General features: G+C 62.5%; 54 protein-coding genes and 1 pseudogene (1 of these 55 only partly in view). 33 read left to right on the top strand and 22 right to left on the bottom strand.

Annotation, left to right across the window (positions count from 1 at the left end):
• Nucleotides 1–518: the 5' portion of a carbonic anhydrase gene (locus tag GV819_RS19040; RefSeq protein ID WP_161757594.1), read on the bottom strand. 142 nt of this gene lie to the left of the window's left edge; 518 of the gene's 660 nt are visible here — the first part of the coding sequence; it begins with the start codon at nt 516–518; its stop codon lies beyond the left edge, outside the window.
• A 108-nt stretch (nt 519–626) separates the two neighbouring features.
• On the opposite strand from GV819_RS19040, the gene cynR reads away from it, so the two are divergent.
• Nucleotides 627–1,517, top strand: a complete 891-nt coding sequence (gene cynR / locus GV819_RS19035) for a transcriptional regulator CynR (RefSeq protein ID WP_161757593.1) — start codon at nt 627–629, stop codon at nt 1,515–1,517.
• Here cynR and GV819_RS19030 read toward each other — a convergent pair.
• Nucleotides 1,496–2,278 carry a transporter substrate-binding domain-containing protein gene (locus tag GV819_RS19030; protein WP_161757592.1) on the bottom strand — a complete coding sequence of 261 codons (783 nt, stop codon included), beginning with the start codon at nt 2,276–2,278 and terminating at the stop codon, nt 1,496–1,498. The genes cynR and GV819_RS19030 overlap by 22 nt on opposite strands.
• Before the next feature lie 187 nt (nt 2,279–2,465).
• Here GV819_RS19030 and GV819_RS19025 point away from each other — a divergent pair, with 187 nt between their 5' ends.
• The 4 genes from GV819_RS19025 (at nt 2,466) to GV819_RS19010 (ending at nt 5,723) form a co-directional block, all read left to right on the top strand.
• Entirely contained in the window at nt 2,466–3,128 is a 663-nt protein-coding gene (locus tag GV819_RS19025) for a class I SAM-dependent methyltransferase (protein WP_161757591.1), read from the top strand.
• Between the two features lie 122 nt (nt 3,129–3,250).
• Nucleotides 3,251–4,384 (top strand): ribonuclease D, encoded by a 1,134-nt coding sequence (gene rnd, locus GV819_RS19020; protein WP_161757590.1) that lies wholly within the window; start codon nt 3,251–3,253, stop codon nt 4,382–4,384.
• Complete coding sequence (locus GV819_RS19015) at nt 4,381–4,674, top strand: YcgL domain-containing protein (RefSeq protein WP_161757589.1); 294 nt, start codon at nt 4,381–4,383, stop codon at nt 4,672–4,674. Before rnd ends, GV819_RS19015 begins: the two co-directional genes overlap by 4 nt.
• A gap of 116 nt (nt 4,675–4,790) precedes the next feature.
• A complete protein-coding gene (locus GV819_RS19010; protein WP_161757588.1) occupies nt 4,791–5,723 on the top strand; it encodes a D-2-hydroxyacid dehydrogenase in 933 nt (310 codons plus the stop codon).
• A 131-nt stretch (nt 5,724–5,854) separates the two neighbouring features.
• Here GV819_RS19010 and GV819_RS19005 read toward each other — a convergent pair whose 3' ends face one another.
• A complete protein-coding gene (locus GV819_RS19005; RefSeq protein WP_161757587.1) occupies nt 5,855–6,448 on the bottom strand; it encodes a nitroreductase family protein in 594 nt (197 codons plus the stop codon).
• 274 nt (nt 6,449–6,722) lie between these two features.
• On the opposite strand from GV819_RS19005, the gene GV819_RS19000 reads away from it, so the two are divergent.
• Both GV819_RS19000 and GV819_RS18995 read left to right on the top strand, forming a co-directional pair.
• Nucleotides 6,723–7,172, top strand: a complete 450-nt coding sequence (locus GV819_RS19000; protein WP_161757586.1) for a YcgN family cysteine cluster protein — start codon at nt 6,723–6,725, stop codon at nt 7,170–7,172.
• A 176-nt stretch (nt 7,173–7,348) separates the two neighbouring features.
• On the top strand, nt 7,349–8,584 hold the full coding sequence (locus GV819_RS18995) for a hypothetical protein (RefSeq protein WP_161757585.1): 1,236 nt from the start codon (nt 7,349–7,351) through the stop codon (nt 8,582–8,584).
• Nucleotides 8,585–8,639: 55 nt separating this feature from the next.
• Here GV819_RS18995 and GV819_RS18990 read toward each other — a convergent pair whose 3' ends face one another.
• The 4 genes from GV819_RS18990 to GV819_RS18975 form a co-directional block, all read right to left on the bottom strand.
• Nucleotides 8,640–9,017 carry a YgaP family membrane protein gene (locus tag GV819_RS18990; protein WP_161757584.1) on the bottom strand — a complete coding sequence of 126 codons (378 nt, stop codon included), beginning with the start codon at nt 9,015–9,017 and terminating at the stop codon, nt 8,640–8,642.
• 82 nt (nt 9,018–9,099) lie between these two features.
• A complete protein-coding gene (locus GV819_RS18985; RefSeq protein WP_161757583.1) occupies nt 9,100–9,567 on the bottom strand; it encodes an RNA methyltransferase in 468 nt (155 codons plus the stop codon).
• 134 nt (nt 9,568–9,701) lie between these two features.
• Complete coding sequence (locus GV819_RS18980; protein ID WP_007926907.1) at nt 9,702–10,067, bottom strand: YajD family HNH nuclease; 366 nt, start codon at nt 10,065–10,067, stop codon at nt 9,702–9,704.
• 49 nt (nt 10,068–10,116) lie between these two features.
• Nucleotides 10,117–10,803, bottom strand: coding sequence for a spermidine synthase (locus GV819_RS18975; protein WP_161757582.1), 687 nt, complete (start codon nt 10,801–10,803; stop codon nt 10,117–10,119).
• A gap of 75 nt (nt 10,804–10,878) precedes the next feature.
• On the opposite strand from GV819_RS18975, the gene GV819_RS18970 reads away from it, so the two are divergent.
• Nucleotides 10,879–11,193 (top strand): hypothetical protein, encoded by a 315-nt coding sequence (locus GV819_RS18970; RefSeq protein ID WP_161757581.1) that lies wholly within the window; start codon nt 10,879–10,881, stop codon nt 11,191–11,193.
• Here GV819_RS18970 and GV819_RS18965 read toward each other — a convergent pair.
• Together GV819_RS18965 and GV819_RS18960 are read right to left on the bottom strand one after the other, a co-directional pair.
• Nucleotides 11,190–11,663: a cyclic nucleotide-binding domain-containing protein gene (locus GV819_RS18965; protein WP_161757580.1), complete on the bottom strand. Its 474-nt coding sequence runs from the start codon at nt 11,661–11,663 to the stop codon at nt 11,190–11,192. The genes GV819_RS18970 and GV819_RS18965 overlap by 4 nt on opposite strands.
• A gap of 103 nt (nt 11,664–11,766) precedes the next feature.
• On the bottom strand, nt 11,767–13,821 hold the full coding sequence (locus GV819_RS18960; protein WP_161757579.1) for a S9 family peptidase: 2,055 nt from the start codon (nt 13,819–13,821) through the stop codon (nt 11,767–11,769).
• A 100-nt stretch (nt 13,822–13,921) separates the two neighbouring features.
• Here GV819_RS18960 and GV819_RS18955 point away from each other — a divergent pair, with 100 nt between their 5' ends.
• From GV819_RS18955 to GV819_RS18945, 3 genes are read left to right on the top strand one after another with little or no spacing between them, the layout of a single operon-like run.
• On the top strand, nt 13,922–14,419 hold the full coding sequence (locus GV819_RS18955) for an MFS transporter (RefSeq protein ID WP_161757578.1): 498 nt from the start codon (nt 13,922–13,924) through the stop codon (nt 14,417–14,419).
• Between the two features lie 34 nt (nt 14,420–14,453).
• Nucleotides 14,454–15,230 (top strand): class II glutamine amidotransferase, encoded by a 777-nt coding sequence (locus GV819_RS18950; RefSeq protein WP_161757577.1) that lies wholly within the window; start codon nt 14,454–14,456, stop codon nt 15,228–15,230.
• Nucleotides 15,231–15,240: 10 nt separating this feature from the next.
• Complete coding sequence (locus GV819_RS18945; protein WP_161757576.1) at nt 15,241–15,783, top strand: DUF2937 family protein; 543 nt, start codon at nt 15,241–15,243, stop codon at nt 15,781–15,783.
• A gap of 433 nt (nt 15,784–16,216) precedes the next feature.
• On the opposite strand, the gene GV819_RS18940 is transcribed toward GV819_RS18945, so the two are convergent.
• Entirely contained in the window at nt 16,217–17,137 is a 921-nt protein-coding gene (locus GV819_RS18940) for a LysR family transcriptional regulator (protein ID WP_161757575.1), read from the bottom strand.
• 138 nt (nt 17,138–17,275) lie between these two features.
• Here GV819_RS18940 and GV819_RS18935 point away from each other — a divergent pair, with 138 nt between their 5' ends.
• From GV819_RS18935 to GV819_RS18920, 4 genes are all read left to right on the top strand, one after another.
• Complete coding sequence (locus GV819_RS18935) at nt 17,276–18,559, top strand: MFS transporter (RefSeq protein WP_368668916.1); 1,284 nt, start codon at nt 17,276–17,278, stop codon at nt 18,557–18,559.
• A gap of 71 nt (nt 18,560–18,630) precedes the next feature.
• Nucleotides 18,631–19,383 carry a 5-oxoprolinase subunit PxpA gene (locus tag GV819_RS18930; protein ID WP_161757573.1) on the top strand — a complete coding sequence of 251 codons (753 nt, stop codon included), beginning with the start codon at nt 18,631–18,633 and terminating at the stop codon, nt 19,381–19,383.
• Nucleotides 19,380–20,084 (top strand): 5-oxoprolinase subunit PxpB, encoded by a 705-nt coding sequence (gene pxpB, locus GV819_RS18925; RefSeq protein WP_161757572.1) that lies wholly within the window; start codon nt 19,380–19,382, stop codon nt 20,082–20,084. The genes GV819_RS18930 and pxpB overlap by 4 nt, the downstream gene beginning before the upstream one ends.
• Nucleotides 20,081–20,998, top strand: a complete 918-nt coding sequence (locus GV819_RS18920) for a biotin-dependent carboxyltransferase family protein (RefSeq protein WP_161757571.1) — start codon at nt 20,081–20,083, stop codon at nt 20,996–20,998. Before pxpB ends, GV819_RS18920 begins: the two co-directional genes overlap by 4 nt.
• Nucleotides 20,999–21,068: 70 nt before the next feature.
• On the opposite strand, the gene GV819_RS18915 is transcribed toward GV819_RS18920, so the two are convergent.
• The 3 genes and pseudogenes from GV819_RS18915 to GV819_RS18905 form a co-directional block, all read right to left on the bottom strand.
• The gene (locus tag GV819_RS18915; protein WP_161757570.1) at nt 21,069–22,247 is read right to left on the bottom strand and encodes a vWA domain-containing protein; all 1,179 of its coding nucleotides are present in this window, start codon (nt 22,245–22,247) and stop codon (nt 21,069–21,071) included.
• Nucleotides 22,248–22,259: 12 nt separating this feature from the next.
• A complete protein-coding gene (locus GV819_RS18910; protein ID WP_161757569.1) occupies nt 22,260–23,105 on the bottom strand; it encodes an AAA family ATPase in 846 nt (281 codons plus the stop codon).
• 142 nt (nt 23,106–23,247) lie between these two features.
• Nucleotides 23,248–23,614: pseudogene (locus GV819_RS18905) on the bottom strand (DUF748 domain-containing protein); the annotation flags it as partial.
• Nucleotides 23,615–23,710: 96 nt separating this feature from the next.
• On the opposite strand from GV819_RS18905, the gene cysK reads away from it, so the two are divergent.
• From cysK to GV819_RS18885, 4 genes are all read left to right on the top strand, one after another.
• A complete protein-coding gene (gene cysK / locus GV819_RS18900) occupies nt 23,711–24,685 on the top strand; it encodes a cysteine synthase A (protein WP_161757568.1) in 975 nt (324 codons plus the stop codon).
• Between the two features lie 221 nt (nt 24,686–24,906).
• Nucleotides 24,907–25,845: an aspartyl/asparaginyl beta-hydroxylase domain-containing protein gene (locus GV819_RS18895; protein WP_161757567.1), complete on the top strand. Its 939-nt coding sequence runs from the start codon at nt 24,907–24,909 to the stop codon at nt 25,843–25,845.
• A gap of 352 nt (nt 25,846–26,197) precedes the next feature.
• On the top strand, nt 26,198–27,061 hold the full coding sequence (locus GV819_RS18890) for a DMT family transporter (protein ID WP_161757566.1): 864 nt from the start codon (nt 26,198–26,200) through the stop codon (nt 27,059–27,061).
• Between the two features lie 344 nt (nt 27,062–27,405).
• The gene (locus GV819_RS18885) at nt 27,406–27,783 is read left to right on the top strand and encodes a type 1 fimbrial protein (RefSeq protein WP_161757565.1); all 378 of its coding nucleotides are present in this window, start codon (nt 27,406–27,408) and stop codon (nt 27,781–27,783) included.
• A gap of 101 nt (nt 27,784–27,884) precedes the next feature.
• Here the strand turns inward: GV819_RS18885 and GV819_RS18880 are convergent, their stop codons facing one another.
• Nucleotides 27,885–28,778: a DMT family transporter gene (locus GV819_RS18880; RefSeq protein WP_161757564.1), complete on the bottom strand. Its 894-nt coding sequence runs from the start codon at nt 28,776–28,778 to the stop codon at nt 27,885–27,887.
• A 321-nt stretch (nt 28,779–29,099) separates the two neighbouring features.
• Here GV819_RS18880 and aceK point away from each other — a divergent pair, with 321 nt between their 5' ends.
• The 6 genes from aceK (at nt 29,100) to GV819_RS18850 (ending at nt 38,961) form a co-directional block, all read left to right on the top strand.
• Nucleotides 29,100–30,821: a bifunctional isocitrate dehydrogenase kinase/phosphatase gene (gene aceK, locus GV819_RS18875; protein WP_161757563.1), complete on the top strand. Its 1,722-nt coding sequence runs from the start codon at nt 29,100–29,102 to the stop codon at nt 30,819–30,821.
• 132 nt (nt 30,822–30,953) lie between these two features.
• Entirely contained in the window at nt 30,954–34,865 is a 3,912-nt protein-coding gene (gene hrpA / locus GV819_RS18870) for an ATP-dependent RNA helicase HrpA (RefSeq protein ID WP_161757562.1), read from the top strand.
• Nucleotides 34,866–35,176: 311 nt separating this feature from the next.
• On the top strand, nt 35,177–36,298 hold the full coding sequence (locus GV819_RS18865; RefSeq protein ID WP_161757561.1) for a beta-ketoacyl-ACP synthase III: 1,122 nt from the start codon (nt 35,177–35,179) through the stop codon (nt 36,296–36,298).
• A gap of 80 nt (nt 36,299–36,378) precedes the next feature.
• Nucleotides 36,379–36,993: an RNA polymerase sigma factor gene (locus GV819_RS18860; protein WP_161757560.1), complete on the top strand. Its 615-nt coding sequence runs from the start codon at nt 36,379–36,381 to the stop codon at nt 36,991–36,993.
• Complete coding sequence (locus GV819_RS18855; protein WP_025127985.1) at nt 36,987–37,220, top strand: anti-sigma factor family protein; 234 nt, start codon at nt 36,987–36,989, stop codon at nt 37,218–37,220. Before GV819_RS18860 ends, GV819_RS18855 begins: the two co-directional genes overlap by 7 nt.
• A 406-nt stretch (nt 37,221–37,626) precedes the next feature.
• Nucleotides 37,627–38,961, top strand: coding sequence for an OprO/OprP family phosphate-selective porin (locus tag GV819_RS18850; protein WP_161757559.1), 1,335 nt, complete (start codon nt 37,627–37,629; stop codon nt 38,959–38,961).
• Nucleotides 38,962–39,068: 107 nt separating this feature from the next.
• Here the strand turns inward: GV819_RS18850 and GV819_RS18845 are convergent, their stop codons facing one another.
• Together GV819_RS18845 and GV819_RS18840 are read right to left on the bottom strand one after the other, a co-directional pair.
• On the bottom strand, nt 39,069–39,470 hold the full coding sequence (locus GV819_RS18845) for a DUF4440 domain-containing protein (protein WP_178126039.1): 402 nt from the start codon (nt 39,468–39,470) through the stop codon (nt 39,069–39,071).
• Nucleotides 39,451–40,818, bottom strand: a complete 1,368-nt coding sequence (locus GV819_RS18840) for an MFS transporter (RefSeq protein ID WP_161757558.1) — start codon at nt 40,816–40,818, stop codon at nt 39,451–39,453. The genes GV819_RS18845 and GV819_RS18840 overlap by 20 nt, the downstream gene beginning before the upstream one ends.
• An 84-nt stretch (nt 40,819–40,902) precedes the next feature.
• On the opposite strand from GV819_RS18840, the gene GV819_RS18835 reads away from it, so the two are divergent.
• Together GV819_RS18835 and GV819_RS18830 are read left to right on the top strand one after the other, a co-directional pair.
• Nucleotides 40,903–41,808, top strand: coding sequence for a LysR family transcriptional regulator (locus tag GV819_RS18835; RefSeq protein WP_161757557.1), 906 nt, complete (start codon nt 40,903–40,905; stop codon nt 41,806–41,808).
• 86 nt (nt 41,809–41,894) lie between these two features.
• Nucleotides 41,895–43,019: a GNAT family N-acetyltransferase gene (locus GV819_RS18830; protein ID WP_161757556.1), complete on the top strand. Its 1,125-nt coding sequence runs from the start codon at nt 41,895–41,897 to the stop codon at nt 43,017–43,019.
• A gap of 3 nt (nt 43,020–43,022) precedes the next feature.
• Here the strand turns inward: GV819_RS18830 and aqpZ are convergent, their stop codons facing one another.
• From aqpZ to GV819_RS18805, 5 genes are all read right to left on the bottom strand, one after another.
• Entirely contained in the window at nt 43,023–43,721 is a 699-nt protein-coding gene (gene aqpZ, locus GV819_RS18825; RefSeq protein WP_161757555.1) for an aquaporin Z, read from the bottom strand.
• A gap of 337 nt (nt 43,722–44,058) precedes the next feature.
• Nucleotides 44,059–45,891, bottom strand: a complete 1,833-nt coding sequence (locus GV819_RS18820; protein ID WP_161757554.1) for an ABC transporter ATP-binding protein — start codon at nt 45,889–45,891, stop codon at nt 44,059–44,061.
• An 88-nt stretch (nt 45,892–45,979) separates the two neighbouring features.
• Nucleotides 45,980–46,543: a peptidylprolyl isomerase gene (locus GV819_RS18815; RefSeq protein WP_161757553.1), complete on the bottom strand. Its 564-nt coding sequence runs from the start codon at nt 46,541–46,543 to the stop codon at nt 45,980–45,982.
• Nucleotides 46,544–46,546: 3 nt separating this feature from the next.
• A complete protein-coding gene (locus GV819_RS18810) occupies nt 46,547–47,350 on the bottom strand; it encodes an alpha/beta fold hydrolase (RefSeq protein ID WP_161757552.1) in 804 nt (267 codons plus the stop codon).
• A 30-nt stretch (nt 47,351–47,380) separates the two neighbouring features.
• The gene (locus GV819_RS18805) at nt 47,381–48,304 is read right to left on the bottom strand and encodes a LysR family transcriptional regulator (protein WP_161757551.1); all 924 of its coding nucleotides are present in this window, start codon (nt 48,302–48,304) and stop codon (nt 47,381–47,383) included.
• A gap of 49 nt (nt 48,305–48,353) precedes the next feature.
• On the opposite strand from GV819_RS18805, the gene GV819_RS18800 reads away from it, so the two are divergent.
• The 4 genes from GV819_RS18800 to GV819_RS18785 all read left to right on the top strand — a co-directional run bounded on the left by GV819_RS18800 (nt 48,354) and on the right by GV819_RS18785 (nt 52,094).
• Nucleotides 48,354–48,668, top strand: coding sequence for a 3-phosphoglycerate kinase (locus GV819_RS18800; RefSeq protein ID WP_161757550.1), 315 nt, complete (start codon nt 48,354–48,356; stop codon nt 48,666–48,668).
• A 159-nt stretch (nt 48,669–48,827) separates the two neighbouring features.
• A complete protein-coding gene (locus tag GV819_RS18795) occupies nt 48,828–49,427 on the top strand; it encodes an FMN-dependent NADH-azoreductase (RefSeq protein ID WP_161757549.1) in 600 nt (199 codons plus the stop codon).
• A gap of 243 nt (nt 49,428–49,670) precedes the next feature.
• On the top strand, nt 49,671–50,537 hold the full coding sequence (locus tag GV819_RS18790; protein ID WP_161757548.1) for a carboxylate/amino acid/amine transporter: 867 nt from the start codon (nt 49,671–49,673) through the stop codon (nt 50,535–50,537).
• A gap of 321 nt (nt 50,538–50,858) precedes the next feature.
• Entirely contained in the window at nt 50,859–52,094 is a 1,236-nt protein-coding gene (locus tag GV819_RS18785; protein WP_218579766.1) for an MFS transporter, read from the top strand.
• A gap of 113 nt (nt 52,095–52,207) precedes the next feature.
• On the opposite strand, the gene GV819_RS18780 is transcribed toward GV819_RS18785, so the two are convergent.
• On the bottom strand, nt 52,208–53,506 hold the full coding sequence (locus tag GV819_RS18780; RefSeq protein ID WP_161757547.1) for a mechanosensitive ion channel family protein: 1,299 nt from the start codon (nt 53,504–53,506) through the stop codon (nt 52,208–52,210).
• Nucleotides 53,507–53,699: 193 nt separating this feature from the next.
• Between GV819_RS18780 and GV819_RS18775 the strand changes: the two genes are divergently transcribed.
• Nucleotides 53,700–55,040 (top strand): DEAD/DEAH box helicase, encoded by a 1,341-nt coding sequence (locus tag GV819_RS18775; RefSeq protein ID WP_161757546.1) that lies wholly within the window; start codon nt 53,700–53,702, stop codon nt 55,038–55,040.
• Between the two features lie 140 nt (nt 55,041–55,180).
• Nucleotides 55,181–55,558 carry a hypothetical protein gene (locus GV819_RS18770; RefSeq protein ID WP_161757545.1) on the top strand — a complete coding sequence of 126 codons (378 nt, stop codon included), beginning with the start codon at nt 55,181–55,183 and terminating at the stop codon, nt 55,556–55,558.
• Nucleotides 55,559–55,821: the final 263 nt, after the last annotated feature.

Here is a 55,821-nt window from a genome sequence, read left to right as displayed (position 1 = left end):
CCCTGTTCCAGGGCCAGGGCAACCGAAGGGTGCGTCTTCAGGTTAGCCAGTTGGGCGATGACGTTGTCACGCACCAGGGCATCCAGGTGTGCGGCAGGGGAGGTGTGCTGGCGAGCGGCGTTGATCACCTTGGCCGACTCGGCATGGCGCAGCCAGTTGGCCACGGCGGGCAGATGGTCGAGACACTTGCAGGTCGAGATGGCGGTCATCGCACCGCAGTCGGAGTGGCCACAGATGACAATGTCGCTCACCCCCAACACGGCCACTGCGTACTCCACGGTAGCCGATACACCGCCGGGCTCGGGGCCGTAGCTGGGCACGATGTTGCCGGCATTGCGGATCACGAACAGATCGCCGGGTTCCTGTTGGGTCAGCAGCTCCGGAACCACCCGGCTGTCGGAACAGGTCACGAACAGGGTGCCGGGGCTCTGGGTGCTGGCCAGTTGCTTGAACAGCTCGCTGCGTTGGGGAAAGGCCTCGCGCTGGAACTTGAGGAAGCCGTCGATGATGTTCTGCATGGGGTTCTCCTTGCGTCGCTGATGGGGCAAGGATGGAAGTTTTCAGCTATAGCGTCCAAGACCTGATTATTATGCTTTCCATAAGTCCCTCCTATAGTTGGAGCCAGCATGCTCTTGCGTCATATCCGCTACCTCTTGGCCGTGGCCGAGCACTGCAACTTCACCCGCGCCGCCGAGGCGCTGCATGTGTCCCAGCCGACCTTGTCGCAGCAGATCAAGCAATTGGAGGAGTCCCTGGGGGCGCCGCTGTTCGACCGTTCCGGGCGCAGTGTGCGCCTCACCGACGCCGGCCAGGCCTATGTCGTCTATGCCCGTCGCGCCTTGCAGGAACTGCAGGCGGCTAAGCGGGCAATGCATGATGTGCAGGACCTGAGCCGTGGCTCATTGCGCCTGGCGCTGACCCCGACGTTTACCGCCTACCTGACCGGTCCCTTGCTCAGTCGCTTCAACCAGGACTATCCGGGGATTGGCCTGAGCGTCGAGGAGATGACCCAGGACCGTCTGGAAGCAGCCCTGGCCGAAGATCGCCTGGACCTGGGAATTGCTTTCGCCGGCGAGCACCTGGCGGAGATCGAAAGCCAGGCGCTGTTCAGCGAGACCTTGAGTTTGATGGTCGGCGCGCAGTCTGCGCAGGTGGGAGCCAAGCCCTTGAGCGCTGCGCAACTGGGCTGCCAGTCCCTGGTGTTGCTCAACACCGACTTCGCCACCCGCCAACATATCGACCTGTATTGCCGGCAGCAGGGCATTGCGCCGCGTATTGCCATCGAGGCCAATTCGGTCAGTGCGATTGTCGAGATCGTCCGCCGTGGGCCGTTGGCGACGCTCCTGCCCAGCGCCATTGCCCGGGAACAGCCGGGGTTGCGTGCGCTGGCCCTGCAGTCACCTCCGGCGCCCCGCAGCGTGGTGCTGCTGGGGCGCCAGGGGGCTTACCGCAGCGCCGCCTGCCAGGTCTTTCGGCAGATGCTGCAGGATCAGGACTATGGCGCCGCCAGCCACTGATTCACCACCTGGTCATAGGCCCCGGTGGCCTTGCTCAGGTGCAGCCATTGGTCGACGTAGCTTTTCCAGGCCACATCGTCCCGGGGCAGCAGGAAGGCCTTCTCGCTGTATTGCAGGTAGCGCTCGGGGTTGACCGCACACAGCCCCGGCTTGCGCTTCTGCTGGAAGCGCGCCTCCGAAGCGTCGGTGATCATCACGTCGGCCTGGTTCGCCAACAGTTGATCGAAGATCGTCACGTTGTCGGCGAACAGGATCAGGCTGGCCTTGGGCAGATGAGCCCGGGCGAAGACTTCGTTGGTGCCTCCCGGTGGTTCGATCAGGCGCACCGAGGGCTGGTTGATCTGCTCCAGGGTCTGATAGCGCTGCAGGTCCTGGCAACGCACCAGGGGAATCTTGCCGTCGATGCCCAGGGGCTGGCTGAAGAAGGCTTTTTTCTGCCGTTCCAGGGACACCGAAATACCCCCCACAGCGATGTCGCACTGCTGGCTCTGGAAGTCCGCCATCAGGCTCTTCCAGGTGCTGTTGACCCACTTCACCTTGACCCCGAGGCTCTGGGCCAGAGATTCAGCCATGCTGATATCGATGCCCTCGTAGCGCCCGTCTTCGCGCAGGTAGCTGTAGGGTTTGTAGTCGCCGGTGGTGCAGACCGTCAGTTGACCGCGCTCGATCACCTGGTCCAGGTGCGAGGTCGGGCCTTGGGCGAAACTCAGGGCGGGGGCGCTGAGGCCGAGCAGGGTACTGAGCAGCAAACGGGGCAGCATGGAGTCATTCCTTGAAGGGGCAACCGCGACGCGGTGCCGGCGCATTATTGGCGGCGCTGCACTGCCGGGCAAGGGTGTGCAGTTTTTCTGCCCGTCCACCAATACCGGCTTGACCGGTTTTCGACCTTTTTTTCACGAACGACTGGTTAACCTTTGGCCTCTGGATATCAATAAGAGTTCGCCAGTCATGTCGTCCCACCCCCCACCGTCCATCGAACTGGAGTTCGCTCGGCGCTATGACCAGGAGCATGCGCGGGTCTGTCGCGAGCCCCGGCCCGCCGGGTTTGGTGCGCGCCTGGCGCTCTGGCGCATGGCGCGCCTGGTGCGTCACGCGCTGAAAGTGGCAGGCGAACCGGGGCTGATCCTCGACGTGGCTTGCGGCGCCGGGCGCTACTGGCCGGTACTGGCCGAACATGGCAACCGAGTGATCCTGGCAGCGGACCCTTCCCAGGACATGTTGAATCACGCCCAGACTCATCACTCGTCCAGCCTGATGAAACGGGTCAAGACCTTTCACAGTTCGACCTTCGACATCGGCCTGTCGGCCAATGCGGTGGACAGCATTATCTGCATGCAGCTGTTTGCCCACGTGACGCGCAGCGACGATCGCCTGGCACTGCTGCGCGAGTTCCACCGGGTCAGCCGCGACTCGGTGATTGTCGCGACCCGGGTCGAGTTTTTCCTCAAGGCCTGGCGGCACGCTCCGGCCGATAGCGGTGGGCCCGTTCTGGCCAGCAAGGCGCAGTTGGAGAGCGAGTTCAAGCAGGCCGGCTTTGATGTCCTCAGCCACCAGGATTTGTTTCCCGGTTGCGCACCTTCACGGGTTTACGTGCTGAGAAAACAGGGCTAGTTCAAACTCTCGGACTATTCTTGCGCTCCGGCACATGGTTTCGCACTTGCTCTTGTCGGGTGAATGCTCAGAAATCGCCGAGGGCGATATATACTGCGCGCCATTCTTCAAGGGAGAGCCGTGTGGCCATCGATATACATTGGATTCGCGACAACGATAGCCTCGGTCAGCTTTGCGCCGAGTGGCAGCAGTTGCCATTCGTCGCCCTCGACACCGAATTCATGCGGGTCGACACTTTCTATCCCATCGCCGCCCTGCTGCAGATCGGTGATGGGCAGCGCGCCTACCTGATTGACCCTTTGACCATCGACAACTGGCAGCCCCTGGCGGCCCTGCTGGAGAACCCGGCGGTGGTCAAGGTGGTGCATGCCTGCAGCGAGGATCTTGAGGTCCTGTTGCGCTTGACCGGCAGCCTGCCGGCGCCGTTGTTCGACACACAGCTGGCGGCCGCCTACCTGAACCTGGGTTTCTCCATGGGCTACTCGCGCCTGGTGCAGGAAGTCCTGGGCATCGATCTGCCCAAGGGCGAGACCCGCTCCGACTGGCTGCAACGTCCGCTCTCGGAGACCCAGGTCAGCTACGCCGCCGAAGACGCCGTGCACTTGGCTCAAGTGTTCACCGAGCTGCAGCCCAAACTGTCCGCGGACAAGTACCGCTGGGTGCTGGAAGACGGTGCCGAGCTGGTGGCCAACCTGCGCCGCGAGGTCGACCCCTACGAGGTCTACCGCGATGCCAAGCTGGCCTGGAAACTGTCCCGTGCGCAATTGGCGGTGCTGCGCGAACTCTGTGCCTGGCGTGAGCGTGAAGCCCGCGCCCGCGACCTGCCGCGCAATCGCATCGTGCGCGAACATGCACTGTGGCCCCTGGCCAAGACTCAGCCCGATACCCTGGCGGCGCTGGCCAAGATCGAAGACATGCACCCGCGCACCGTGCGCCAGGACGGCGAGTTCCTCCTCGACCTGATCAAGCGCAACGCCAGCCTCGGTCCGGATCAATGGCCGCCGGCGGTGCCGGAGCCGTTGCCGATCGAGGCCTCGGCCCTGCTCAAGCGCCTCAAGGCCGTGGGCCAGGCCGAAGCTGAACGACTGAACATTGCGCCGGAAGTGATGCTGCGCAAGAAAACCCTGGAAAGCCTGCTCAAGAGCGGCTATCCCAACGGGCCTTATCAATTGCCTGATTCGCTGCGTGGCTGGCGCCGCGAATTGATGGGCCAGGCGCTGCTGGACAGCCTGGCCACCGCCGGAGAACAGCCTTGAAACGTATCTGCTCCATCTATAGAAGCACGCGCAAGAACGAGATGTACCTCTACGTGCTGAAAAGCGAGGCCCTGGAACGCGTGCCGGAAAACCTCCTGCTGGCCTTCGGCAAGCCGCACCACGCCTTCGACCTGGTGCTGACTCCGGAGCGCAAGCTGTCCCGCGAGGACATCCACCTGGTGCTGGAGAACCTCGAGAAGCAGGGCTACCACCTGCAGATGCCACCGGCGGAAGACGAGTACATCGAGCACTTGCCCGAAGAGCTGTTGCGCCGCAATGACCCGATGTGACCTGTAGGCGCTCGGTCCCGAGCGTCTGTTACCTGCAACTGACTGACCTGGCCGCCTTGATCGATGGAGCAATACTCCGTCGACGGCTGCCTGTAGCGTTTTTTAAGGTTTGAACCATGCGCGTTCTGATTGCCGAACACGATCACGCTGTTTATGCCCGCCTGTTGCGTCAGGCGGATCCGGAGCTGGAAGTGCTGACCAGCGGCGATTCGGCCGAGCTGTCACGCCTGGCAGCGGATTGCCCGGTCTGGCTGGGCCAGCCGGACTTGTTGGCGACCCTGTTGCGTCAGGGCCACCAGCCCCAGTGGCTGCAATCCACCTGGGCCGGTATCACGCCGTTGCTGGCCGATGGCTTGCCCCGGCATTACCGCCTGACCCGGGCGGTAGGGATTTTCGGCCAGGTAATGGCCGAGTACGTGCTCACCTACATGCTCGGTCATGAGCGTGAAGTGCTGGCGCGGCTGGTCAGCCAGGTGGAGCGCAAGTGGGACAACCGCCTGGGCCAGAGCCTGGTGGGGCGCAAGGTGCTGATCGTCGGCACCGGCGATATCGGCCAGAGTGTCGCGCAGTTTCTGTTGCCGTTCGGCGTGAAGCTGTACGGCATTGCCAGCCAGGCCCGGGAGCAGGCGCCCTTCATCGAGGTGGCCGGCCTGCAAGACTTGGGGCGGCTGGTGGGGGAGGTGGATTACGTGGTCAACCTGTTGCCCAATACCCCGAGCACCCACGACCTGTATGACGCGTCCTTGTTCAAGCAATTCAAGCCCACGGGGCTGTTCATCAACGTCGGCCGCGGTGTGTCGGTGGTCGATGCGGACCTGGTGCAGGCGCTCAAGGATGGTCATCTGGCGGGGGCGGTCATCGATGTCTGCCGCCAGGAGCCGTTGCCACAACAGCACCCGTTCTGGACTGCCTGGGGCTTGCTGCTGACGGGCCACAGCTCGGCGCCGACCTCGCCGGAACTGATGGTGCAATTGTTCGTCGATAACCTGCGGGCCTATCAGGCCAGGCAAGCCTTGCGCGGCGAAGTGGATTTCGCCCGGGGCTATTGAGAGGGGCCTGATCGTAGGAGCGAGCTTGCTCGCGAAGCCCGTCAGGGCGCCGCGCTTGTCCGGCAAGCGCGGCTTTCGCGGCTTTCGCGGCTTTCGCGAGCAAGCTCGCTCCTACAGTACCGATTGGCTTTTTACAGGCTGAAATCGCCTTCGGCTGCGGTTTCGCTCAAGGGGCGACGCGGGCTGGGCTCTTCGCGAGCCTGCAGGTAGTCGGCCAGGGTCGACTTGTCACCCAGCTTGCCCACGGCCACGGCAGCATGCACGGCATAGCCTTCGGGGATCTTCAGTTCCTTGCGGGTCAGTTCCTGGTCGAAACCGGCCATGCCGTGGGTGTGCCAGCCGCTGAGGCTGGCTTGCAGCGCCAGGTGGCCCCAGGCCGAACCGGTGTCGAAGGTGTGCCACAGGGCCGGGGTTTCCTCGTTGGCGCCGGGCACGGTGAAGGTGGCCTTGGAGATCACGATCACCAGGGCCGAAGCGTGTTGCGCCCAGCCACGGTTGAACTCGTTGAGCAGGCCGAGGAAGCGTTGCCAGTTTGGCGTGTCGCGGCGGGCATAGAGGAAGCGCCAGGGCTGCGAGTTATAGGCCGAAGGTGCCCAGCGCGCCGCTTCGAAGAAGCTCAGCAGGGTTTCTTCCGGGATGCTTTCGCCGGTGAAGGCCCGGGGCGACCAGCGCTGGGTGAACTGCGGGTGGATGGCGTAGTCGGCAACGCGAGTATTGGCGCTCATGGAAAAACTCCTGGCAGCATGTGAGAAGAATGGAATAAACCGGCAAGCGCAGATGAGCTGAGCGAAGGGGTATTCCTGACCCCGTGCGGTTTGCCGGGTGCAACGCGGTCAAGCGTTAATGGCACACGGACGCGGTGCGGTCCGAGGGGCAAAGCTACTGTGCCCATGGCCCGCTGACAAGTCCCCGGCTACCGACAGTCGTAAGCGCTTGGCCCGCCGGGCCTTCGGCACTAGACTGGCGGCCTTTTCACCCTCGGATACTGATGCTTGAGCCATGGCCGCCAAAGTCGAACCTTTCTGGATACGCAAAACCCTCGAACAACTCGACCAGGACGAATGGGAGTCGTTGTGCGATGGCTGTGGCCTGTGCTGCCTGCAAAAGCTTGAGGACGAGGACGACAACAGCGTCTATTACACGCGCATCGCCTGCAAGCTGCTGGACCTCAAGACCTGCCAGTGCAGCGACTATGCCAACCGTCGTGACTCGGTACCTGACTGTATCCAGCTGACGCCGGGCAAGGCCGACGAATTCAAGTGGCTGCCGCCCACCTGCGGCTACCGCCTGGTGAGCGAGGGCAAGGACCTGCCGCTGTGGCACCACCTGGTGTGTGGCGATCGCGATGCGGTGCATCACGAGCGCATTTCCCAGTCCGGACGAATGCTCGCCGAAGGCAGCGTGGCGGAAGAGGACTGGGAAGATCATCTGATTTTCCGCGCCGGCTGAAGCTTCGCTGCGCCGGCCTCAGAATCTGTTTGCGCTCTGGCGAGCGACGTTCAGGCAAGGTAAAAATGCCTGAGAGCGCAAAGTTTGGAGACCTGAATGAGCTTTCGAAGCCATGTTCAACGCCACATGAGCCAGGCGCATCAGGCTGTAGACAGGTTCGCAAGCAAGGAGAGTGTATGAGGGTGGGGGCGAAGCTGTCGCTGGCGGTTGCGATGCTGGCATTGAGTGCATCGGTCTGGGCCGCGAAAAAGGTTGATCTGGATTATCACGTGCGCTTCCTGCCCCAGAGCGATCAGGCCGAAGTGCGCCTGACCCTGGCCGACGGCTCGGCGTTGCGCAGCCTGGACTTCGATTTGGGCAAGGGCGGCGACTACAGCGATTTCAAGGCCGATGGCCAATGGCAGGCCGCTGCCGCTGACGCCGGTGGCCAGCGCGGTATCTGGCGTCCGGCCAGTGGCAAGGCCAGCCTGAGCTACCGGGTGCGACTGAGCCACAGCATCAAGAAGGGCAGTTACGACAGCCGCAGCACCGCCAACTGGGCGCTGCTACGGGGCGAGACCCTGGTACCGCCGGCCAGGCTCGATCAGCAGGACGGTATCGAGTTGGTGTCGCGCCTGGAGTTCGAATTGCCCAGCGGCTGGAAGAGCGTTGAAACGGCCTGGCCACGCATCGGCAAGAATCGTTTTCGCATCGATAACCCCTCGCGCCTGTTCGACCGTCCTGCCGGCTGGATGCTCGCCGGCAACCTGGGCAGCCGCCGCACGCGCCTGGGAGAAACCGAAGTCAGCGTGGTGTCGCCCCTGGGGCAGGGCATGCGCCGCATGGATGTGCTGACCCTGCTGACTTTTGTCTGGCCGCAAGTGCAGGCGGTGTTTCCCCGCCAGCCGGGCAAGTTGCTGATTGTCGGCGCGGCCGACCCGATGTGGCGCGGCAGCCTTGCCGGTCGCGATTCGCTGTTTCTCCACAGCCGCCTGCCTCTGGTCAGCGAGAGCGGCAGCAGCCCATTGCTGCGGGAACTGGTGCAGTCGTTGGCGCAGATCAATGACCGCCAGCACAGCGACTGGATCAGCGAAGGGCTGGCGGAGTACTACGCGATCGAACTGCTGCGCCGGGCCGGCGGCATCAGCGATGAGCGTTATCAGGTACTGGAAAAACGTCTGGCCAGGGACAGCCACAAGGTCAACAGCCTGCGGGGCCAGCAGGTGGACAGTGCCACGGTGGCCAAGGCGGTGTTGCTGTTGCAGGAACTGGATCGGGAAATCCGCCTGAAGACCCGCAACAAGCGCTCACTGGATGATGTGCTGCAAGCGGCGATGCGCCTGGAAAGCGTCAGCACCGCCGAATTCATTCAGCTGAGTGAAAGCGTGCTGGGCGAATCGTCCAGGGTCCTCGACACCGACTTGTTGCACTGACCCGCCCCGCTCCTGTCGCAGCAGGGGCGCCTGCGAAGGCGTCCCCAAGGGCGCTTCAGCCTTCGGCTTTAGGGGCCTTGGCCGCGTCATTGCTCGCCGCCTTGGCATTGCGTCCGGCGGCCTCGGCATTGGCTTTCAAGCTGCGCAGTTGTTCTCCGGCCTGTTCGATCTTCGTGCGCACGTTCTGCATGTCCTGGCGACTCTTGTGCAACAGGCTTTTCGCCGAGCTGTGCCCGGTAATCCCGCGGGCCAGGGCCACGCCGCCGATGGCCACTTGAATCAGGCCGAATACACCGCCCCGGCGCAGGCCCTTGCCCATCATCACCACGCCGCCGGCCAGCGAGCCGATGCGCTCCCAGCCCTGGACGTTCTGGTTCGCCTGGCTCGGCACTGGGGTGGCTTCGATAGGCTGCAGCTGTTTGCGCTCGCTCATGATCTGTCTCCAAGGGAGGTAAGGGGTATAAACCTGACTGCGCGAAGGCGTCGCGGGTTCCCGGCGATTGATCGGCGGGTTTTCAGTACTTGGGTCCGGAGCGGGTGTTATTGCCTTTGGCCAGACGGTCGTAGAGCACCACGTTGACCGTGGCCGCAAGGTTCATGCAGCCGGTGGTGGGAATGTAGACCACGTCTTCGCACCAGTCGCGGATCTCCTTGTCGAGGGAGCCGTCTTCCGGGCCGAAGATGTACAGGGCACGATCCGGGTGAGTGTATTCCGGCAGCGAGCGGGCGCCTTCCACCAGTTCCACGGCCACCGGGATGCAACCCAGGGGGAGAATCTTCTTCAGGTCGTCGATGCCGATCAGTGGAATGTCCTGGTGGACTTTCTTGGTGTCGGTGACGAAGTCGCGGGCACGCTCATAGCGCTTGCCGGTGTAGAACACCGAGGCGACGCCATAGCAGCCGGCGGCGCGCATCACCGAACCGACGTTCTCCGGTGACTTGGGGTTATACAAACCGATGCAGCTGTACCTTTTGTTTGCCACGAGCGGGGAGCCTTGGAGGAAAAAGCGCGATTATACGGGGATTGTGCTGGGTGTGGCGGGTGGGGTGTCCGGAGGTTCGCCGGCACGCCGGCGCCTACACATTGGGGGTAGGCGCCGGCGTGCCGACCAAGGCATCACTCGTCGTCTTTCTTCATCAACCCGGCCAGGGCGGCGAAGGGGTTGTGGGTCGCCTTGGCGACTTTCGGCGTGCTCAGGGAGCCTTCGCCGAAGTATTGCTGGTCGGTGTAGCGCGAGTGCTCGTTGTCGTGGCAGTACAGGCACAGCAGCTCCCAGTTGGAGCCGTCCTGGGGGTTGTTGTCGTGGTTGTGGTCGCGGTGGTGCACGGTCAGTTCGCTGAGGCGCTTACCGGAAAACTCGCGGGCGCAACGGCCACAGACGTGGGGGTACATCTTCAGCGCCTTGTCGCGGTAGCCCATTTCCCGGTCGCGCTGGGCGTCGGCGAGGATGCGGTCGAGCTTGGAGGTGTTGGTCGAACTCATGGGTTCACCTTTGTAGAAAGACTAATGACGGTAATGGACAAAGTTTAGCTCAGGCCTTGAGCTTCTCGGCAATCCAGATGGTGTGCCGGGTGCCCTTGTTGCCATGGGCAAACACCTGCACCTCCTCGGCCTTGAAGCCAGCCTTGCGCAAGCGTTCGGAGAACTGCCGGTCGGCGCTGGCGGACCACACCGCGAGTATCCCCTTGGGGCGCAGGGCACGGGCGCAGGCGGCCAGGCCGCCCGCGGAATAGAGCCAGCTATTGGCCTTTTGGGTCAGGCCTTCAGGGCCGTTGTCGACGTCCAGCATGATCGCGTCAAAACCCTGGGGCTCGGCCTGCAGGACCTTGGCCACATCCTCCAGGCGAATCATCGTGCGCGGGTCCAGCAGCGGCCGGCCGGATTTTTCCCCGAGCGGCCCACGGTTCCATTCCACTACCCCGGGCACCAGTTCGGCGACCACCACCTCGGCGCTCTTGCCCAGGTGCTTGAGGGCCGCGGCCAGGGTGAAACCCATGCCCAGGCCGCCGATCAGCACCCGCGAGTTCGGCCGTCCGGCAACCTTGCTGCAAGGGATCTGCGCCAGGGCGTCCTCGGAGCCGTGCATGCGGGTGTTCATCAGTTGGCCGCCGTCGCCGCCCTGGATCTTGATGACGAAATCTTCACCGTATTCGAACAGGCACAAGGCACCGCCGTTGTCGGGAATTGCAGTGGTGTCCAGCAGTACGAAACGTTTCATGAGGATCTCATTGAGGAAGGCAAAACGGCCCGGTTGGGAGTAGCCTGACGCCAGACAATAGCAATGGAGCCATTGATGAAGCGCACTATTCTAACGGTGATTGCCCGAGCGGCGCTCGCACTGACAGCGGCAGTTGCGATGGGCGCGGGTCCGGCCTGGGCCGACGATACGCAAAGCACTCCGGTGGTCACCCCGACGCCGACCCTTGGCACCCCGGGTACCGCCACTCCCACGCCTTATCCGCAGGTGACCCCGCCCAGCACGCCGAAAGCCGGCAGCAGTGGCAGCGCGCCGTTGCTGCCGCCGATCGACATGCCCAAGCCGCCCAAGGACCAGACCCTGCCGGGACTGGAGCAGAACGACAACAAACCCAAGGTGCAGGGAGCCTAGATTTGCTGCGCGTGCAACTGGCCGTCGGCCATGCGCAGGCGCTTGGACAGCGATACGGCAAGGGCGCGGATGACCTTGGCGGCGATCTTCGGTGCGTCGTTGAGCATCTTCTCCAGGGAGTCTTTGCCCAGGTTGAGTAACTGGCAATCAGTGGCGGCCACGCACGTGGCTGAGCGCCGCTCGCCATCGAGTACTGCCATCTCGCCAAAGGCCCGGCCGCTGCGCAGGGTGGCGATGGTCAAGGGCTGGCCGTCGTGGTTGCTCTTCTGCACGGCCACTTGGCCGCTGTGGATGATGCACATGAAGCTGCCGGCATCGCCCTCGTGAAAGATCGCCTCGCCCTGGGCGATGCTGCTGATGCTGAAGTAGCCGGCGGCGGCGTTGAAGTCGGCGGGCAGCAGTGGGTCGAACAGCCCGCAGTCCATCAGCCAGTCGCGGATCTCGTTGTTCAGTAAGGTGGGTTCGGTCATGGGATCACGGTCTTTTTCTTGTGTCTGTTGCACGGGCGCAAGCCCGGTCCGGCAATTGCCGGCGGCGGTCCAGAGTTAAGACAGGAGCGCCGCCGGGAGTTCCTCAGCCCTGGCCCAGAATGTTCAGGATAAAGGCATATTCGAGGGCTACGTCACGCAATCCCTGGTAGCGCCCGCTCATGCCGCCATGGCCGGCCCCCAGTTCGGTCTTGAGCAGCAGCGGGTTGTCGTCGGTCTTGCTGGCCCGCAGCTTGGCGACCCATTTGGCCGCTTCCCAATACTGCACGCGACTGTCGTTGTAGCCGGCGATCACCAGGGTCGCCGGGTAGGCCTGGGCGCGGACATTCTCATAAGGCGCGTAGGCCTTGATCCGCTCATAGACCTCTGGCTCTTCGGGATTGCCCCATTCGTCGTACTCGGTGACGGTCAACGGCAGCTCCGGGTCGAGCATGGTGTTGAGCACGTCGACAAACGGTACTTCGGCGACGGCCACCTGGAACAGTTCGGGGCGCTGATTGAGCACCGCGCCGATCAACAGGCCGCCGGCGCTGCCGCCGCTGATCGCCAGTTGCCCGGAGGTGGTCAGGCCCTGGGCAATCAGGTGTTCGGCACAGGCAATGAAGTCGTTGAAGGTGTTCTGCTTGTGTTCCTGCTTGCCGGCGCGGTACCAGGCTTCACCCAACTCGCCGCCGCCGCGTACGTGGGCGATGGCAAAGGCTACGCCGCGATCCAGCAGGCTCAGGCGCGCGTGGGAGAACCACGGGTCGAGGCTTTCGCCATAAGCACCGTAGCCATACAGGTACAGCGGTGTCGGCTGGCCCAGGCATTCACGCTTGAGCACTAGGCTGATCGGCACCTGGGTGCCGTCGGCGGCGGTGGCCCAGAGGCGCTGGCTGACATAGGCGTCGGGGTCGAAGGGGCCCAGCACCGGGGTTTCCTTGAGCACCTGCTGCTGACCGTCGGCCAAGTGCAACTGGCGTATCTGGGCCGGGCGGTTCAGTGCCTCGTAGCGCAGGCGGATATGTTCGCTGGAAAACTCCAGGCTGTTCTGCACATGCAGGCTGTAGGCCGCGTCCGGCAGTTGCACGCGGTAGACAGGCAAGCCTTGTGGGTGCACTTCGATGATCGGCAGGCCGCCTTCACGCAGGCTCAGGGTCATGGCGCTGGCGTTGAGGGTCACGCCGTCGAGCATCACCTCGGGGTTGTGGGCAACCAGCAGTTGCCAGTCGCTTTCCTCGGGGACCGTGCCGTTGTCCACGGCCTGATACAGGGCAAAGTTGATGCCGTCACGGTTGCTGCGGATGAACCAGGTCCACTGGCCGTCGAGCTGGCCGTGGTCGACATCGTACTCATGGTCTTCGATCCGTGGCGCCATGCAAGTGAATGGCAGGTGCGGCTGCGCAGCGTCCAGGGCCCAGGTTTCACCGGTGGTCTTGCTGCCCAGGGACAGCAGCAACTGGTGCTCGGAGCTCGAACGGTAGCAGTGCAGGAAGAAACGCCCGTCCGGCTCGTGGAACACTTCTTGCGCGGCGGTACCGTCCAGGCGGTAGCGGAACAGCTTGTGCGGACGGTGAGTGTCGTCCAGTTCGCCGAAGAACAGGGTCAGGCTGTCGTTGGCCCAGGTCATGCTGCCATCGCAATTGGCGAACGACAGTTCGCTGACCTTGTCGTTGGTCAACTCCTTGACGAACAGGGTGTAGATCTCCTCGCCCGTGGTGTCGAGGCTGTAGGCCAGGCGCTGGTGGTCGGGGCTGATGCTGAAGGCGCCGAGGGAGAAGAAACCACCGTTGGCCAGGGCGTTGGGGTCCAGCAGCAGTTGTTCGTGGTTCTCGTCGACCGTCAGGCTGTCGTCTGCCGGGCGCGGGCAGCGGTAATGCCGGGCGTATTCGTCACCGGCGGTGGTGCGGGTGTAGTACAGGTAGGGCCCCCAGGGCGAGGGCAGGGACAGGTCGGTCTCGAGAATCCGCCCCTTGATCTCCTGGAACAGTGTCTCGCGCAGCTGCGCCTGGTGGGCCAGTCGGGCTTCCTGGTAGCTGTTTTCAGCGTTCAGGTAGTCGAGCACCGCTTCGGTGTCGCGTTCCTGCAGCCAGGCATACGGGTCAGCGCCTTTGGCCTTGTGGGCAATCGGGGCACCGGTGTCGTTGGCGGGTAAGGGCATGGGTGGCTCTCGAACGATGACAAATGAGGGCTTGGCAGACGGCGGTGCAGCCTGACAGAGGAAAAGTCGTTATCATAAGCGCCTCTTTGCCTGCCTTGCCATGGACACCATGACCGAGAACGACTATCTGATTGCCTGGGGCCTCTACGCATTCGCCGCCTTGGGCTGCCTGCTGGTGTGGATGCGCCTGACCCGCTGGATGTGGCGTTGGCTGCGTGAGCCGCTGCGTGTACTGATGGCAGTGCTGCTGTTCAGCCCCACCATCATCGACTCGGTCAAGGATAAGTATGCCCCGGCCGTGGCCATCACCGCGCTGGATATCGCCTTCAAGGTGGGCAACAACGCCTGGCGTGCGGTGTCCGACCTGTTCATGTACGGCATGATTGCCTTTGGCCTGTACCTGCTGTTTGTGCTGGTCCGCTGGCCTATCGAGCGTGCAGCCAAGGAGCGCCGACAGCGCACCGAAGCGGCCAAAGCCGCCGCCAAGGCCGCCGAAGTGGAAGACGACCAGCCCTTTGGCGGTGCCGGCAATGATCGTTATGGTCGTCCGCCTGCTGCGGGTAGCCCCCTGAATACGCGGGTCGAACCGCGTTTGTAACGCTGCCCCCCGGCATTGAAGCGAGAGTCCGAGCATGTGTGAGTTATTGGGCATGAGCGCCAATGTACCGACCGATATCGTTTTCAGCTTTACCGGGCTGATGCAGCGGGGCGGCCGTACCGGCCCCCATCGCGACGGTTGGGGCATCGCTTTCTACGAAGGCCGTGGCCTGCGCCTGTTCCAGGACCCGGCGGCCAGCAGCGAATCGGAAGTGGCCAATCTGGTACAGCGTTACCCGATCAAGAGCGAAGTGGTGATCGGCCATATCCGCCAGGCCAACGTCGGCAAGGTCTGCCTGGCCAACACCCATCCCTTTGTCCGTGAACTCTGGGGTCGCAACTGGTGCTTTGCCCATAACGGCCAGTTGGCGGACTTCCAGCCCGCAGCCAGCTTCTATCGCCCGGTGGGTGATACCGACAGCGAAGCGGCGTTCTGCGACCTGCTCAACCGGGTTCGCCAGGCCTTTCCCGAGCCGGTGGAGATCGAGCAGTTGCTGCCGACGCTGATCCAGGCCTGCAACGAATACCGCAGCAAAGGCGTGTTCAATGGCCTGCTCAGCGATGGTGACTGGCTGTTCTGCTACTGCTCGACCAAATTGGCACAGATCACCCGGCGTGCGCCGTTCGGGCCGGCCCGGCTGAAGGATGTCGATGTGATTGTCGACTTCCAGGCAGAAACCACGCCCAACGATGTGGTGACGGTGATCGCCACCGAACCCTTGACCGAAAACGAAACCTGGACCCGCTATCAGCCGGGCCAGTGGAGCCTGTGGCGGCGCGGCGAATGCGTCAGTCATGGCCAGACCGAATAAGGACGTCCCTATGTTGCTCAGTTATCTGCGGCTGGTGCTGTTCGCCGCCGGTCTGTTGGTCGGTGTGCAAGTGCCGGGTTTCATCAGCGATTACGCTAAGCGCGTCGAAGCCCATATGATCGAGTCGCAGAACAGTCTGCAGGGCTTTCAAGGTACCGCGCAGCAGTTCTTCAAGGGTGACCTGAACGCCCTGGTGGCCCATTACCGGGCCAGCGATGACCCGGTGTTTCGCAGCGATGCCGAGAGCCTGAGCGGCTTGCTCAGTCGCCAGCTGGCCCTGGACAAGCAATACCAGGCGATGCAGGGGCCTTGGTACATACGCATGCTGCAAGTGGTCCTGGCGGCTGATCCGGATATTCGCAAGGAAACCTGGGACGGCTACAGCTACCAGATCTTGCTGACCCCGGAAGCGATGATCTGGGGCATGAGCGGTGCCTTGCTGCTGTCGTTCGGGATTGAGTGCCTGTTCCGGCTGATTGACTGGGTGGTGCTGGGCGGCAAGCGTTTGCGTCAGAGTCGGCCGATCGAAGAGCGCGATCTCAAAGGCCTCTGACCCCCTGTAGGAGCCGGCTTGCCGGCGAAGGGGGCCGCAAGCCTTGCACCTGGCTGAAGATCGCTTTCGCTGGCAAGCCAGCTCCTACGGGGGTCGTATCGAGTTGGTTCTCTGTGTAGGAGCCGGCTTGCCGGCGAAGAGGCCCGCAAGCCTTGCACCTGGCTGAAGATCGCCTTCGCTGGCAAGCCAGCTCCTACGGGAGTCGTATCGAGTTGGTTCTCTGTGTAGGAGCCGGCTTGCCGGCGAAGGGGCCCGCGTGGCTTGCGCCTGGCTGAAGATCGCCTTCGCTGGCAAGCCAGCTCCTACGGGAGTCGTATCGAGTTGGTTCTCTGTGTAGGAGCCGGCTTGCCGGCGAAGGGGTCCGCAAGCCTTGCGCCTGGCTGAAGATCGCTTTCGCTGGCAAGCCAGCTCCTACAAAGGGGGATGGCGGTTTTTACTGGGGGGCGATCAGCACAAGGTAATCCTCGCCGACCTTCTGCCCATAGCGCTGCACTACGCGCTGGCACAGTTGCACAATGTCTTCCACCAACTCCACGCCCACCCGCCATGTCACCACCACTTGCAGGTTCGGCGGGCGCTGGTCGATGGCCAGGAGGGTCAGTTCGCCCCGGGCCAGTTCCTCCCTCACCAGCACCGGCGGCAAGGCACCGATGCCGAAACCGTCCCGCAGCAGGCGGGTGATGGCCGACACCGAGTTGACGCAATTGAGCCGTGGCGCCAGCACGCCGTTGGCTTGTAGCAGGCTCAACACTTGCTGGTGGGGCAGGGAGTTTTTCGAATGGGTGACGATCCGCTCCCGGGCCAGCTCGGCGAGATTGGCGTAGTCGCGGTTGTAGATCGAAGTGCTGGCGGCGATCCAGGCCACCGGGTGGCTGGCCAGTTCCAAGCTGCGGATACTTTCCTGGCGCAGCAGGTCGGTTTGCAGCACCAGGTCGAGAAAGCCTTTTTGCAGCTGGTCGCACAGGTTCAGCGACGTATCGGCCACCAGCTCGATCTCCACTTGCGGGTAGTGGTCCATCATTTCGGCCACCAAGGGGCTGAGCCAGGTGTGGATCACCGTGTCCATGACCCCGATGCGAATCCGCCCGACCTTGCTCGACGGTGCCTCGATCGACTGTTTCAGTACCTGCAGGGTGTCGAGCATCTGTTCGGCATGCTCCAGCACCTTGAGCCCTTCCGGGGTCAGGCTGACGCCGCGGGAATCGCGCAGGAACAGCTTCACCCCCAACTCGCCTTCCAGCACGGCGATCCGGCTGGAGATCGCCGCCTGGGTGGTGAAGAGTTTTTCCGCGGTGAGGCTGAAGCTCTTCAGCCGCGCCACCCAGACAAAGGTTTCGAGAAACTTGAGATTCATGGAATCAACTTTTCTTATGCGTTGGGGCGGTTTTTATTAGTTGGACGGGGTCGGCGCCAGCATCGAAGAATGCGCCAACCCACGATAGGCGTCGTCGGGGCCCAGAACAACACCAATAAAACTACCCTGGAGATCGCCATGAGTGCGTCTGAAACACCGGTCGACAAAGCCCCGCGTCGCGCCGGTCCGTTTGACTGGTACCGGGACATCAACCAGCAGGAGCGACGGACGTTCTGGAGCTGCAAGATCGGTTATGGCCTGGATGGCATGGACACCCAGATGCTCAGCTTCGTCATCCCGACGCTGATCGCGCTCTGGGGCATCAGCTCCGCCGAAGCCGGGCTGATCCACACCAGTACCTTGCTGGCCTCGGCCCTGGGTGGCTGGATTGCCGGGATTCTTTCCGACCGCATCGGCCGGGTGCGCACCCTGCAACTGACCGTGCTGTGGTTCGCGGTCTTCACCTTTCTCTGCGGGCTGGCGCAGAACTACGAACAATTGCTGATCGCCAGGACCTTGATGGGGTTTGGTTTCGGTGGCGAGTGGACTGCCGGCGCGGTGCTGATCGGCGAAGTGATCCGCGCCAAGAACCGTGGCAAGGCGGTGGGCATGGTGCAATCCGGCTGGGCCCTGGGTTGGGGCCTGACGGCGATCCTCTATGCGCTGCTGTTTTCCCTGTTGCCGCCGGAAGATGCCTGGCGCGGGCTATTCCTGCTGGGCATCCTGCCGGCGATTTTCGTGATCTTCGTCCGCCGCCTGGTCAAGGACCCCGAGGTCTATCGACAAACCAGGGCGCGTGAGCTGCCGAGCAACCCGGCGCGTTTCTACGAGATCTTCGCCCCGGGCATTCTCAGTACCACCCTGCGGGCTTCATTGCTGGCGGCAGGTGCTCAGGGCGGTTACTACGCCATCACCTTCTGGCTGCCAACGTTTCTCAAGACCGAGCGCGGCCTGAGCGTGCTCAGTACTGGCGGCTATCTGGCCATGGTGATTGCCGGTTCTTACGTGGGTTATGTGATCAGCGCCTACCTGACCGATATTCTCGGGCGCAAGAAGAACTTCGTGCTGTTCGCCGCCGGCTCTTTCACCATCGTCTTGCTCTACACCCAGTTGCCGGTAAGCAACGCGGTGATGCTCTGGCTGGGTTTTCCCCTGGGTTTTTTCGCTTCGGGCATCTTCAGTGGCATGGGCGCTTTCCTCACCGAATTGTTCCCCACGCGGATTCGCGGTTCCGGCCAAGGTTTCTGCTACAACAGCGGTCGGGCGCTAGCGGCGTTGTTCCCGCTGCTGATCGGCCTGCTCAGCCAGCACGTGGCCCTGAGCGTGGCCATTGGCGCGTTTGCCGCGGTGTCCTACGGCGTGGTGGTGCTGGCGGCCTTGAGCCTGCCGGAAACCCGCGGCAAGGAACTTGAGGCCCGCTAACTGATAATCTGCGTGGCAATCCACTGACTGCCCCGTAGCTGAACCTTATAAAAACCACAGGAGCACTGACCGTGAGCCGCCTGCTATTGAATTGCGACATCGGCGAAAGCTTTGGCAACTGGACCCTGGGCCTGGATGTCGAGGTCATGCCTTTTATCGACTGCGCCAACATCGCCTGCGGTTTCCATGCTGGCGACCCGGGCATCATGCGCAAGACCGTGGCCCTGGCCCTGGCCAATGGCGTGCGCATCGGTGCTCACCCGGCGTATCAGGACCTGGCAGGCTTTGGCCGCCGCTCCATGAGCTACTCGCCCGAGGAAATCCAGGACCTGATGCACTATCAGATCGGCGCGCTGGACGGCATCTGCCGGGCCCAGGGCGCGCGCGTCAGCTACGTCAAACCCCACGGTGCGATGTACAACGACATGATGGCCAAGCCGTCCCAGTTGCGCGCAGTGATCCAGGCGGTGGCGGCCTACGATCCGCAGTTGCCACTGATGCTCATGGCCACCCGCGACAACAGCGCCGCCCAGGCGCTCGGCGATGAGTTCGGCGTGACCCTGTGGTTCGAGGCCTTTGCCGACCGTGCCTACGACAGCGCCGGGCATCTGGTGTCGCGACAGTTGCCGGGATCGGTGCACCACGACTCGGCGACGATCATTGGCCAGGCCCTGACCATTGCCCGTGGCGAGACCTTGACAGCCAGTGACGGCAGCGCCTTGTTGCTGCGTGCCGACACCCTGTGCGTGCATGGCGACAACGCCAGTTCGGTAGCGGCGGTGCAGCGGATTCGCGAGGCCTTGAACGCGCAGTCGAGCCTATGAAACCGCAGGTTGAAGTGGTGGCCATCGATTGTTTGATGGTGCGTTTGTTCGAGGCAATCGCCGAAGAGAACATGCCCTGGATGCTGGCTGCCGGTGAGCGCCTGCGCCAGGCGTTTGGGCCGCAGTTGATCGATCTGGTGCCGTCCTACACCACCTTGATGGTGCATTACGACTTGCAGGGCCTGGGCCCGGCCGAGGCTCGGGAACGGATCGACGCAGCCTTGAGCGGCCTGGCACCCGGCAGTGCCCAGGCCGGGCGTGAGCATGTATTGCCAGTGTGGTACGACCCCAGTGTCGGTCCGGAACTGGCACTGCTGTCCCGGCGCAGCGGCTTGTCGGTGGCCGAGGTGATCCAGCACCACAGCCAGCGTGAGTATCAGGTATTCGCCCTGGGGTTTGCTCCTGGGTTCGCCTTCATGGGGTTGGTGGAAGAACTGTTGGCAACGCCTCGGCTGAACACCCCGCGCAAGCGCGTGGCAGCCGGCAGCGTCGGCATTGCCGAGCGCCAGACGGCGGCCTACCCGGTGGTGTCTCCTGGAGGCTGGAACCTGATCGGGCGCACCCCGAGCAAACTCTTCGACCGTGAGCGTGACGGTTACAGCCTGATGCAGCCGGGGGACCGCGTGCGTTTTGCGCCGGTGGAGCATGCCGAGTTCATTCGCCTGGGCGGCGATGATACGCCGCTGGAGGTGTCGGCATGAGCCGTCTGTTGATCGAGGCCAGCACGCCCTTGTGCCTGCTGCAGGACGCTGGGCGTTTTGGCGTGCGCCACTTGGGGGTGACCCAGGGTGGAGCATTGGACTGGGTTTCGATGTCCTGGGCCAACTGGCTGCTGGGTAATGCCCTGGATGCCGCAGTGGTGGAAATCACCCTGGGCGGTTTCACCCTGCTGGCCGAGGACTATTGCCTGCTGGCCCTGGCAGGGGCTGATCTGGGGGCGTATGTGGATGAGCGGCCTTTGACCCCGGGGCGCAGTTTCATCCTGCAAAAGGGCCAGCGGTTGCGCTTCACCCAGCCGTTCTTCGGCGCCCGGGCCTATCTGGCGGCGCCAGGCGGTTTCGATGCGCCCAAGGTGCTGGGCAGTTGCGCCAGCGTACTGCGCGAGGCCCTGGGCGGGCCTGATGGTCATGGCCGGGCGCTGAGCGAGGGCGGGGTGCTGGGCTACTCGGGAACCGGTGGCGCACTCAGGAGCCTGGGGCCTGCCCAGTTGACGGAATGGCAATCCGCTGCACCGCTGGAGGTGATCCTGGGGGCGCAGATTGGCCAGTTCAGCGGTTTGAGTTTGTTCGATGCGTTCAATAGCAGCTGGACTCTGGACAGTCGGGCCGATCGCATGGGCGCACGCTTGCTCGGGCCGCCCTTGCAGTACCAGGGCCGACCGATGATTTCCGAGGGCATTCCTCTAGGGGCGATCCAGGTGCCGCCGGACGGCCAGCCGATCATCCTGCTCAATGACCGCCAGACCATTGGCGGTTATCCACGGTTGGGGGCGTTGACGCCGTTGTCCCTGGCGCGGCTGGCGCAGTGCCTGCCGGGCAATGAAGTGCGATTGGCGCCGGTGGTGCAGGAGACGGCCCATCGGCAGCAGGTGGCGTTCTTGCGGCGTTTTGGGTGAGGGACAAGGGCTTCGCCGGCAAGCCGGCTCCTACAGGGTTGCGTAGGAGCCAGCTTGCTGGCGAACGCGCTTACTTGGAGAGGAATCGCATGCCTTCTTCCAGGCCACGCAGGGTCAGGGGGTACATCTGGTCCTCGACCAGGTCGCGGACAATGTTGGTCGAGGCGGTGTAGCCCCAGGTGTCCTTCGGATAGGGGTTGATCCAGATGAGCTTCTTGTACTTCGCCATGAAGCGCTGCATCCACAGGTAACCGGCTTCTTCATTCCAGTGTTCGACGCTGCCACCGGCCTGGGTGATTTCATAGGGCGCCATGGCCGCGTCACCGACGAAGATCACCTTGTAGTCGGCGCCGTACTTGTTCAGCAGATCCTGGGTCGAGGTGCGCTCCGAGCCGCGGCGCATGTTGTTCTTCCACACCGACTCATAGATGAAGTTGTGGAAGTAGTAGTACTCCAGGTGCTTGAACTCGGTCTTGCAGGCTGAGAACAGTTCCTCGCAGATCTTCACGTGGGCATCCATCGAGCCGCCGATGTCGAACAGCAACAGCAGCTTGATGCTGTTACGCCGTTCCGGGCGCATCTGGATGTTCAACAGCCCGGCATCCCGGGCGGTGTGGTCGATGGTGCCGTCGATGTCCAGTTCTTCGGCCGCGCCCTGGCGGGCAAACTTGCGCAGGCGACGCAGGGCCACCTTGATGTTGCGGGTGCCCAGTTCCACCGAGTCGTCGAGGTTCTTGTACTCGCGCTGGTCCCAGACCTTCACCGCCTTGCCCTGGCGCTTGCCGGCGTCACCCACGCGGATGCCTTCCGGGTTGAAGCCGCCGGAGCCAAAGGGGCTGGTGCCGCCGGTGCCGATCCACTTGTTGCCGCCGGCGTGGCGTTCCTTCTGTTCTTCGAGGCGTTTCTTGAACTCTTCGATGAGTTTGTCCAGGCCACCCAGGGACTGGATCTGCGCCCGCTCTTCATCGCTCAGGGAGCGTTCGAACTCCTTGCGCAGCCAATCCTCGGGGATCAGCGCCTGCAGGTGATCGTCGAGTTTTTCCAGGCCATTGAAGTAGGCACCGAAGGCCCGGTCGAACTTGTCGAAATGCCGTTCGTCCTTCACCAGGATCGCCCGGGCGAGGTAGTAGAACTCGTCCATGTCGGCGAAGGTCACGCGTTGCTTGAGCGCGTTGATCAGGTCCAGCAGCTCGCGCACCGAGACCGGCACCTTGGCCGCGCGCATTTCATTGAACAGGTTGAGCAACATGGCATCAGCCTCTTAACGACTGCCGCGACGGCTCATGAATGCCAGGCGTTCGAGCAGCTGTACGTCCTGCTCGTTCTTCACCAGGGCACCGGCCAGGGGCGGGATGGCCTTGGTCGGATCGCGCTCGCGCAGCACCGCTTCGCCGATGTTGTCGGCCATCAGCAGCTTGAGCCAGTCCACCAGTTCCGAGGTCGAGGGCTTCTTCTTCAGGCCCGGCACCTTGCGCACATCGAAGAACACGTCCAGGGCTTCGCTGACCAGGTCCTTCTTGATGTCCGGGTAGTGCACGTCGACGATCTTCTGCAGGGTGGTGCGGTCGGGAAAGGCGATGTAGTGGAAGAAGCAGCGGCGCAGGAAAGCGTCCGGCAGCTCTTTCTCGTTGTTGGAGGTAATGATGATGATCGGCCGCTGCTTGGCCTTGATGGTCTCGTCGATCTCGTAGACGTAGAACTCCATCTTGTCGAGTTCCTGCAGCAAGTCGTTGGGGAACTCGATGTCGGCCTTGTCGATCTCGTCGATCAGCAGGATCACCCGCTCCTCGGACTCGAAGGCCTCCCACAGCTTGCCCTTCTTCAGGTAGTTGCGGATGTCGTGGACCTTGTCCACGCCCAGCTGCGAGTCCCGTAGGCGGCTGACCGCGTCGTACTCGTAGAGCCCCTGGTGGGCCTTGGTGGTGGACTTGATGTGCCAGGTGATCAGCTTGACCCCGAAGGACTCGGCCAGTTGCTCGGCGAGCATGGTCTTGCCGGTGCCGGGTTCGCCCTTGACCAGCAGTGGCCGCTCCAGGGTGATGGCGGCATTGACTGCCAGCTTCAGGTCATCAGTGGCGACGTATGCGCTGGTGCCTTCGAACTTCATCTGCAATTCCTCGAAACGGTGACGGCGAGCTGCCCGGGGCAGGTCGAATGAATAAACGCGATGGCCGACTATAACGCGGCGCCCGGTCGACTGTGAACGTAGACGCCCCATTCAGTCTCTGAATGAGGCGTCACGGGGTGACTCAGTCAGTCGAAGGCTTGGGTTGCTCATATCCGGGATTGAAGGCCTGGATGAATCCATTGCGCAAAATCTGCAAAAGCGCAGAGAACGCGCTGCTATCTTGCCGGTGAAGGTTGCCATTGAGTTCGACCCGGGTAGCGAACTGGTTCTTGCCGGGTTCTTCAGCAAGGTTCGCCGGCCCCTACCCTGGGCTCCCACACCGAACGGAAAATGCTCTGGTTGCGGATCTCCACGTCCTGCTGCCCGTTGAAGACTTGCACATCCCCCAGCAGCGGCTTGATGTAGCTGTGCAACTGGCCCTTTTCGGCCCGGGCCTCGATCACCACATTGCGCTGGCCGGCATGGAAGTCGAACTTGCCATAGGCACTGACTGCGTGTCGTCAGCGAGGTTCGGTGCGACTGGACGCTCATGGGCGCCAGGCATACCCTTGAGGACTTCTTCACTGCTGCATAAGGACCCAGCCATGAGCCGGATTTTTGCTGACAATGCCCATTCCATCGGAAACACACCGTTGGTGCAGATCAACCGCATCGCCCCGCGCGGGGTGACCATCCTGGCCAAGATCGAAGGTCGCAACCCGGGCTATTCGGTGAAATGCCGGATCGGCGCGAGCATGATCTGGGACGCTGAAAGCACGGGTCGGCTCAAGCCGGGCATGACCATTGTCGAGCCCACCTCGGGCAACACCGGGATTGGCCTGGCGTTCGTCGCTGCGGCCCGTGGCTACAAGCTGATGCTGACCATGCCGGCGTCCATGAGCATCGAGCGGCGCAAGGTGCTCAAGGCCCTCGGTGCCGAGCTGGTGCTGACCGAGCCGGCCAAGGGCATGAAGGGCGCGATTGAAAAGGCCGCGGAGATTCTCGCCAGCGACCCTGCCCAGTACTTCATGCCGCAGCAGTTCGATAACCCGGCCAACCCGGCGATCCATGAAAAGACCACTGGCCCGGAAATCTGGAACGATACCGACGGCGCGGTGGACGTGCTGGTGGCTGGGGTTGGCACCGGCGGCACTATCAGCGGCGTGTCGCGCTACATCAAGAAGACCCAGGGCAAGCCGATCCTGTCGGTGGCGGTGGAGCCCAGCACTTCACCGGTGATCACCCAGAAGCTCGCCGGCGAAGAAATCAAGCCCAGCCCCCACAAAATCCAGGGCATCGGCGCGGGTTTCGTGCCCAACAACCTGGACCTGGAAATGGTCGACCGGGTTGAGTTGGTGACCGATGAGGAGTCCAAGTCCATGGCCCTGCGGTTGATGCAGGAAGAGGGCATCCTCTGCGGGATTTCCTGTGGCGCGGCAATGGCGGTGGCAGTGCGCTTGGCGGAAACCCCGGAGATGCAGGGCAAGACCATCGTGGTGATCCTGCCGGATTCCGGTGAGCGCTACCTGTCGAGCATGTTGTTCAGCGATCTGTTCACCGAGCAGGAAAACCAGCAGTAAGGAAAGGATGGCCATTCGCCTTAGCCGGCTTGGCGGCGAATGGCTGATCCACATCAGTCGATCTTTCTGCGGCTTATGCTACTTAACGCCTTTATTGCACGGCCGTTAATGCTGAATGTTGGGTTGTGCGGGTTTTTCCAGGGCCCAGGAGTGTTTATCATTGCCGGCTGCCAGGTCGGGTGAGCACTCCCCACAGGTGCCTATTTCCAAGGAGTTGTTGCATGAGCTTTTCCTTTGCCGCCAAGTTCGCGGTGTTGTCGCTGTTCGTCGGCAGCATCCTGTACGTGCATCTGCGCGGTAAGGCGCGTCTGCCGGTACTGCGCCAGTTCGTCAACCATTCGGCGCTGTTCGCTCCCTATAACGCGTTGATGTATCTGTTTTCCGGGGTGCCCTCCAAGCCTTACCTGGACCGCAGCAAGTTTCCTGAACTGGACGTGCTGCGGGACAACTGGGAAGTGATCCGCGATGAGGCCATGCACCTGTTCGACGAGGGGTACATCCGCGCGGCCGAGAAGAACAACGACGCCGGTTTTGGTTCGTTCTTCAAGAAGGGCTGGAAGCGCTTTTACCTCAAGTGGTACGACAAGCCGCTGCCGTCGGCCGAGGCCCTGTGCCCGAAGACCGTCGAGCTGGTCAGCGCGATTCCCAACGTCAAGGGCGCGATGTTTGCCTTGCTGCCCGGTGGCAGCCACCTGAACCCGCACCGCGATCCCTTTGCCGGCTCCCTGCGTTATCACCTGGGCCTGTCGACCCCCAATTCCGACAACTGCCGGATCTTTGTCGACGGCGAGGAATACGCCTGGCGCGACGGTGAAGACGTGATGTTCGATGAAACCTACGTGCACTGGGTGAAGAACGAAACCGAGACCACCCGGGTAATCCTTTTCTGCGATATCGAGCGACCGCTGAGCAGTCGCCTGATGACCCGCATCAACCGCTGGGTCAGCGCCCAACTGGGCCGCGCCACGGCGCCGCAGAACCTGGATGACGAGCGCGTCGGCGGGATCAACCAGGCCTACGCCTGGAGCAAGCGCTTCAGCGACAGCTTCAGTGGCGTGGTCAAGCAGTGGAAGCGCCGCAATCCCAAGTTGTACCGCATCCTGCGCCCGGTCCTGGCGGTGGTGGTGCTGGTGGTTTTGTGGAAGTGGCTGTTCGGATAAATCTTGCAGTGGGTATCGGGCGCTGGTTATATTCGGCGCTCGGTGATTGCCCTGAATCAGCGTTTTTCTCTCCTCGCTAAAGATCAGCACATGACAGGTTCCCCTCTCAACGCGGCAATGGTTTCAGCGTTCAACGCTGGCGTCGTGCCGTGCGGGAATCAGCAGCCTGCGCAGATCGGTCAGTACCCCCCACCTCTCAGTAGCACGCCGGTGTACGCAGTCGTATCACCGCCAGGCGTTGGCTTCTCGGGCTGATCAGCAACCGTTGCTGTTGCCTGTGCCCGCCTGAAAAAACACTACTGAACTTCAGCCTTGGCTGAATTGGCTTGTTGCCTGACTACAGGTGGTCTTCATGTTGCTCATTTCCAAAAAATCCGCGCTGGCGGCGGCTTCCACGAGCCTGTTCGTTCTGCTCTGGAGCAGTGGCGCGATCTTCTCCAAATGGGGTCTGGCCCACGCTTCGCCCTTTGCCTTTTTGCTGTTGCGCTTTGTCATCGCCCTGATCGGGCTGGTGCTGCTGATGCCCTTGCTCAAGCTCAGGCTGCCCAAGGGCCGCCGGGCCATGGGTTTTGCCGTGGCCACGGGATTGGTGCTGCTGGGGGCCTATCAGATCTTCTACCTCCTGGCCCTGGACCTGAAAGTCACCCCTGGCGTCATGGCCACCATCATGGGCGTGCAGCCGATCCTCACGGTGGTACTGATGGAGCGCCAGCGTTCCTGGAGCCGTGTGTTCGGCCTGAGCCTGGGGCTTGCCGGGCTGATCATGGTGGTCTACCAGGGTATCGGCCTGGCGGGAATCTCCATCTCCGGCATGCTCTGCGGCCTGCTGGCGCTGGTGAGCATGACCGCCGGCTCGATCATGCAGAAGCGCATCACCGACAATCCACTGGGCACCCTGCCGGTGCAATACCTGGCGGGGCTGATGCTGTGTGCGCTGTTCGTCCCGTTCCAGCCGTTTCATTTCGAGCACAGTGCCGGCTTGGTGATTCCGGTGCTGTGGATGGGGCTGGTGGTATCGGTGCTGGCCACGTTGTTGCTGTACCGGCTGATTGCCCAGGGCAACCTGGTGAATGTCACCAGCCTGTTCTACCTGGTGCCGGCGGTGACGGCGCTGATGGACTACGCCTTTTTCGGTAATCGGCTGGCGCTGCTGAGCCTGATCGGCATGGGCCTGATCATTGTCGGGCTGGTGTTCGTGTTCCGTAAGAGCGCTTGATCGGCTAGAGCGGCGGCCCTCCAGGTCGCTGCTGGCAACACCGACCAGGTGCAATGCCTGGTCGATTATTGATTGCATTGAAGGTGCGAATGGTCGACTATGAGTACCAATGGTGGCCATATGGCATCATCGTCGAAAAGAGACCCGGCCGCTGAATGAATGGCGCTTTCATGCCCTTGAGCTTGAGCACAAAAGAGTGACTGAAGTGAGCCCTCAAGGTGTTTTTGATAACCAGCCGATTGGACTTTTCTGTGGGTATTCCGAAATGGTCCATCAGGTAATTCTTAAAAATTAAAGCCGGTACCTAGACTGACGACATAGTCCTTATACAAAGGAGAGTCAGGATGAACGTAGTGTTCGCTTCAACAGCTTTCGGGTTGCTCTTGGGAATATCGAGCAGCTGCTTTGCCGCTACTCCCGTGGGACACGGCATCATCCGTTTTACCGGCAGCATTGTAGAAGGCAACTGCGACTCTAGCGCCGCCAGCACCGGCTTGAATTTGCGCAAGTGTCCTCAGGGCTCTCGCGGGGGAACGATCGATGTGAAACGCGTCGGCCCGGTGGCCAGTGTCAGCGGGCTGGATCGTTCCGCCGTCAAGGTCAAACTCCTGGCCGACAGCGGTCCCCAGGGTCGCTATTACGACCAGCACTATGCGTTTGTCGACCAGGCCGGGAAGACCGTGACCTCTGGTACCTACCTGATCACCCTGAGCGTTCCCTGAGTCCGTTGCCTGCATGTAGCCTCGAGTCAGCGCATGCTCCTTGGGCGCGGAGTTCATGCAGGGCTGCATCGCTGGCGACTGAGTTCGACGCCGCGGGGTGATCAGGCCGCTGTTTTCGCCGTTGGCCGCAGCACCAGCCACAGGGCGACGGCAATCAGCGCACCGCCATACAGGTGCGCCATGGACAGCGGTTCATCCAGCAACAAGGCCCCCCACAGCACGCCGAATGGCGGAATCATGAAGGTCACGGTCATCGAACGCACCGGCCCGATGGCGCTGAGCAGACGGAAATACAGCACATAGGCAAACGCTGTGCAGCCCAGGCCCAATCCCAGCAACGACAGCCACACGCTCCAGCCCCCCCAACTGGCCGGTGGCTGGCTGATGGCGTTGTAGGCGAACAAGGGCAACAGCAACAGGGTTGCCCCCAGCATGCTGCCCAGGGCGGACAGGCGACTGTCCAGGCCGCCGGCCTGATCCAGCCAGCGCCGGGCGAGGAACCCGGCAAAGCCGTAGCAGGTGGTGGCCATCAGGCAGGACAGGGCGCCCAGCAGCAGATCATGATCAAAGGCCACGGGGCCCGCGCGAGTGAGGATGCCGACGCCGAACAGCCCCAGGCAGACTCCGGCGATCTTGCTCGGGCTCAGGCGTTCATGGAAGAACAGCCCGCCGATCAATACCCCCATCAATGGCGTGGTGGCGTTGAAGATTGCCGAGTAGCCGGCAGGCAGCACTTGGGCCGCCACCGAGTACATGGTGGCCGGAATGCCTGAGTTGATCACCCCCAGTAGCAGTACGGTCTTGAACTTGCCATGAAAGTTCCAGCTCACGCGCATCAATACCAGCATCACCAGCAGCCCGGTGGCGGCAATCGACACCCGGAAAAATGCCGTGGGCACTGTACCCAGCACCGGGGCAATGATGCGCATGAACAGAAAGCTCGCGCCCCAGATGGCGGCCAATGACAGCAGGCGCAGGAGATCGACAAGTCTCACGGAAGGATCCTCAGGGGGGAAGGGCGCGAATCTTGCCCAGCACGGGTGAATGTGGCAAATGCTATTGCCGCATAAGGTAAAGAAGCCTGCACCCCGATTGTTGCGTTCAATTGTCCGGCCAGTGAGCTGCCGGTGGGGGCCGGGCGGCAGGGTTGTGGCGCAGGCGCGTAGACGGATCAGGCGGCCTGGGCTCGACAGGATGGCCGGCGGGGCGACTGCCGGGTCATTTTTCGGCTTGCGCCTGATCACAAAAATACGCTTCTCCTGAAGCCGTTTCACTGGCTAAGCTCTGGCATCGCAAATTCCCGCAGAGGTCTCCTTATGTCGCAGTCATGGCCCGCCGCCGATATCGCTCGAATGATCCTTGAGGGCTTCGACGACTACCGCGAACACTTTCGCCAGATCACCGACGGCGCCCGGCGACGTTTCGAGGGCGCGCAGTGGCAAGAGGCGCAGACGGCCTCGGCGGCGCGGATCAACCTGTATGAGGAAAAGGTCGGGGAAACCGTGGCCCGGCTGCATCAGGCCTTCAGTGAAGACTCGCTGATGGACGTGAGCCAGTGGCCGTTGGTGAAAAGTGCCTACATCAGCCTGATCGACCTGCGCTTCGACGATGAACTCTCCGAGACCTGGTACAACTCGATCTTCTGTGGGCTGTTCAGCCATGACCTGATCAGCGACGGCTGCATGTTCATCCACACCACCCGGCCCAGCCTGCGTCGGGCCCGGGCTGCGCAGACCCGCACTTACAAACCCCAGGGCGATCTTTCCGGGGTGCTGGCGCAGGTGTTCGCCGACTACCGCTTCAGCGAGGACTACGCCGACCTGCCGGGAGACCTGCGACGCCTGGTGGCGCAGCTGCGGGAAAGCCTGCCGGACTGGGTGTGCAAGGACCCGGAACTGACCCTGGAACTGTTTTCCTCGGTGCTCTATCGCAACAAGGGCGCCTACCTGGTGGGGCGCATCTTTACCCATGAAGAACAATGGCCGCTGGTGATCCCGCTGCTGCACCGTGAGGGCCGGGGCATCCAGATCGATGCGCTGATCACCGACGAGGCGGATGTTTCGATCATCTTCTCCTTCACCCGCTCGTACTTCATGGTGGACGTGCCGGTGCCGGCGGAGTTCATCGGCTTTCTCAAGCGCATCCTGCCGGGCAAGCACATCGCCGAGCTGTACACCTCCATTGGTTTCTACAAGCACGGCAAGTCGGAATTCTACCGGGCCCTGATCAATCACCTGGCCAGCACCGATGACCGTTTCATCATGGCCCCCGGGGTCCGTGGCATGGTCATGAGCGTGTTCACCCTGCCGGGCTTCAACACCGTGTTCAAGATCATCAAGGACCGGTTCTCGCCGTCCAAGAATGTCGACCGAGCCACGGTGATCGAAAAGTACCGGCTGGTGAAAAGCGTCGACCGGGTCGGGCGCATGGCCGACACCCAAGAGTTCGCCGACTTCCGTTTCCCCCTGAGCAAATTCGAACCGGCCTGCCTTGAGGAGCTGCTGGAGGTGGCGGCGTCCACGGTGTCGGTGGAGGGTGAAACGGTGCTGATCCGCCACTGCTGGACCGAGCGACGGATGACCCCGCTCAATCTTTATCTGGAGCACGCCAACGAGGCCCAGGTGCGCGAGGCGCTGGAGGATTACGGCCTGGCGATCAAGCAACTGGCGGCGGCCAACATCTTTCCCGGTGACATGCTGCTGAAGAACTTTGGTGTCACCCGGCATGGGCGGGTGGTGTTCTACGACTACGACGAGATTTGCTTTCTCACCGAAGCCAACTTCCGTCACATCCCGGCGCCGCGCACCCCTGAAGACGAAATGGCCTCCGAGCCCTGGTACTCCATTGGCCCCCACGACGTATTCCCCGAGGAGTTTCCCCCGTTCCTGTTTGCCGACGCCGGGCAGCGCAGGCTGTTCGACCAGCTCCACGGCGAGCTGTACAACGCCGACTATTGGAAGAGCCTGCAAGAGGCCATTCGTGCCGGCAAGGTGATCGACGTCTTCCCTTACCGGCGCAAGGGCCTGGAAGACGAATGAAAGTGTAGGAGCCGGCTTGCCGGCGAAGGCATCCTCACGGGCCCTTTCGCCGGCAAGCCGGCTCCTACGTATTACCTGCGCTTTTCTGCGACAATCGCGCCCTGCCTACATATGACGACTTTTGCGTACCTGATGACTTCCGAATCGCCTGCAATTGACCAGCTGTTGAAAAACCTCGATCAAGCCATGCTCGCCGACCGTCACCGGTTGCGTCGGCAGTTGCTCGAACTGCGTAAGAAGCCCGACGAGGACAAGCTCGCCCAGTGGCTGGAACGGCTGCAGGCATCCTGCAATCTGGTGACGGCACGGCGTGACAGCGTGCCGCGGATTCGCTACGACGACAGCCTGCCGATTGCCGCCAAGCGCGACGAGATCAAGGAGGCGCTGCTCAAGCATCAGGTGCTGATCATCGCCGGTGAAACCGGCTCGGGTAAAACCACCCAGCTGCCGAAGATCTGCCTGGAAATCGGTCGCGGCCAGCACGGGCTGATCGGCCATACCCAGCCGCGGCGGATCGCCGCCCGCAGCGTTGCCAGCCGGGTCGCCGAAGAGCTTGCCACGCCACTGGGGGCCTTGGTGGGGTATCAGGTGCGCTTCGAGGATCAGAGCGATTCCAGCACCCTGATCAAACTGATGACCGACGGCATCCTGTTGGCGGAAACCCAGAACGACCGCTACCTGGAACGCTATGACACGATCATCGTCGACGAGGCCCACGAGCGCAGCCTCAACATCGACTTCCTCCTCGGCTACCTGAAGACCCTGCTGCCACGGCGCCCGGATCTCAAAGTCATCATCACCTCGGCGACCATCGACCTGGAGCGCTTCTCCAAGCACTTCGACGATGCGCCGATTGTCGAAGTCTCGGGCCGTACCTTCCCGGTGGACACCTGGTACCGACCGCTGACCCTGGAGCAGGACGAGGAGGGCAATCGGGTCGAGGATGACTTGACGGTGGACCAGGCGATTCTCGCCACCCTGGATGAAATCGCCGCCTACGAACGCAGCGAACGCCGCAGTCCTGGGGATGTGCTGGTGTTCCTGCCCGGCGAGCGGGAGATTCGCGACGCCGCGGAGATGCTGCGCAAGGCCCAGCTCAAGCACACCGAGATCCTGCCGTTGTACGCGCGGCTATCGCCAGCGGAACAGCAGCGGATCTTCCAGTCCCATCCGGGGCGGCGCGTGGTGCTGGCGACCAACGTTGCGGAAACCTCGCTGACGGTGCCGGGCATCCGCTACGTGATCGACAGCGGCACCGCGCGCATCAGTCGCTACAGCTATCGGGCCAAGGTCCAGCGCCTGCCCATCGAAGCGATTTCCCAGGCCAGTGCCAACCAGCGCAAAGGCCGTTGCGGCCGGGTCGAGCCGGGCATCTGCATACGCCTGTACAGCGAGGAGGATTTCCTCGGCCGGCCGGAGTTCACCGACCCGGAGATCCTGCGCACCAACCTGGCGGCGGTGATCTTGCAGATGCTCCATCTGCGCCTCGGTGAAATCACCGCATTCCCTTTTATCGAACCGCCGGATGGCAAGGCCATCAGCGACGGTTTCAACCTGCTGCAAGAACTCTCGGCGGTGGACCGCAACAGCCAGCTGACCCCGTTGGGCCGGCAGCTGGCGCGACTGCCGGTGGACCCGCGCATGGGCCGCATGTTGCTGGAAGCGGCGAAACTCGGCAGCCTCCAGGAAGTGCTGATCGTGGCCAGTGCGATGTCGATCCAGGACCCTCGCGAGCGTCCGCCAGAGCGTCAGCAAGCGGCCGATCAGGCCCACGCGCAATGGAAGGACGTGGACTCGGATTTCGCCGGCCTGGTCAATCTGTGGCGCGGTTTCGAAGAGCAGCGCCAGGCGCTGACTGCCAGCCCGCTGCGCAACTGGTGCCGCAAGAACTTCCTCAATTACCTGCGCCTGCGCGAATGGCGTGATTCCCACCGCCAACTGAGCCTGATCTGTCGCGACCTGCAGTTGAGCCTGAACAAGGAACCGGCGGACTATCCAAAACTGCACAAGGCGGTATTGGTTGGCCTGCTGAGCCAGATTGGCCAGAAGACCGAAGACGGCGACTACCTTGGCGCCCGCCAGCGGCGCTTCTGGATTCACCCCTCCTCGGGCCTGGGCAAGAAACGCCCGCAGTGGCTGATGACCGCCGAGCTGGTGGAAACCACCAAGCTGTATGCGCGCATGGTGGCCAAGATCGAGCCGGACTGGATCGAGCCCCTGGCCGGGCACCTGATCAAGAAGAACCACTTCGAACCCCATTGGGAGAAGAAGCGCGGCCAGGTGGTGGCCTACGAGCAGATCACCCTGTTCGGCCTGATCGTGGTCGGCCGCCGGCCGGTGCACTACGGTCCGGTGGACCCGGTGGTGTCCCGCGAGCTGTTTATCCGCGAGGCGCTGGTGCGCGGCGAAATCCAGTCCAAGGCCAAGTGCCTGACCGCCAACACGCAGTTGCTGGAGCAACTCGATACCCTGGAAGCCAAGGCTCGGCGCCGGGATATCCTGGCGGACGAGGAAACCCTGTTCGCCTTCTATGATGAGCGCCTGCCAGCGGAGATCCACCAGACGGCGACCTTCGACAGCTGGTACCGGGTCCACAGCCAGAAGGACCCGCAACTGCTGATCATGCGCGAGGAAGACGTGCTGGCCCGCGAAGCCAGTGAAGTCACCGCCAAGCAGTATCCGGATACCCTGCACATCGGCGACCTGGAACTGGCCCTGAGTTATCACTTCGAACCCAACCATCCTCGGGACGGCGTGACCCTGCGGGTGCCGGCGCCGCTGCTGCCGGCGCTGCCCGCCGAACGCCTGGAATGGCTGGTGCCGGGGCTGATCGAGGCCAAGTGCATTGCCCTGGTGCGCAACCTGCCCAAGGCCTTGCGCAAGAACTTCGTACCGGTGCCGGACTTCGTCAAGGCCGCCCTGCAGCGCATGACCTTTGCCGAGGGCTCATTGCCCCAGGCCCTGGGCCGCGAACTGCTGCGCATGACCGGCGCGCGGGTCAGCGATGAAGCCTGGAGCGAAGCCGAGCAGCAGGTGGAAAGCCATCTGCGGATGAACCTGGAAATCGTCGACGCCCAGGGCAAGTTCCTCGGCGAGGGCCGTGACCTGGCCGAGCTGACCGCGCGTTTTGCCGAAGCCAGCCAGGCTGCTCTGGCGGTGCCGCAGACCGCCAAGAGCCAGCAGCCGGTGGAAGCCAAGGTGTTTGCTGCGGTAGCAGAAAAGACCCAGCAGAAGATCGCCGGGCTGTCGATGACGGTGTATCCGGCGCTGGTGGAAGAGGCGGGGACGGTCAAGGAGGGGCGTTTCTCGACTGCCGCCGAAGCCGAGTTCCAACATCGCCGGGCGTTGCAGCGCCTGCTGCTGCAGCAGTTGGCCGAGCCGGCCAAATTCCTCCGTGGCAAATTGCCGGGGCTCACCGAACTGGGCCTGCTGTACCGCGAATTGGGCCGGGTCGATGCGCTGGTGGAAGACATTCTCCTGGCCAGCCTCGACAGTTGCATTCTCGAAGGCGAGGCCACCTTGCCCCGGGACGGCGCCGGGCTGGCTTCCCTGGCCGAGCGCAAACGCGGTGCCTGGACCGAGCACGCCGAGCGCCTGGCGCGCCTGACCCTGGAAATCCTCAAGCTCTGGCACGGTCTGCAAAAGCGCTTCAAGGGCAAGATCGACCTGGCCCAGGCGGTGGCGCTCAACGACATCAAGTCCCAGCTCAGTCATCTGGTGTACCCGGGCTTCGTCCGCGAAACCCCGGCCCTGTGGCTCAAGGAACTGCCGCGCTACCTCAAGGCGGTGGAGCAGCGCTTCGAAAAACTCGGTAGCCAGGTGCAGAAGGACCGGGTCTGGAGCAGCGAGCTGACAAATCTCTGGAACCAGTACCAGGCTCGCGCCCAGAAACATGCCCAGGAGGGCAAGCGCGATCCGCAGCTGGAGCTGTACCGCTGGTGGCTGGAGGAATATCGAGTGTCGTTGTTTGCCCAGCAACTGGGGACCAAGGTGCCGATCTCCGACAAGCGCCTGAGCAAGCAATGGAGCCAGGTCGACGCCTGAGCCAACACCCCCGTAGGAGCTGGCTTGCCAGCGAAGGCGCCATCAAGGGCAATGCAAGGCTCAAGGCCCGGTTCGCCGGCAAGCCGGCTCCTAGCAAGTCAACTCCGTCGATCTTGCAGTTGCGGCGAAATTTCGGAGGTTATGGCAAACTCCGCCGTCATAAATGCCGGCCCCGGTTATCTGCACCACAGGCAGCCCGGGCGGATCGGAATAAAGCGATGCCAGGGAGGGTCCCACCAGCGGGACCGTCCCTTTACGGTTTGGCACGAGGGTGCCAATACCTTTTGCCTCAACACACTAGAGGAACGACCGTGCATAACGTCGTCATCAGCGGCACCGGCCTGTTTACCCCGGCCAACAGCATCTCCAACGAAGAGCTGGTGGAATCTTTCAATGCCTACGTCCACCAGTTCAACCGCGACAATGCCGCGGCCATCGAGCGTGGTGAAGTACAGGCGCTGACGGAATCCAACGCCGCGTTCATCGAGAAAGCTTCGGGTATCAAAAGCCGCTTCGTCATGGACAAGGAGGGCATCCTCGACCCGCAACGCATGGCCCCGCGCCTGCCGGAGCGCTCCAATGACGAGTGGTCGGTGCTCTGCCAGATGGCTGTCGCCGCCGCCGAACAGGCCCTGCAACGGGCCGGCAAGACCGCCGCCGACATCGACGGAGTAATCGTCGCCTGCTCCAACCTGCAGCGCGCCTACCCGGCGATCGCCATCGAAGTCCAGGAAGCCCTCGGGATCCAGGGCTTCGGTTTTGACATGAACGTGGCCTGTTCCTCGGCGACCTTCGGCATCCAGGCTGCCTGCAACAGCGTGCAATTGGGCCAGGCCCGGGCGATCCTCATGGTCAATCCGGAAGTCTGCACCGGGCACCTGAACTTCCGTGACCGCGACAGCCACTTCATCTTCGGCGACGCGGCCACCGCGGTGATTATCGAGCGTGCCGACCTGGCCACATCCAAGCACCAGTTCGAGATTGTCAGCACCAAGCTGCTGACCAAATTCTCCAACAACATCCGCAACAACTTTGGCTTCCTCAACCGCGCGGCGCAAGAGGGTGTCGGCGCCCCCGACAAGCTGTTCGTCCAGGAGGGCCGCAAAGTCTTCCGCGATGTATGCCCGATGGTGGCGGAACTGATCGCCGCTCACCTGGAACAAAACCAGCTCAACGTCAGTGACGTGAAACGCTTCTGGCTGCACCAGGCCAACCTCAGCATGAACCACCTGATCGTCAAGAAGCTCCTGGGCCGCGAAGCCTCGGTGGAGGAGGCGCCGGTGATTCTCGACACGTATGCCAATACCAGCTCGGCGGGCTCGGTGATTGCCTTCCACAAGTACCAGGATGACCTGGCCAGCGGTGCCCTGGCAGTACTCAGCTCCTTCGGCGCGGGTTATTCGATCGGCAGCGTCCTTCTGCGCAAGCGTTGATCTACGCTGGTCGGGGTGTGGCGTCGCGGGCTTTCGGCGCGTCACACCCCACTCAAACCCGCATGATGAACGAGGCATGAATGGCCGCTGCTGATGATACGCAACTGCTAGAACGCCTTTTGGCGGGCGAACAAAAGGCCTACAAGGAACTGGTCAGTACCTACCAGAGCGCCATGCGCGCGGTGGCTTATGCAATTGTCGGCAGCCGTAACGCCGATGAGGTGGTACAGGATGCCTGGCTCTCGGTGGTGCGCAATCTCTCAGGTTTCCAGGGACGTTCCAGTCTCAAGACCTGGTTGCTGACCATCACTGCCAATGCGGCCAAGAACCGCTACAAGCAGAACCGCCGGGAAGTGTTGCTCGATGATTTGCCCGCGCCCCACGGTACGGTCGGCGACGAGCGCTTTTCATCCAGCGATGGCCATTGGCTGGTGGCGCCTTTTGCCTGGCACGAAGACACTCCTGAAGCCTTGCTGACCGAGGCGGAATTGCGCGACTGCCTGGAGCACACCCTGCTCAGCCTTTCGGAACTGCAAAGCAGTGTGTTGCTGCTGCGCGAACGTCAGGGCCTGGAGCTGGAGGAAATCTGTAATCTTTTGGGGCTCACGCTCTCCAATGTTCGGGTGCTGCTGCACCGGGCGCGCTTGAAGGTCTTTGCCACCGTGGAGCATTTTGAGGAAACCGGCCAATGCTGACCTGTAAGGAACAAGTGGCACGTTCAAGCGATTATCTCGATGGCCAACTGAGCTTTCGTGAACGCTTGATGGTGCGTCATCACTTGCTGTTCTGCCCCAACTGCCGACGTTTCATTCGCCAGATGCGCCTGCTCCAGGCCACCTTGCGCGTGCTTCCCGAGCCGCCTCTGGAAGGTCTTGACGAGTTGGCCGAGCGCTTGGCTGCCGAGAAAAAACGCGACCTCTGATTGCGCTGGAACGTGGGTGCCGTCAGCGCACCCGCCTCGGTATCTGCCTTGCAAGGCAACCCCTCCCGGATCCACCCGCATCTGCCCATTCTGTGTTCGTCCTGGTATTCGCACGGCCTTCGCCAGTGGTTGCAGGACAGGCTGTCAGCCGCCACGAAAATGTCATCCGATCGAAGGTGACAGCTGCTGATCGTCCCGGTTTTCCCCTGCAAAAACCTCTGCGATGGCTCTAATACGGGCGTTTTGCCTTATTTCTTTTCGAAGTAAAAAAGTTCCCCTGTAATCAAATATTTATCTGGCAGCAATCCAGCTGAAATAACCCGTCGCCAAGATTCCCACCCAACACCAGCGGGCCAACCCCGCGTGTTTTCCAACGCTACAGACCACCAATTAGGGGAACTCTTCGATGATCCGTAAGCACTTCGCCGGTTTTGCCGCCAGCGCCCTGGCCCTGGCAGTAACCGCCCAGGCTTTCGCTGGCACCGTCACCACTGACGGCGCCGATATCGTAGTCAAGACCAAGGGCGGCCTTGAGGTTGCTACCACCGACTCCGCGTTCAGCTTCAAGCTGGGCGGTCGTCTGCAAGCCGACTATGGCCGCTTCGACGGGTTCTACACCAAGAATGGTGACAGCGGCGACGGCGCCTACTTCCGCCGTGCCTATCTGGAATTGGGCGGTACCGCCTACAAGGATTGGAAATACCAGATCAACTACGACTTCTCTCACAACTCGGGGACCGCCGATGACGGTTACTTCGACGAGGCGTCGATTTCCTACGTTGGCTTCAAGCCGGTGACCATCCGCGCCGGTCGCTTCGACGAAGACTTCGGTCTGGAGAAAGCCACCAGCTCCAAGTGGGTCACCTCCATGGAGCGTAACGCCGCCTACGAGTTGGCTGACTGGATCAACTCCCACGAGAACGGCATGGGCCTGCAAGTCAGCTCGGTAGTCGCCGACATGGCCTACCTGTCCGGCAGCGTGGCGGCCAAGGACATCAACGACAAGGACGGCGACAGCGTCAAGCAGTTCAACGCCCGTGCCGTGTTCGCCCCGATGCACGAAACCGGCAACGTCCTGCACTTCGGCCTGGACTTCGCCAGCCGTGACGTCAGCGACACCGCTTTCGACTCGCGGATCCGTCCACGCCTGGGCGTTCGTGGTATCGCCACCAACGGCGGCAATGATGCCGGCACCAACGGCAACCGTGCCACCTTCGGCGGCGGCGCCGGCCTCAACGCTTCGAGCCAGACCGCAGTCGGCGCCTACGACAACGACCGGGTGTTCGGCGGTGAATTCGCCTTCGCCACCGGCCCGTTCTCGGCCCAGGCGGAATACCTGACCCGCAAGCTGCAGGCCGACAGCAACGCCTACAAGGACGTCAAGGCCACCGGCTTCTACGGCCAACTGGCCTACACCCTGACCGGCGAGGCGCGGGTGTACAAACTCGACGGCGCCAAGTTCGACACCATCAAGCCGACGAACAAGCAGTTCGGCGCCTGGGAAGTGTTCTACCGCTACGACAACATCAAGGTTGATGACAAGAACGTCGTAGCCGCCACCGCTACCCGTGACGTCGGCGATGCCAAGGCCACCATGAACACCATCGGGGTCAACTGGTACGCCAACGAGGCGATCAAGGTTTCCGCCAACTACATCAAGGTCAACACCGACAAAATCACCAACAGCGTTGGCGATGACAGCGGCGATGCCCTCGTGGCCCGTGTGCAGTATGTGTTCTAAGGCTGTCGCTTAACCCTGCTAGAGCTCTTTCTCATCCGTTATAGCTCCTGTTGTTTTGACCCCGCTCCGGCGGGGTTTTTTTTGCCTGATGCTTGGCCTGGCGCGCTTCAGGGGCAGGCGGTTTCATGCAGGTACAGCCACTGCACCGAGTCGGCCTGCACGCGGATGATCGCCAGGGACAGGCGCGAGGTTTCGACCTGGTCCTGGCTGTGGGTTTCCTTGTAGCGGATGGCCGCGCTGCGGCCTTCCTGCCACACGCAATGCAGGTCGCTGAGATGGATTTGCAACCCGGCCCGGCTGCCCAGGGCGCTGCGAAACAGCTGCTCGACCTGCTTGCGGCCGACCATCGCACCGCCGGTGGTGACCATCTGGAAATCCTCGGCGAACAGCGGCAGCAATTGCTCGATGCAGGCCGCACCGTCCCCCTGCTGGTTGGTGAAGACGCTGTGAATCAGTTGATGAATCCAGTGCACGCTGTACTGCGCCTGCTTAATGATCGAGTGGGGCATGGGAGTCCTTGGGTGGGTTGAGTCGGTTCAGGCTCAGGAGCGGCATCAGTCCGGCCAGGGCGGCCAGGAGCACGCTCAGGTGATAGGCCGGTATGACTTCGAGGAATCTGAGCAGCAGGTTGTAGATCATCAACAGCAAGGCCGCGCCGAGGCTGAACGCCATCTGCCGGTTGATGTTCCAGATCACGCTGGCCTTGTGCGTATCAGTGCCTGCGAAGTCCAGCAGGGCAGTGGTCTGTGCAGTATTGGCGCCGGCGCCACCACCCAGGCCCATCAAGGTGTAGGCGAGCAGTATCAGTGGCAGGTCGGACGTCGAGTCGACCCCGCACAAGGCGGCAATGCCCAGGCTGTGCAGCACCAGGGCGATGGCGAACAGGCGCGCCGCGCCAAGGCGGTTGTAGTAGCGGCCGCAGGCGAGCATCGCCAGCAGGGCGCCGGCCGCGTACAGCAGCATGAACATGCCGCTGTGTTGGGCGCTCAGGTGCAGGCTGTCCTGGAGGAAGAACAGGCTCAGCAGGTTGACCCCGGTGAAGATCCCGGGAATCGCGTAATAGATCCCGACCGACAGGCCGAGACGGGGATTTTTCAGCAGTTGCAGGTCGACGATGGGCTGTTCGCAACCTCGGCAGTGACGCCGGTACAGCACGGCGAACAACAGGCCTGTGGCCAGGCACAGCAAGGCCTGGTACGGCGGATAACCGCTGCCATACAGCGACATGCACAGCAGCAGGGAGCCCAGGGTCGCGCTCAGCAACAGCAGGCCGCGCAGGTCCGGGCGGGGCGGCGGCGTGTTGCGTTCGGCCTTGATCCAGCACCAGGACAACAATGCCGCCAGCAGTGACAGCGGCAGGCTGGCAAGGAACACCCAGTGCCACGAACTGTGGTCGACAATCGCCCCGCCTAGGGCCGGCGACAGGGCCGGGGCCAGCAGCGCCACCGCCATGACCAGGGTCGAGATCCTGGCCCGTTGCGCGCCCTGGAACAGGTTGAAGGTCAGCGCCTGTCCCAAGGGAATCAGCAGGCCGCCGGCCATGCCCTGGACCAGTCGCCAGAACACCAATGACAGGAAGCCATCGGCCAGTCCGCAGAGCAAGGCTGCGAGGCTGAACAGCAGCATCGAGGCGCAGAGGATTTGCCGATTGCCGAAACGTCCCGCCAGCCAGGTGCTGATGGGAATCACCAGGGTCAGGCCGAGGATGTAGGCATTGGCGACCCAGGCCACGGCGGCGCCGGACACCTGCAGCTGGGCAGCGATGCTGGGCATGGCCACAGCCGACATGAAGATGTTCACGCAGTCGATAAAGAACCCGAGGAGGAATACCACCGCCACTTTGTATCTATAGGTCATGCCGTCCCCCTTTTTGCGCGCAGCTTAGGGAGCTTGGGGTGTGGCTGTCGAGGCGCCTATACTTGACTCATTGTTTAAGGATATTTGACAGTGAGCGAGGCTTTGCACGGCCAGTTGCACCGGGTTCAGACCTTTCTCGCGGTGGTGGATTTTGCCTCCTACACTCGCGCCGCGCAGTATCTGGGTATCAGCAAGGCCATGGCCAGCTTGCATATCAAGGCACTGGAGCACGCGTTGGCGACGACCTTGCTGATCCGTACCACGCGGCATGTCGCGCTGACTGAAACCGGCCAGGATCTCTATGATGAATTCAAGGGGATTGTCGCCAATATCGACACGGCTTTTGACAATGTGCTGCACGGGCGCAACCGCGTAACGGGCAAGTTGCGCATCAGCTCCACGGCGGAATACGCGGAGACCTTCATCTTGCCGATCCTGCCGTTGTTCACTGCGCGTTACCCCGAGGTGCGCCTGAGTTACCACTTCAATTCGTCGTTGAATGACCTGGTGGCGGAAAAACTCGACCTGGTAATCCGCCTCGGGCATCTGGCGGACTCGGGGTTCAAGGGCCGCAAGCTGGCAGATTATGCGATCACCCTGGTGGCCAGCCCGGGGGTGTTCGAGGGCGGTACTCCGGCTCAGCCCGAAGACCTCGGCGAGCTGCCGTGGATTGGCAACAGCAATCTGGCGGGGCCAGCCAGCTGGACGTTCAGTCATCCACGCCGGGGCGAGGTGGAGGTACGGGTCAACCCCGGGCACGAGTCGAACTCGGCAACGGCGATTCGCGCCCTGGCAGTGGCCGGCCTGGGGCTGGCGGTGCTGCCGGAATGGGTGGTCCTTGATGACCTGGCCAACGGGCGCCTGGTGCGGGTACTGCCGGAGTACCGCCTGGCGACGCAGCCGGTGCATGTGCTGTTTCCCAACACTGCCCACCTGCCACGCAAGTCGCGGGTGTTCATCGACTTTCTGGCGGAGCATCTGGGGCGTTGACCGCGTTGCAGGGGCCTGGCTGTTTCGGTGAGCCCGGTGATGGAGGATACTCGCCAGGTTGTTCGATCTGAATTCCGGGGACCCCGATGCCGCTGCAATCCTTGAACAGTCTGTCCGCCGTCGATCCCGTGCAATGGGATGGCTTGCTCAAGGACGGGCAACCCTTCGTGCGTCACGCTTTTCTCAGTGCCCTGGAAGACAGCGGCAGCCTCGGCCCTCGCTCCGGCTGGCAGGCCGAGCACCTGCTGCACGTGGAAGATGGCCGTCTGCTGGCGGCCCTGCCCAGCTACCGCAAGTGGCACTCCTATGGCGAATATGTGTTCGATCACGGTTGGGCAGAGGCTTGCGAGCGGGCCGGGATCGACTATTACCCCAAGTTGCTGACAGCGGTGCCCTTCAGTCCGGTAAGTGGTGCGCGGGTATTGGCGGCGACTCAGGCGGACGCGCTCGAACTGCTGAAAAGCCTGCCTGGCTACCTGGAAATCGAAGGTCTTTCCAGCGCCCATATCAACTTCACCGATGACTTCAGCGACCAGGCCCTGGCGCAGCAACCGGGGTGGTTGCAACGCTTGGGTTGCCAGTTCCATTGGCAGAATCGTGGCTACCGGGACTTTCAGGATTTCCTCGACGCCTTGAGCTCGCGCAAGCGCAAGCAGATGCGCAAGGAGCGCGAGCAGGTGGCGGGGCAGGGCTTTGATTTCCAGTGGTTCGAAGGCCATGAGCTGCAGGAGGCACAGTGGGATTTCGTCTACGCCTGCTACGCCAATACCTATGCGGTGCGGCGCCAGTCACCCTACCTGACCCGAACCTTCTTCAGCCTGCTGGCCGAACGCATGCCCGAGGCGATTCGCGTGGTCCTGGCCAAGCAGGGCGGGCGGCCGGTGGCGATGGCATTCAGTCTGTTGGGGGGAGACAGTTTCTATGGTCGTTATTGGGGCTGTCTGGCGGAGTTCGACCGCCTGCATTTCGAGACCTGCTTCTATCAGGGCATGGAGTATGCGATCGCCCAGGGACTGCAGCGTTTTGACGCAGGAGCCCAGGGCGAGCACAAGCTGATCCGCGGCTTCGAACCGGTGCTCACGCGGTCCTGGCACTACCTGCGCCACCCCGGGTTGAACGCCGCGGTGAAGGATTTCCTGCAGCAGGAGCGAGCGGGCGTCCAGGCCTATGCCGAAGAGGCGAAGAACGCCTTGCCCTATCGGCAGGCCTGATTCTCAGCTGTCTTCCTTGCCCAGCCAGCGATAGACCACGCCACCGATCACCGCGCCGAGGATCGGAGCCAGCCAGAACATCCACAGCTGCTGCAGGGCCCAGCCGCCGACAATCAACGCCGGGCCGGTGCTGCGGGCCGGGTTGACCGAAGTGTTGGTCACCGGGATCGAGATCAGGTGGATCAGGGTCAGGGCCAGGCCGATGGCGATTGGTGCCAGCCCTGCCGGGGCGCGCTTGTCGGTGGCGCCGAGAATGATCACCACGAACATCCCGGTCATCACCAGTTCACAGACAAACCCCGCAGCCATCGAATAGCCGCCGGGGGAGTGTTCGCCATAGCCGTTGGAGGCCAGCCCCGAAGCCAGTTCGAAGCCGGGCTTGCCGCTGGCGATGAAGTACAGCAGGGCTGCGGCGATCACTCCGCCGAGGACTTGCGCGACTACATAGGCGGGCAGCTCCCTGGCTGGAAAGCGTCCACCCACTACCAGCCCCACGGACACGGCGGGGTTCAAGTGGCAACCGGAAATATGGCCGATGGCGAAGGCCATGGTCAGCACTGTCAGGCCGAACGCCAGGGCGACTCCGAGCAAACCGATGCCGACGTTGGGGAATGCCGCTGCGAGCACGGCGCTGCCGCAACCGCCCAAGACCAGCCAGAACGTACCGAGCAACTCAGTGACAGAACGTTTGAACAAAGACATGGATGAGTCCTTGATAGGTCAACCTATCAACGCGATACCGCGGTTATGCATCCCTCGGGTCAACTACAGATTCCGCCCCGGAACCTAGGCTCAGTACAGCAGGCTTTTGGCGCAATTCCAGAGGCAGCAAAAAAAACGCCAGGGCTCCCTGGACCAGGAGCTCTGGCGTTTTTATCGCGGTATTTCGCTGGCACCGCTGCTTGCTAGTGACTGTCGCCGGCAGTGATCGAGGCGGCAGGACTTGCCCTGGCGCTTGGCGGTTTCTCTGCAGGACCGGAGCGCCGGGTTTTTCGGCCCCGGCGCCGCCTTGGGCAACAACTGCACGGCAGGTGCCGGATCAGTCGATGCCGACGAACCCCCCGGTCTGGTGCTGCCACAGTCGTGCGTACAGCCCGCCATGGGCCAGCAGTTCGGCGTGGGTGCCGGTCTCGGCAATGCGACCATGCTCAAGGACCACCAGGCGGTCCATGCGGGCGATGGTCGAGAGGCGGTGGGCAATGGCAATCACGGTCTTGCCCTGCATCAGGGTCTCCAGGCTTTCCTGGATCGCTGCTTCGACTTCTGAGTCCAGGGCCGAGGTGGCCTCGTCCATGATCAGGATCGGCGCGTCCTTGAGCAGCACCCGGGCAATGGCGATGCGCTGGCGCTGACCACCGGACAGCTTGACCCCGCGCTCGCCGACGTGGGCATCGAAGCCGGTGCGGCCCTCGGCGTCGGACAACTGCGGGATGAACTCGTCGGCGCGGGCCTTGCGCACGGCTTCCCAGAGCTCCTCGTCGCTGGCATCGGGCCGGCCGTAGAGCAGGTTGTCACGGATCGAGCGGTGCAGCAGCGAGGTGTCCTGGGTGATCATGCCGATGCGTTCGCGCAGGCTTTCCTGGCTCACTTCGGCGATGTTCTGGCCGTCGATCAGGATCTTCCCGCCCTGCAGGTCATAGAGCCGCAGCAGCAGGTTGACCAGGGTCGACTTGCCGGCCCCGGACGGGCCGATCAGGCCGATCTTCTCCCCGGGACGGATGTCCAGGTTGAGGTCGCTGATGACCTTGTTGGCCTGGCCATAGTGGAACTCAACGTGCTCGAAACGCACGCCGCCCTCGCTCACCGTAAGCTTCGGCGCTTGCTCGCGGTCGGTGAGTTGCAGCGGCTGGGCGATGGTCTTCAGGCCATCCTCGACCATGCCGATGTTTTCGAAGATGCCGTTGATCACCCACATGATCCAGCCGGACATGTTGACGATGCGGATCACCAGGCCGGTGGCCAGGGCGATGGCGCCGGCACTGATCAGCGACTGGCTCCACAGCCACAGGGCCAGGCCGGTGGTGCTGACGATCAGCAGACCGTTGAGGCTGGTGATGGTCACGTCCATGGCGGTGACCACCCGGCCTGCCAGCTGGCTTTTCTCGGTCTGCTCGGCGATGGCTTCGCGGGCGTAGCTCTGTTCGAAATGGGTGTGGGCGAAGAGCTTCAGGGTGGTGATGTTGGTGTAGCCGTCGACGATCCGGCCCATGAGCTTGGAACGGGCGTCGGAGGCGTCCACCGAGCGCTTCTGGATACGCGGGACAAAAAAGCGCATGGCGCCGATGAAGCCGGCGATCCAGAGGAGCAGGGGGATCATCAGGCGCCAGTCGGCATCGGCGAACAGGATCAGCGAGCCGATGGCGTAGATGGTCACGTGCCACAGGGCGTCGATCACCTGTACCGAGGAATCCTGCAGCGAGTAACCGGTCTGCATGATGCGCTGGGCGATGCGCCCGGCGAAGTCGTTCTGGAAGAAATTCAGGCTCTGGCGCAGCACGTAGCTGTGGTTCTGCCAGCGGATCAGGCTGGTCATGCCGGGGTTGATGGTCTGGTGCATCAGCAGGTCGTGCAGGCCCACCATCAGTGGCCGGAACAGCAATGCCACCACGGCCATCCACGCCAGTTCCAGGCCGTGCTCGCTGAACACCTGGGCGTTGGGCGTGCCTTGGGCCAGGTCGATGATGGTGCTCAGGTAACTGAACAGCGACACCTCGATCAGGGCCACGAACAGGCCCACCACCAACAAGGCGACGAAGCTCGGCCAGACTTGCTTGATGTAGTGGAGGTAGAAGGGCAGTACCCGATTGGGCGGGGTGGCGCTGGGGGCGTCGCGGAAGATGTCGATCAGTTGTTCAAAACGACGATAGAGCATGGGGGCTGCAGCCCGTGGTACGGGCTCTCCTGTTCAGAAAACGGACGGGGCGCCGGGTAGGCGCCGCCGCCGGGACAGGCCGCTGGATTCAGTCGATGCGCTTGGCCGACTTGATCAGCACCGGGTCGATCGGCACGTTCTGCATGCCTTGCTTGGTGGTGGTCTGGGAATTGACGATCTGGTCCACCACGTCCATGCCGCTCACTACCTTGGCGAACACCGCGTAGCCGGCATCGCGGCCCGGGTCGAGGAAGGCGTTGTCGGCGACGTTGATGAAGAACTGGCTGGTGGCCGAGTTGGGGTTCGAGGTACGGGCCATGGACAGGGTGCCGCGCACGTTATGCAGGCCGTTGGACGCTTCGTTCTTGATCGGGTCGCGGGTGTCCTTCTGCGTCATCTGCGCGGTGAAACCACCACCCTGGACCATGAACCCCGGGATCACCCGATGGAAGATGGTGTTGGTGTAGAAGCCGCTGTCGACGTAGTCGAGGAAGTTCTTGCTGGAGATCGGTGCCTTGACCGGATCCAGTTCCACTTCGATCTTGCCGAAGCTGGTGTCCAGCAGGACGTGAGGCGCCTTGGCCGGTTGTGCGGCCATCAGGTTGGCAGCGAACAGCACGGAGCCGGCGACGAGGGCGATTTTTTTCAGCATGGGTCAGTGATCCTGGGTGGTGGTGTCGACTGTGGTTATGAATTCGAGCAGGGTTTGGTTGAAGCGCTGCGGCTGGTCCAGTGGCGTGGCGTGTCGGGAATCCTCGATCACCACCAGCCGTGCGTCCGGCAACAGTTTTACGTAAGCCTCTTTGACCGCCACTGGCGTGTAGTCGCGGTCGGCGCTGACCACCAGGGTTGGACAGGTGATACGGCCCAGACGTTCCTGAACCCCCCAGCCAACGATGGCGTCGAAGCTGGCGAGATAAGCACGTTTGTCGTTTTTTGCCCAGCGTTCGGTCATCTTCTGCCGCAGCTCTGCCTGCTCCGGCTTGGGAAACAGCCGGTCGCCCAGGGCCTTGCCAATGGTGGCCAGGCTGAGCAGGCGGGTCAGGCTCCAGCGCTTGAACCACTGCCAGTAGTCATTGGCACTGCGTACCTTGACCTCGGGCGCGCTGTTGACGATGCACAGGCTTTTCAGCAACTGCGGCTGATCCACCGCCAGCTGGAAGCCGATCATGCCGCCCATGGACAGCCCGACAAAATGCGCGGGCCCAAGGTTCAGGTGTTCGATCAAGGCTATCAGGTCGGCGCTGAAGCCCTTGATGCTATAGCGCTCCCGGGGCTTGTCGGAGCGGCCGTGGCCACGAATGTCCGGGATGATCAGCCGATATCGCAGCGCCAGCTCGGGGATCTGTTTCTCCCAGTCCAGGGCGCTCGAGCCCAGGCCGTGAACCAGCAGCAGGGGGTCCCCCCGGCCATATTCCTCGTAGTGCAAAGTGCAACCTTCATGCTCGAAATACGCCATGGCAGAACTCCTGTTCTGGTGGTTGGGAAATCAGGCTTGCTCGGGGGCGGCAAAGGGCGCATCCAGGGGCGCGGTGTCGAAGGTGCGCAGCAGTTCCACGAGGATCTGCGTCGCCGGGCCCAGGGGTTTGTCCTTGTTGGAATAGAGGAAGAAAGTCGGGTGGCGACTGCCGCCCTGGTCCAGGGGCAGTACCTTGAGCAGGCCTTCGCGCAACTCCCGCTCGATCAGGTGCCGCGGCAGCCAGGCGAAGCCCAGGCCGCTGCTGACGAAGCTGGCGGCGGTGGCCAGGCTGCCGACGGTCCAGCGTTGTTCGGCGCCGAGCCAGCCGACGTCGCGCGGCTGCTGGCGACCGGAGTCGCGGATCACCACTTGCAGCTGGCTTTCCAGGTCCTGGAAATGCAGTTCCCGCTGCAGGCGGTGCAGGGCGTGTTCGGGGTGAGCCACGGCGACGAACTCCACCGCACTCATCTCGGTGCCCAGGTAGCCGGGAATGTTGAAACCACTGATGGCCAGGTCGGCGACGCCTTCGAGCAGCACTTCCTCGACCCCGGACAACACTTCTTCGCGCAGGCGTACGCGGCAGCCACGGCTTTGCGGCATGAAAGCGGTCAGGGCCCGCACCAGGCGCGCGTTGGGGTAGGCGGCGTCCACTACCAGGCGCACTTCGGCTTCCCAGCCTTGCTCCATATGGTGGGCCAGGTCTTCCAGCTGGCTGGCCTGCTTGACCAGTTGCCGGGAGCGGCGCAGCAACACGCCGCCGGCCTCGGTGAGCACGGCCTTGCGGCCGTCGATACGCAGCAGCGGCACGCCGAGCTGGTCCTGCATGCGCGCCACGGTGTAGCTGACCGAGGATTGCGAGCGGTGCAGGGCTTCAGCGGCCTGGGCGAAGCCGCCGTGGTCGACCACGGCCTGCAAGGTGCGCCATTGATCCAGGGTCACGCGGGGCGCTTTCATGAGGGGCTCCTCTTGTCCTAAGCTGGCGCTCCTTATTGGAGACTGCCGAATGAGAAAGTTCTGTTGTGTGTTGCTGGCTCTGTTGCCCTTGAGCGCCTGGGCCTATCCCATCGATGTCGAGAAACAGCTCAACGGCACGAGCATCGACTACACCGCCTACGACACCGATGAGGATATCGGCTCCATTCAACTGAACAACTTCGGCAACACCGACGCGGTGTGTTCGGTAGTGTTTCGCAACGGCCCCGAGGCGCCACGCACGCGCAAGGTGGAAGTCGCCGCGGGCAAGAGCAAGAACGTCACCGCCAAGTTCAATCGCAAGATCATCAGGTTGCGCCTGGAGTTGAGCTGCCAGGCCAAATGATCGAAGCTGGGCCGGCGCGGCGTATTACGGTGGAACTGGCTCAGCTTATAAACGAATTTATTGATTGGTTATAGCAGTTATTTGCGCTTTTTCATCGATATCACTCTGTTTAATCTGCGCTCCATCGACTTACGCATACCCCGATGGAGGCTTCAGCCCATGTCCCGCGTCCTGATCATTGAAAGCAGCGCCCGTCAGCAAGATTCCGTTTCCCGCCAGTTGACCCAGACCTTTACCCAGCAATGGCAAGCCGCTCACCCTGGCGACTCGATCACCGTCCGTGACCTGGCCCGCAACCCGGTGCCGCACCTGGACGCCAACCTGCTGGGGGGCTGGATGAAGCCCGCCGAGCAGCGCAACGCCGCCGAGCAGGATTCCCTGCAGCGCTCCAACGAGCTGACCGAAGAGCTGCTGGCCGCCGACGTGCTGGTGATGGCCGCGCCGATGTACAACTTCGCCATTCCCAGCACCCTGAAAGCCTGGCTCGACCACGTGCTGCGCGCCGGGGTGACCTTCAAGTACACCGATACGGGCCCGCAAGGCCTGCTCACTGGCAAGCGCGCCTACGTGCTCACTGCCCGGGGCGGCATCTACGCTGGCAGCGCCGCGGACCATCAGGAACCCTACCTGCGCCAGGTGATGGGCTTTATCGGCATCCATGACGTCGAGTTCATCCATGCCGAGGGCATGAACCTGGGGGGCGACTTTCACGAGAAGGGCCTGAATCAGGCCAACGCCAAGCTGTCCCAGGTCGCCTGAGCCGCGAGGCGACCGTCTGGCGGGCAAGCGCTGCCGTTAATCTCCAGATAATCGCCCAGTGTTCAAGTAACGCCTGCGCACCCCCTTCAAGCCGGTTCGCGCATCGAACCTCCCTTTGCACTGGTTGCTCCTTCAGTGTCCCCGCCCGATTGCACGCCTAGCGAGATCGGGCTTTTTTTTGCCCGGGATTTCATCTCCTGGGGCAAAACCGCTATCGTCGCCGCCATTCAAGATGAGGCGAACATGGGCTATCTACTTTTTGTCACGCTGATCCAGGCGTTTTCCTTCAGCCTGATCGGCGAATACCTGGCCGGGCACGTCGACAGTTACTTCGCCGTATTGGTGCGGGTGCTGTTGGCCGGGCTGGTGTTCATTCCGCTGACCCGCTGGCGCCGAGTGGAACCGGCGTTCATGCGCGGCATGTTGCTGATCGGCGCCCTGCAGTTCGGTATCACCTACGTCTGCCTGTACCTGAGCTTTCGGGTGCTGACGGTGCCGGAGGTGCTGCTGTTCACCATTCTCACGCCGTTGCACGTGACCCTGATCGAAGATGCCCTGAACCGGCGTTTCAATCCCTGGGGCTTGCTGGCCGCGTTGGTGGCGGTGGCAGGGGCGGCGGTGATTCGTTATGACCGCATCAGCCCAGACTTCTTTATGGGTTTTTTGCTACTGCAATTGGCCAACTTCACCTATGCCGCCGGGCAGGTGCTGTACAGGCATCTGGTGGCGCGGCACCCCAGCGACCTGCCGCATTATCGGCGTTTTGGCTACTTCTACCTGGGGGCGTTGCTGGTGGTATTGCCGGCGTTCCTGCTGTTCGGCAAGGCCAACTTCCTTCCGCAAGCCCCCCTGCAATGGGGTGTACTGCTGTTTCTCGGGCTAGTGTCCACGGCCTTGGGTCTGTACTGGTGGAACAAGGGCGCCTGCTTGGTGAGCGGCGCGACCCTGGCAGTGATGAACAACCTGCATGTGCCGGTGGGGCTGCTGATCAACCTGCTGATCTGGAACCAGCATGAAGCGCTGGGGCGGCTGTTGCTGGGCGGCTTGGTCATTCTGGGGGCGGTGTGGATCAGCCGCCAGGATCGGCGGTCGGCGGGAGCCTTGGGGTAGAGGTCGGCGGACTCCCGCACACACCGTTCACCGGGATTGCCGTGTAGCGGCTGCACGACGTTACCAAACGCCTCAGCGTGGCCAATCAACCAGGACTCACCGATTCTCGACAATCGGCGAGTCCTTTTTTTTGCGGTTTTTTTCTGCTTTGGCAACAAGCAGTTAGAGGATGTCGAGGGGCTGCCCGGAAGTCGGAGCGATTGGCAGGGAATGCTTGGCCGCAAAGTTGCATTCATCTGTATATACAAGTCTATGTGATAGCCGTGGCGAGCCCAGGCGACTTCAAGGTTCAGCCTCATGCAGCAGGGAGAGCGAGTGGTGATGAGAAAGCAGATATTTCCAGGCTGGTATGTGGTGTTCGCGACCCACGTCCTGTTGACCTTGATCTTTGGCGCCGCCTACTCCTTTGGCGCGTTTTTCTCCCACATCCAGACCAACTTCGAGGTCGGGCGTTTTTCCGTGGCCTCGGTGTTCTCACTGACCGCATTCATCTATTACACCGTCGGAGTCTTTGCCGGTGCCCTGGCCGATCGCATATCGACCCGGCGGGTGGTGGGCGCCGGCATCCTCTCGTTGGCGCTGGGTTTTTTCATCAGTAGCCAGGCCGGCGGATCGTTGTGGTTGTTCCTGCTGAGTTTTTGCGTGCTGGTGGGGCTCGGGGTTGGACTGGTGTATGTGCCGAGCGTGACCGCGGTGCAGCGCTGGTTCGTCAGGAACCGCAGCCAGGCTTCGGGCATCGCCCTGGCCGGAACCGGGGTCGGGACATTTATCGGACCCTTGGCCGCGGGGCTGCTGATGGAGCACTTTTCCTGGGAAACCACGCTGCAGATCTTTGCTGCGGTGATATTCGTCGTCGGTCTTGGCGGGGCCTGGCTGGTCAAGGGGCAGCCGCAGGCGCAAACGCAGGCACCTCTGGCGTGTCGTCAGGAAACGCCACCGGCCGCCACTGGCATGGGTTTGGCGCAAGCGCTGTGCACGGGACGTTTCTGGTGGTACTTCGTGGCGATTTTCTGCGGCTCGGTCGGCCTGTTTGTGGCGGTCGTCCACATCAATCCCTACGCTCGGGAGGCTGGACTTGCGGTTTCCGAGGCCAACTTGCTGATTGGGTTGATTGGTGTCGGCAATGTTGCCGGGCGCCTGTTCCTCGGCAGTCTGGGTGACCGCATCGGTTCCCTGCGTCTACTGGTGGCGCTGACGTTCGTCCTGGTGCTGCTCAATCTCTTTTGGCTCGGCGCCGATGGGTTCGCTGCGTTGGCGCTGTTCGCCTTGTGCTTCGGCCTGGTCAACGGCGGTTGCATCTCTCTCTACCCATCGCTGGCCGCCGATTGGTTCGGCACCGCCAACCTGGGGGCGATCCTGGGGGCGTTGTACCTTTCAGTGGGGGGCGCGGCGCTGATTGGCGGGAGCATTGCCGGGTTGCTGTTTGACCTTTACCAAAGCTACGCCGCCTCGATCATGCTGGGGGCGCTGTGCGCAGTGCTGTCGGTGCTGTGCATCCTGATGGCCGCGCGCCCACTGCCCGAGGTTGCGGTTGCCGCGTCGGTGACAGAGGCGTGACTTGAGGCAGCAGCGCCTCGGGTTCTGCGTCCGTATCCGGTCAGCGTCTGCTGACGGACCAGGCGCGAGGCGCCAAGGCGCCCCTGCCGGGCCGTGTGGATGGCAAGACTGGCTCAGAGCGCGTGCTTTTCCACCTGCGGAATATGGCTGGCGCCGAGCACGGCTGGCAGGATCCCGGCCCGCAGGTCGGTGCCGCTGGGCTGCTGGTAGAGGTTCAGGCCGAACTCCGGCATCACCGCCAGCAGGTAATCGAAGATGTCGCCCTGGATCCGTTCGTAATCCACCCACGCGGTGGTGCGGGTAAAGCAGTAGATCTCCAGCGGGATGCCCTGGGCCGTGGTCTGCATCTGGCGCACCATGCAGGTCATGTTCGGCTGGATCTCCGGATGGCTCTTCAAGTACGCCAGGGCATAGGCGCGGAATGTACCGATGTTGGTCATGCGCCGGCGATTGGCCGACAGCGCCGCGACGTTGCCCTGGGCTTCGTTCCAGCTTTTCAGCTCGGCCTGCTTGCGGCCGATGTAGTCGGTCAGCAGGCGCACCTTGCTCAGGCGTACTTCTTCGTCGTCATGCAAAAAACGCACGCCGCTGGCATCGATGTACAGGCTGCGCTTGATCCGCCGCCCGCCGGACTGCTGCATACCGCGCCAGTTCTTGAACGATTCGCTCATCAGGCGCCAGGTGGGGATCGAGACGATGGTCTTGTCGAAGTTCTGCACCTTGACCGTGTGCAGGGTGATGTCCACCACGTCGCCATCGGCGCCGACCTGGGGCATCTCGATCCAGTCGCCGACCCGCAGCATGTCGTTGCTGGTCAGTTGCACGCTGGCGACGAAGGACAGCAGGGTGTCCTTGTAGACCAACAGGATCACCGCCGACATGGCGCCTAGCCCGGACAGCAGCAACAGCGGCGAGCGGTCGATCAGGGTGGCGACAATGATGATCGCGCCAAACACGTACAGCACCATCTTCGCCAGTTGCACGTAGCCCTTGATCGAGCGGGTGCGGGCGTGCTCGGTGCGCGCGTAGATGTCCAGCAGGGCATTGAGCAGGGCGCTCAGGGCCAGGAGCTGGAACAGGATAGTGAAGGCCATGGCCAGGTTGCCGAGGAACAGCATGCTGGTCTTGCTTAACTCCGGCACCAGGTGCAGGCCGAACTGGATCACCAGGGACGGGGTCATCTGCGCCAGGCGGTGGAACACCTTGTTGTGGCGCAGGTCATTGAGCCAGTGCAGGGCCGGCTGGCGCCCCAGCAGCCTGACGGCGTGGAGGATGATGTAGCGTGCCACCCGTCCGAGTACCAGGGCGACCACCAGCAGCAGGGTCAGGCCGATGCCGGCATGCAGGAGAGGGTGTTGATCGAGTGCTCCCCAGAGATCCTGGGTATTGAGCCAGAGCTGTTTGAAATCCATGGGCTAAATCGATTCTTCTATATGGCACAAGGGATGGATTAGAGCATTTAACCCCAGCAAAGTTACGGTCAAGGACAAATCGGTTAACAAAAAACCAATTCTTTACGACCGTTTGCACAAAGAAACTCGGCCTTCGCGCTCGAAACCGTTACCCTATGCAGCTGTTTTTTTGCATATCTTCGAGGTAGCACCCGTGTTTTCCCAATTCGCCCTGCACGAACGCCTGCTCAAAGCCGTGGCCGAGCTTAAATTTGTCGAGCCGACGCCGGTGCAGGCAGCGGCTATTCCGCTCGCGCTACAAGGGCGTGACCTGCGGGTGACGGCACAGACTGGCAGCGGCAAGACCGCGGCCTTCATCCTGCCGATTCTCCATCGTCTGATCGGCCCGGCGAAGGTCCGCGTCAGCATCAAGACCCTGATCCTGCTGCCGACCCGGGAACTGGCCCAGCAGACCTTGAAGGAAGTCGAGCGCTTCTCGCAGTTCACTTTCATCAAGTCCGGCCTGATCACCGGCGGTGAAGACTTCAAGGTCCAGGCCGCCATGCTGCGCAAGGTCCCGGACATCCTCATCGGCACCCCGGGCCGCATGCTCGAGCAACTCAACGCTGGCAACCTCGACCTCAAGGAAGTCGAAGTGCTGGTGCTCGACGAAGCCGACCGCATGCTTGACATGGGCTTTGCCGAAGACGTGCAGCGCCTGGTGGACGAATGCCCGAACCGCCAGCAGACCATGCTGTTCTCCGCCACCACCGGTGGCTCCGGCTTGCGCGAGATGGTCGCCAAGGTCCTCAACAACCCTGAGCACCTGCAACTCAACAGCGTCAGCCAGCTGAACGAAACCACCCGTCAGCAGATCATCACCGCCGACCATAACCAGCACAAAGAACAGATCGTCAATTGGCTGCTGGCCAATGAGACCTACCAGAAGGCCATCGTCTTCACCAACACCCGGGCCATGGCCGACCGCATCTACGGCCGCCTGGTGGCCCAGGACTACAAGGCGTTCGTGCTGCACGGTGAAAAGGACCAGAAGGACCGCAAGCTGGCCATCGACCGCCTGAAGCAGGGCGGGGTGAAGATCCTCGTGGCCACCGACGTGGCCGCCCGTGGCCTGGACGTTGACGGCCTGGACCTGGTGATCAACTTCGACATGCCGCGCAGCGGCGATGAGTACGTGCACCGCATCGGTCGTACCGGCCGTGCCGGCAATGACGGCCTGGCCATCTCGCTGATCTGCCACGGCGACTGGAACCTGATGTCGAGCATCGAGCGCTACCTCAAGCAGAGCTTCGAGCGCCGTACCATCAAGGAAGTCAAAGGCACCTACAGTGGCCCGAAAAAGGTCAAGGCGTCCGGCAAGGCCGTTGGCGTGAAGAAGAAAAAGACCGACGCCAAGGGCGACAAGAAAAAGTCCGTGGCCAAGACACCGACCAAGCGCAAGAGCGCCAACCGGCCGAAAAGCGACAGCCTGGTCAGCCAGGATGGTATGGCGCCGCTCAAGCGCCGCAAGCCAGAGGCGCCGGCGGCTGAATAAGCCTGCAGCCTGATGCGAACAAAAAGCCCGGACTTGCTCCGGGCTTTTTTATGGCTTGTGCGTGCCGCAGACCGCGCCGGTTGTGCCTGATGAACACTGGTTGGGCGTTACGTCTTGAACCCGCTCAGTGGAAATAGACGATGAGTGACTATTTTGATCAGGCGTTGCGTGAGGACTTGAAGGCGCTTGTCGCCGCCGGGCGGCTCAGGCTTTCTCTGGATGTCGATCATTGCTTCAGCCTGATGAAAGCCCTGTTGCCTATCAGGAACCTGCGTCCTGATTGGCAGCAGATGCCATTCCTGGTGACCGGAGTGGCTGAGCGTCGACAGGACAGGACTGAGGTGTTCAGCGCTTTTTTCGAACGCATGGTGCATGAGTTTCGCTTGAGCGCAGAGGCGCTCTACGTCGGCGACAGTTGCACTGACATCGCGGTGCTGGCCGATCAACAGTCCGCTACCAAGAAACCTTTCCTAAAGATTCAGAAACGTCTGATGTGTCGGTTACCGGAGCAAATCTAGTATCGGCACCCACTACAGGGCCCGGATTCTGGGGGTACGACAGTTTTTCGGGGTGTGCAGCGTTTATTTGACGTCAGTATGGTGGCACATTAACATCGCCCGCCTTGTCTTGACCCTTGCTGCCCTTTCGAAGGACCGAATATGTCTCTCTCCACCCTCGGGATGAGGTTGTGTCAGGTATTGTCTTGCCTGTTGTGCTTGAGCATTGTGCCAAGCAGCATCCTTGCCGCCCCTTTTAATAATCCCGGTGATCAGGAGTTGAT

The organism is Pseudomonas sp. Fl5BN2 (assembly GCF_009908205.1).
Lineage (GTDB): Bacteria > Pseudomonadota > Gammaproteobacteria > Pseudomonadales > Pseudomonadaceae > Aquipseudomonas.
Note: the sequence above shows the minus strand (reverse complement) of the source record. Positions and strands in the feature narration are given on the sequence as shown.

Bases quoted from the DNA above. Each gene is read 5' to 3' on its own strand.
- GV819_RS18920 (WP_161757571.1), top strand. From the start codon at position 20,081: ATGAGCCGTCTGTTGATCGAGGCCAGCACGCCCTTGTGCCTGCTGCAG.
- GV819_RS18945 (WP_161757576.1), top strand. From the start codon at position 15,241: ATGTTGCTCAGTTATCTGCGGCTGGTGCTGTTCGCCGCCGGTCTGTTG.
- GV819_RS18860 (WP_161757560.1), top strand. From the start codon at position 36,379: ATGGCCGCTGCTGATGATACGCAACTGCTAGAACGCCTTTTGGCGGGC.
- GV819_RS18955 (WP_161757578.1), top strand. From the start codon at position 13,922: ATGGACACCATGACCGAGAACGACTATCTGATTGCCTGGGGCCTCTAC.
- cynR (WP_161757593.1), top strand. From the start codon at position 627: ATGCTCTTGCGTCATATCCGCTACCTCTTGGCCGTGGCCGAGCACTGC.
- hrpA (WP_161757562.1), top strand. From the start codon at position 30,954: ATGACTTCCGAATCGCCTGCAATTGACCAGCTGTTGAAAAACCTCGAT.
- GV819_RS18770 (WP_161757545.1), top strand. From the start codon at position 55,181: ATGAGTGACTATTTTGATCAGGCGTTGCGTGAGGACTTGAAGGCGCTT.
- GV819_RS18845 (WP_178126039.1), bottom strand. From the start codon at position 39,470: ATGCCCCACTCGATCATTAAGCAGGCGCAGTACAGCGTGCACTGGATT.
- GV819_RS18830 (WP_161757556.1), top strand. From the start codon at position 41,895: ATGCCGCTGCAATCCTTGAACAGTCTGTCCGCCGTCGATCCCGTGCAA.
- GV819_RS18790 (WP_161757548.1), top strand. From the start codon at position 49,671: ATGGGCTATCTACTTTTTGTCACGCTGATCCAGGCGTTTTCCTTCAGC.
- GV819_RS18895 (WP_161757567.1), top strand. From the start codon at position 24,907: ATGAGCTTTTCCTTTGCCGCCAAGTTCGCGGTGTTGTCGCTGTTCGTC.
- aceK (WP_161757563.1), top strand. From the start codon at position 29,100: ATGTCGCAGTCATGGCCCGCCGCCGATATCGCTCGAATGATCCTTGAG.
- GV819_RS18910 (WP_161757569.1), bottom strand. From the start codon at position 23,105: ATGAAGTTCGAAGGCACCAGCGCATACGTCGCCACTGATGACCTGAAG.
- GV819_RS18890 (WP_161757566.1), top strand. From the start codon at position 26,198: ATGTTGCTCATTTCCAAAAAATCCGCGCTGGCGGCGGCTTCCACGAGC.
- cysK (WP_161757568.1), top strand. From the start codon at position 23,711: ATGAGCCGGATTTTTGCTGACAATGCCCATTCCATCGGAAACACACCG.
- GV819_RS18840 (WP_161757558.1), bottom strand. From the start codon at position 40,818: ATGACCTATAGATACAAAGTGGCGGTGGTATTCCTCCTCGGGTTCTTT.
- GV819_RS18940 (WP_161757575.1), bottom strand. From the start codon at position 17,137: ATGAATCTCAAGTTTCTCGAAACCTTTGTCTGGGTGGCGCGGCTGAAG.
- GV819_RS18780 (WP_161757547.1), bottom strand. From the start codon at position 53,506: ATGGATTTCAAACAGCTCTGGCTCAATACCCAGGATCTCTGGGGAGCA.
- GV819_RS18980 (WP_007926907.1), bottom strand. From the start codon at position 10,067: ATGAGTTCGACCAACACCTCCAAGCTCGACCGCATCCTCGCCGACGCC.
- aqpZ (WP_161757555.1), bottom strand. From the start codon at position 43,721: ATGTCTTTGTTCAAACGTTCTGTCACTGAGTTGCTCGGTACGTTCTGG.
- GV819_RS18785 (WP_218579766.1), top strand. From the start codon at position 50,859: ATGAGAAAGCAGATATTTCCAGGCTGGTATGTGGTGTTCGCGACCCAC.
- GV819_RS18935 (WP_368668916.1), top strand. From the start codon at position 17,276: ATGAGTGCGTCTGAAACACCGGTCGACAAAGCCCCGCGTCGCGCCGGT.
- GV819_RS19005 (WP_161757587.1), bottom strand. From the start codon at position 6,448: ATGAGCGCCAATACTCGCGTTGCCGACTACGCCATCCACCCGCAGTTC.
- GV819_RS18810 (WP_161757552.1), bottom strand. From the start codon at position 47,350: ATGGCGTATTTCGAGCATGAAGGTTGCACTTTGCACTACGAGGAATAT.
- GV819_RS18960 (WP_161757579.1), bottom strand. From the start codon at position 13,821: ATGCCCTTACCCGCCAACGACACCGGTGCCCCGATTGCCCACAAGGCC.
- GV819_RS18885 (WP_161757565.1), top strand. From the start codon at position 27,406: ATGAACGTAGTGTTCGCTTCAACAGCTTTCGGGTTGCTCTTGGGAATA.
- GV819_RS18915 (WP_161757570.1), bottom strand. From the start codon at position 22,247: ATGTTGCTCAACCTGTTCAATGAAATGCGCGCGGCCAAGGTGCCGGTC.
- GV819_RS18950 (WP_161757577.1), top strand. From the start codon at position 14,454: ATGTGTGAGTTATTGGGCATGAGCGCCAATGTACCGACCGATATCGTT.
- GV819_RS18805 (WP_161757551.1), bottom strand. From the start codon at position 48,304: ATGAAAGCGCCCCGCGTGACCCTGGATCAATGGCGCACCTTGCAGGCC.
- GV819_RS19025 (WP_161757591.1), top strand. From the start codon at position 2,466: ATGTCGTCCCACCCCCCACCGTCCATCGAACTGGAGTTCGCTCGGCGC.
- pxpB (WP_161757572.1), top strand. From the start codon at position 19,380: ATGAAACCGCAGGTTGAAGTGGTGGCCATCGATTGTTTGATGGTGCGT.
- GV819_RS18970 (WP_161757581.1), top strand. From the start codon at position 10,879: ATGAAGCGCACTATTCTAACGGTGATTGCCCGAGCGGCGCTCGCACTG.
- GV819_RS18820 (WP_161757554.1), bottom strand. From the start codon at position 45,891: ATGCTCTATCGTCGTTTTGAACAACTGATCGACATCTTCCGCGACGCC.
- GV819_RS19000 (WP_161757586.1), top strand. From the start codon at position 6,723: ATGGCCGCCAAAGTCGAACCTTTCTGGATACGCAAAACCCTCGAACAA.
- GV819_RS18965 (WP_161757580.1), bottom strand. From the start codon at position 11,663: ATGACCGAACCCACCTTACTGAACAACGAGATCCGCGACTGGCTGATG.
- GV819_RS18975 (WP_161757582.1), bottom strand. From the start codon at position 10,803: ATGAAACGTTTCGTACTGCTGGACACCACTGCAATTCCCGACAACGGC.
- GV819_RS19010 (WP_161757588.1), top strand. From the start codon at position 4,791: ATGCGCGTTCTGATTGCCGAACACGATCACGCTGTTTATGCCCGCCTG.
- GV819_RS18795 (WP_161757549.1), top strand. From the start codon at position 48,828: ATGTCCCGCGTCCTGATCATTGAAAGCAGCGCCCGTCAGCAAGATTCC.
- GV819_RS18990 (WP_161757584.1), bottom strand. From the start codon at position 9,017: ATGAGCGAGCGCAAACAGCTGCAGCCTATCGAAGCCACCCCAGTGCCG.
- GV819_RS18995 (WP_161757585.1), top strand. From the start codon at position 7,349: ATGAGGGTGGGGGCGAAGCTGTCGCTGGCGGTTGCGATGCTGGCATTG.
- GV819_RS18855 (WP_025127985.1), top strand. From the start codon at position 36,987: ATGCTGACCTGTAAGGAACAAGTGGCACGTTCAAGCGATTATCTCGAT.
- GV819_RS19030 (WP_161757592.1), bottom strand. From the start codon at position 2,278: ATGCTGCCCCGTTTGCTGCTCAGTACCCTGCTCGGCCTCAGCGCCCCC.
- GV819_RS18800 (WP_161757550.1), top strand. From the start codon at position 48,354: ATGAGAAAGTTCTGTTGTGTGTTGCTGGCTCTGTTGCCCTTGAGCGCC.
- GV819_RS18850 (WP_161757559.1), top strand. From the start codon at position 37,627: ATGATCCGTAAGCACTTCGCCGGTTTTGCCGCCAGCGCCCTGGCCCTG.
- GV819_RS18815 (WP_161757553.1), bottom strand. From the start codon at position 46,543: ATGCTGAAAAAAATCGCCCTCGTCGCCGGCTCCGTGCTGTTCGCTGCC.